At 66.7% G+C, this 55,754-nt stretch carries 52 protein-coding genes and 1 riboswitch (1 of these 53 running past the window's edge); of the genes, 25 read left to right on the forward strand and 27 right to left on the reverse strand.

Features of this window, described 5'->3' with window-relative positions:
- A partial coding sequence (locus AB4083_RS09920; protein WP_441607629.1) for an NAD-dependent epimerase/dehydratase family protein occupies positions 1–450 on the forward strand: 450 nt, incomplete at its 5' end.
- A gap of 119 nt (positions 451–569) precedes the next feature.
- On the opposite strand, the gene AB4083_RS09925 is transcribed toward AB4083_RS09920, so the two are convergent.
- The 3 genes from AB4083_RS09925 to AB4083_RS09935 form a co-directional block, all read right to left on the reverse strand.
- Positions 570–1,136: a hypothetical protein gene (locus AB4083_RS09925; RefSeq protein ID WP_441607630.1), complete on the reverse strand. Its 567-nt coding sequence runs from the start codon at positions 1,134–1,136 to the stop codon at positions 570–572.
- 159 nt (positions 1,137–1,295) lie between these two features.
- A complete protein-coding gene (gene queF / locus AB4083_RS09930) occupies positions 1,296–2,117 on the reverse strand; it encodes an NADPH-dependent 7-cyano-7-deazaguanine reductase QueF (RefSeq protein ID WP_441607631.1) in 822 nt (273 codons plus the stop codon).
- A gap of 110 nt (positions 2,118–2,227) precedes the next feature.
- The gene (locus AB4083_RS09935; protein ID WP_441607632.1) at positions 2,228–3,220 is read right to left on the reverse strand and encodes an aldo/keto reductase; all 993 of its coding nucleotides are present in this window, start codon (positions 3,218–3,220) and stop codon (positions 2,228–2,230) included.
- Positions 3,221–3,335: 115 nt separating this feature from the next.
- Between AB4083_RS09935 and AB4083_RS09940 the strand changes: the two genes are divergently transcribed.
- A complete protein-coding gene (locus AB4083_RS09940) occupies positions 3,336–4,235 on the forward strand; it encodes a LysR substrate-binding domain-containing protein (protein WP_441607633.1) in 900 nt (299 codons plus the stop codon).
- 115 nt (positions 4,236–4,350) lie between these two features.
- On the opposite strand, the gene AB4083_RS09945 is transcribed toward AB4083_RS09940, so the two are convergent.
- Positions 4,351–4,740: an acyl-CoA thioesterase gene (locus tag AB4083_RS09945; protein WP_441607634.1), complete on the reverse strand. Its 390-nt coding sequence runs from the start codon at positions 4,738–4,740 to the stop codon at positions 4,351–4,353.
- A 55-nt stretch (positions 4,741–4,795) separates the two neighbouring features.
- Between AB4083_RS09945 and AB4083_RS09950 the strand changes: the two genes are divergently transcribed.
- The 3 genes from AB4083_RS09950 (at position 4,796) to AB4083_RS09960 (ending at position 8,013) form a co-directional block, all read left to right on the forward strand.
- A complete protein-coding gene (locus AB4083_RS09950) occupies positions 4,796–5,155 on the forward strand; it encodes an SMR family transporter (protein ID WP_441607635.1) in 360 nt (119 codons plus the stop codon).
- Positions 5,145–5,477, forward strand: coding sequence for a multidrug/spermidine efflux SMR transporter subunit MdtI (gene mdtI, locus AB4083_RS09955; RefSeq protein ID WP_441607636.1), 333 nt, complete (start codon positions 5,145–5,147; stop codon positions 5,475–5,477). The genes AB4083_RS09950 and mdtI overlap by 11 nt, the downstream gene beginning before the upstream one ends.
- Before the next feature lie 214 nt (positions 5,478–5,691).
- Positions 5,692–8,013, forward strand: a complete 2,322-nt coding sequence (locus AB4083_RS09960) for a DPP IV N-terminal domain-containing protein (protein WP_441607637.1) — start codon at positions 5,692–5,694, stop codon at positions 8,011–8,013.
- 124 nt (positions 8,014–8,137) lie between these two features.
- Here the strand turns inward: AB4083_RS09960 and AB4083_RS09965 are convergent, their stop codons facing one another.
- From AB4083_RS09965 to AB4083_RS09975, 3 genes are read right to left on the reverse strand one after another with little or no spacing between them, the layout of a single operon-like run.
- Positions 8,138–9,046, reverse strand: a complete 909-nt coding sequence (locus tag AB4083_RS09965; RefSeq protein WP_441607638.1) for a hypothetical protein — start codon at positions 9,044–9,046, stop codon at positions 8,138–8,140.
- Between the two features lie 26 nt (positions 9,047–9,072).
- On the reverse strand, positions 9,073–11,187 hold the full coding sequence (locus AB4083_RS09970) for a M56 family metallopeptidase (RefSeq protein ID WP_441607639.1): 2,115 nt from the start codon (positions 11,185–11,187) through the stop codon (positions 9,073–9,075).
- A 1-nt stretch (position 11,188) separates the two neighbouring features.
- The gene (locus AB4083_RS09975; RefSeq protein WP_441607640.1) at positions 11,189–11,575 is read right to left on the reverse strand and encodes a BlaI/MecI/CopY family transcriptional regulator; all 387 of its coding nucleotides are present in this window, start codon (positions 11,573–11,575) and stop codon (positions 11,189–11,191) included.
- 395 nt (positions 11,576–11,970) lie between these two features.
- On the opposite strand from AB4083_RS09975, the gene AB4083_RS09980 reads away from it, so the two are divergent.
- From AB4083_RS09980 to AB4083_RS09990, 3 genes are all read left to right on the forward strand, one after another.
- Positions 11,971–12,168 (forward strand): hypothetical protein, encoded by a 198-nt coding sequence (locus tag AB4083_RS09980; RefSeq protein ID WP_441607641.1) that lies wholly within the window; start codon positions 11,971–11,973, stop codon positions 12,166–12,168.
- Between the two features lie 6 nt (positions 12,169–12,174).
- Entirely contained in the window at positions 12,175–13,059 is an 885-nt protein-coding gene (locus AB4083_RS09985) for an SPFH domain-containing protein (protein WP_441607642.1), read from the forward strand.
- 177 nt (positions 13,060–13,236) lie between these two features.
- Complete coding sequence (locus tag AB4083_RS09990) at positions 13,237–13,911, forward strand: DUF2076 family protein (RefSeq protein ID WP_441607643.1); 675 nt, start codon at positions 13,237–13,239, stop codon at positions 13,909–13,911.
- A gap of 123 nt (positions 13,912–14,034) precedes the next feature.
- On the opposite strand, the gene AB4083_RS09995 is transcribed toward AB4083_RS09990, so the two are convergent.
- From AB4083_RS09995 to AB4083_RS10010, 4 genes are all read right to left on the reverse strand, one after another.
- The gene (locus tag AB4083_RS09995) at positions 14,035–14,565 is read right to left on the reverse strand and encodes an REP-associated tyrosine transposase (RefSeq protein WP_441607644.1); all 531 of its coding nucleotides are present in this window, start codon (positions 14,563–14,565) and stop codon (positions 14,035–14,037) included.
- Positions 14,566–14,694: 129 nt separating this feature from the next.
- The gene (locus AB4083_RS10000; protein WP_441607645.1) at positions 14,695–15,720 is read right to left on the reverse strand and encodes a ribonucleotide-diphosphate reductase subunit beta; all 1,026 of its coding nucleotides are present in this window, start codon (positions 15,718–15,720) and stop codon (positions 14,695–14,697) included.
- A 180-nt stretch (positions 15,721–15,900) separates the two neighbouring features.
- Entirely contained in the window at positions 15,901–18,321 is a 2,421-nt protein-coding gene (locus AB4083_RS10005; RefSeq protein WP_441607882.1) for a ribonucleoside-diphosphate reductase subunit alpha, read from the reverse strand.
- A gap of 255 nt (positions 18,322–18,576) precedes the next feature.
- Positions 18,577–18,803: riboswitch (cobalamin riboswitch) on the reverse strand.
- 122 nt (positions 18,804–18,925) lie between these two features.
- Positions 18,926–19,306 carry a peptidase C13 gene (locus AB4083_RS10010; RefSeq protein WP_441607646.1) on the reverse strand — a complete coding sequence of 127 codons (381 nt, stop codon included), beginning with the start codon at positions 19,304–19,306 and terminating at the stop codon, positions 18,926–18,928.
- A 66-nt stretch (positions 19,307–19,372) separates the two neighbouring features.
- Here AB4083_RS10010 and AB4083_RS10015 point away from each other — a divergent pair, with 66 nt between their 5' ends.
- Positions 19,373–20,230 carry an alpha/beta hydrolase family protein gene (locus tag AB4083_RS10015; protein ID WP_441607647.1) on the forward strand — a complete coding sequence of 286 codons (858 nt, stop codon included), beginning with the start codon at positions 19,373–19,375 and terminating at the stop codon, positions 20,228–20,230.
- Positions 20,231–20,237: 7 nt separating this feature from the next.
- On the opposite strand, the gene AB4083_RS10020 is transcribed toward AB4083_RS10015, so the two are convergent.
- Positions 20,238–21,563: an amidohydrolase gene (locus AB4083_RS10020; protein ID WP_441607648.1), complete on the reverse strand. Its 1,326-nt coding sequence runs from the start codon at positions 21,561–21,563 to the stop codon at positions 20,238–20,240.
- A 186-nt stretch (positions 21,564–21,749) separates the two neighbouring features.
- On the opposite strand from AB4083_RS10020, the gene AB4083_RS10025 reads away from it, so the two are divergent.
- Positions 21,750–22,598 (forward strand): S1 family peptidase, encoded by an 849-nt coding sequence (locus AB4083_RS10025; RefSeq protein ID WP_441607649.1) that lies wholly within the window; start codon positions 21,750–21,752, stop codon positions 22,596–22,598.
- A gap of 251 nt (positions 22,599–22,849) precedes the next feature.
- On the opposite strand, the gene zapE is transcribed toward AB4083_RS10025, so the two are convergent.
- Together zapE and AB4083_RS10035 are read right to left on the reverse strand one after the other, a co-directional pair.
- Positions 22,850–23,965, reverse strand: a complete 1,116-nt coding sequence (gene zapE, locus AB4083_RS10030) for a cell division protein ZapE (RefSeq protein ID WP_441607650.1) — start codon at positions 23,963–23,965, stop codon at positions 22,850–22,852.
- A 24-nt stretch (positions 23,966–23,989) separates the two neighbouring features.
- Complete coding sequence (locus tag AB4083_RS10035) at positions 23,990–24,682, reverse strand: alpha/beta hydrolase (protein WP_441607651.1); 693 nt, start codon at positions 24,680–24,682, stop codon at positions 23,990–23,992.
- A gap of 57 nt (positions 24,683–24,739) precedes the next feature.
- On the opposite strand from AB4083_RS10035, the gene AB4083_RS10040 reads away from it, so the two are divergent.
- From AB4083_RS10040 to AB4083_RS10050, 3 genes are read left to right on the forward strand one after another with little or no spacing between them, the layout of a single operon-like run.
- Positions 24,740–25,345, forward strand: a complete 606-nt coding sequence (locus AB4083_RS10040) for an ACP phosphodiesterase (protein WP_441607652.1) — start codon at positions 24,740–24,742, stop codon at positions 25,343–25,345.
- 50 nt (positions 25,346–25,395) lie between these two features.
- Positions 25,396–25,671, forward strand: a complete 276-nt coding sequence (locus AB4083_RS10045) for a YlcI/YnfO family protein (protein ID WP_441607653.1) — start codon at positions 25,396–25,398, stop codon at positions 25,669–25,671.
- Complete coding sequence (locus AB4083_RS10050; RefSeq protein ID WP_441607654.1) at positions 25,668–25,964, forward strand: type II toxin-antitoxin system RelE/ParE family toxin; 297 nt, start codon at positions 25,668–25,670, stop codon at positions 25,962–25,964. The genes AB4083_RS10045 and AB4083_RS10050 overlap by 4 nt, the downstream gene beginning before the upstream one ends.
- A 57-nt stretch (positions 25,965–26,021) precedes the next feature.
- Here AB4083_RS10050 and AB4083_RS10055 read toward each other — a convergent pair whose 3' ends face one another.
- The gene (locus AB4083_RS10055) at positions 26,022–26,543 is read right to left on the reverse strand and encodes a c-type cytochrome (protein ID WP_441607655.1); all 522 of its coding nucleotides are present in this window, start codon (positions 26,541–26,543) and stop codon (positions 26,022–26,024) included.
- Positions 26,544–26,912: 369 nt separating this feature from the next.
- On the opposite strand from AB4083_RS10055, the gene AB4083_RS10060 reads away from it, so the two are divergent.
- The 5 genes from AB4083_RS10060 to AB4083_RS10080 all read left to right on the forward strand — a co-directional run bounded on the left by AB4083_RS10060 (position 26,913) and on the right by AB4083_RS10080 (position 35,763).
- Positions 26,913–28,175, forward strand: coding sequence for an efflux RND transporter periplasmic adaptor subunit (locus AB4083_RS10060; RefSeq protein ID WP_441607656.1), 1,263 nt, complete (start codon positions 26,913–26,915; stop codon positions 28,173–28,175).
- Between the two features lie 105 nt (positions 28,176–28,280).
- Positions 28,281–31,526 carry an efflux RND transporter permease subunit gene (locus AB4083_RS10065; protein WP_441607657.1) on the forward strand — a complete coding sequence of 1,082 codons (3,246 nt, stop codon included), beginning with the start codon at positions 28,281–28,283 and terminating at the stop codon, positions 31,524–31,526.
- Between the two features lie 214 nt (positions 31,527–31,740).
- Complete coding sequence (locus AB4083_RS10070; protein ID WP_441607658.1) at positions 31,741–34,872, forward strand: efflux RND transporter permease subunit; 3,132 nt, start codon at positions 31,741–31,743, stop codon at positions 34,870–34,872.
- Between the two features lie 97 nt (positions 34,873–34,969).
- Entirely contained in the window at positions 34,970–35,263 is a 294-nt protein-coding gene (locus tag AB4083_RS10075; protein WP_441607659.1) for a LysM peptidoglycan-binding domain-containing protein, read from the forward strand.
- A gap of 14 nt (positions 35,264–35,277) precedes the next feature.
- On the forward strand, positions 35,278–35,763 hold the full coding sequence (locus tag AB4083_RS10080; protein WP_441607660.1) for a hypothetical protein: 486 nt from the start codon (positions 35,278–35,280) through the stop codon (positions 35,761–35,763).
- Between the two features lie 57 nt (positions 35,764–35,820).
- Here AB4083_RS10080 and AB4083_RS10085 read toward each other — a convergent pair whose 3' ends face one another.
- Positions 35,821–36,330, reverse strand: a complete 510-nt coding sequence (locus AB4083_RS10085; protein ID WP_441607661.1) for a cupin domain-containing protein — start codon at positions 36,328–36,330, stop codon at positions 35,821–35,823.
- Positions 36,331–36,598: 268 nt separating this feature from the next.
- Between AB4083_RS10085 and AB4083_RS10090 the strand changes: the two genes are divergently transcribed.
- Positions 36,599–38,830: an NADP-dependent isocitrate dehydrogenase gene (locus tag AB4083_RS10090; RefSeq protein ID WP_441607662.1), complete on the forward strand. Its 2,232-nt coding sequence runs from the start codon at positions 36,599–36,601 to the stop codon at positions 38,828–38,830.
- A gap of 164 nt (positions 38,831–38,994) precedes the next feature.
- Here the strand turns inward: AB4083_RS10090 and AB4083_RS10095 are convergent, their stop codons facing one another.
- Both AB4083_RS10095 and AB4083_RS10100 read right to left on the reverse strand, forming a co-directional pair.
- Positions 38,995–39,858, reverse strand: coding sequence for a nucleotidyl transferase AbiEii/AbiGii toxin family protein (locus tag AB4083_RS10095; RefSeq protein ID WP_441607663.1), 864 nt, complete (start codon positions 39,856–39,858; stop codon positions 38,995–38,997).
- The gene (locus AB4083_RS10100) at positions 39,830–40,852 is read right to left on the reverse strand and encodes a type IV toxin-antitoxin system AbiEi family antitoxin (protein ID WP_441607664.1); all 1,023 of its coding nucleotides are present in this window, start codon (positions 40,850–40,852) and stop codon (positions 39,830–39,832) included. The genes AB4083_RS10095 and AB4083_RS10100 overlap by 29 nt, the downstream gene beginning before the upstream one ends.
- A gap of 214 nt (positions 40,853–41,066) precedes the next feature.
- Between AB4083_RS10100 and AB4083_RS10105 the strand changes: the two genes are divergently transcribed.
- Positions 41,067–41,768 (forward strand): ArsR/SmtB family transcription factor, encoded by a 702-nt coding sequence (locus tag AB4083_RS10105; protein WP_441607665.1) that lies wholly within the window; start codon positions 41,067–41,069, stop codon positions 41,766–41,768.
- 108 nt (positions 41,769–41,876) lie between these two features.
- Here the strand turns inward: AB4083_RS10105 and AB4083_RS10110 are convergent, their stop codons facing one another.
- A complete protein-coding gene (locus AB4083_RS10110; protein ID WP_441607666.1) occupies positions 41,877–42,806 on the reverse strand; it encodes a DUF2167 domain-containing protein in 930 nt (309 codons plus the stop codon).
- 135 nt (positions 42,807–42,941) lie between these two features.
- Entirely contained in the window at positions 42,942–43,895 is a 954-nt protein-coding gene (locus AB4083_RS10115; RefSeq protein WP_441607667.1) for a LysR substrate-binding domain-containing protein, read from the reverse strand.
- Positions 43,896–44,114: 219 nt separating this feature from the next.
- Here AB4083_RS10115 and AB4083_RS10120 point away from each other — a divergent pair, with 219 nt between their 5' ends.
- From AB4083_RS10120 to AB4083_RS10130, 3 genes are read left to right on the forward strand one after another with little or no spacing between them, the layout of a single operon-like run.
- Positions 44,115–45,221 (forward strand): DmsE family decaheme c-type cytochrome, encoded by a 1,107-nt coding sequence (locus AB4083_RS10120; protein ID WP_441607668.1) that lies wholly within the window; start codon positions 44,115–44,117, stop codon positions 45,219–45,221.
- A gap of 12 nt (positions 45,222–45,233) precedes the next feature.
- Positions 45,234–47,846 carry an MtrB/PioB family outer membrane beta-barrel protein gene (locus AB4083_RS10125; protein ID WP_441607669.1) on the forward strand — a complete coding sequence of 871 codons (2,613 nt, stop codon included), beginning with the start codon at positions 45,234–45,236 and terminating at the stop codon, positions 47,844–47,846.
- Between the two features lie 10 nt (positions 47,847–47,856).
- Complete coding sequence (locus tag AB4083_RS10130; protein ID WP_441607670.1) at positions 47,857–48,561, forward strand: c-type cytochrome; 705 nt, start codon at positions 47,857–47,859, stop codon at positions 48,559–48,561.
- Here the strand turns inward: AB4083_RS10130 and AB4083_RS10135 are convergent.
- From AB4083_RS10135 to AB4083_RS10155, 5 genes are all read right to left on the reverse strand, one after another.
- Positions 48,556–49,959, reverse strand: coding sequence for a DUF2867 domain-containing protein (locus tag AB4083_RS10135; protein WP_441607671.1), 1,404 nt, complete (start codon positions 49,957–49,959; stop codon positions 48,556–48,558). The two genes, AB4083_RS10130 and AB4083_RS10135, sit on opposite strands and share 6 nt — an antisense overlap.
- Positions 49,960–50,041: 82 nt before the next feature.
- Positions 50,042–50,359, reverse strand: coding sequence for a metalloregulator ArsR/SmtB family transcription factor (locus AB4083_RS10140; protein WP_441607672.1), 318 nt, complete (start codon positions 50,357–50,359; stop codon positions 50,042–50,044).
- A gap of 108 nt (positions 50,360–50,467) precedes the next feature.
- Positions 50,468–51,187, reverse strand: coding sequence for a pseudouridine synthase (locus tag AB4083_RS10145; protein WP_441607673.1), 720 nt, complete (start codon positions 51,185–51,187; stop codon positions 50,468–50,470).
- An 8-nt stretch (positions 51,188–51,195) separates the two neighbouring features.
- Entirely contained in the window at positions 51,196–51,972 is a 777-nt protein-coding gene (locus AB4083_RS10150) for an ABC transporter permease (protein WP_441607675.1), read from the reverse strand.
- Positions 51,969–52,937, reverse strand: coding sequence for an ABC transporter ATP-binding protein (locus AB4083_RS10155; RefSeq protein ID WP_441607676.1), 969 nt, complete (start codon positions 52,935–52,937; stop codon positions 51,969–51,971). Before AB4083_RS10155 ends, AB4083_RS10150 begins: the two co-directional genes overlap by 4 nt.
- A gap of 90 nt (positions 52,938–53,027) precedes the next feature.
- Between AB4083_RS10155 and AB4083_RS10160 the strand changes: the two genes are divergently transcribed.
- Complete coding sequence (locus AB4083_RS10160; protein WP_441607677.1) at positions 53,028–53,774, forward strand: FAD-binding oxidoreductase; 747 nt, start codon at positions 53,028–53,030, stop codon at positions 53,772–53,774.
- Between the two features lie 299 nt (positions 53,775–54,073).
- Positions 54,074–54,418 (forward strand): hypothetical protein, encoded by a 345-nt coding sequence (locus AB4083_RS10165; protein WP_441607678.1) that lies wholly within the window; start codon positions 54,074–54,076, stop codon positions 54,416–54,418.
- A 4-nt stretch (positions 54,419–54,422) separates the two neighbouring features.
- Here the strand turns inward: AB4083_RS10165 and AB4083_RS10170 are convergent, their stop codons facing one another.
- Together AB4083_RS10170 and AB4083_RS10175 are read right to left on the reverse strand one after the other, a co-directional pair.
- The gene (locus tag AB4083_RS10170; RefSeq protein WP_441607679.1) at positions 54,423–55,358 is read right to left on the reverse strand and encodes a fimbrial protein; all 936 of its coding nucleotides are present in this window, start codon (positions 55,356–55,358) and stop codon (positions 54,423–54,425) included.
- Between the two features lie 95 nt (positions 55,359–55,453).
- Positions 55,454–55,754, reverse strand: partial view of a fimbrial protein gene (locus tag AB4083_RS10175; RefSeq protein ID WP_441607680.1) — the 3' portion only. Its footprint extends 728 nt past the window's final position; the window shows 301 of its 1,029 coding nt (coding positions 729–1,029); its start codon lies off the right edge, out of view; the stop codon is at positions 55,454–55,456.

Below are 55,754 nucleotides of genomic sequence, written 5' to 3' on the forward strand. Positions count from 1 at the left end.
CGGCCGGATATGGCGCTGTTCCTGTTCACCAAGGCGATCCTGGCCGGCGAACCGATCCGGGTGTTCAACGAAGGACGGCACAAGCGCAGCTTCACCTACATCGATGACATCGTCGAAGGCGTGGTGCGTGCGCTGGATACGGTGCCGGGCAAGGACCCCACCTGGGATGCCACGCATCCGGATCCGTCCACCAGCGGTGTCGCGCCGTACCGGCTCTACAACATCGGCAACGAACAGCCGGTGGAATTGCTGCGCTATATCGAGGTGCTGGAACAGTGCCTCGGGCGTAAGGCGACGATGGAGATGCTGCCGCTGCAAGCCGGCGACGTGCCGGAGACCGAGGCGGATGTGTCGAGCCTGGTCGAGGCGGTGGGTTATCGGCCGAAGGTGTCGGTGGAAGAGGGTATCGCCTCCTTTGTCGCCTGGTATCGCGAGTACTACAAGGTCTGACCACCACGCCGCGCAGGTTGGGGTGAGCCGCAGGCGAACCCCAACATCAGGAGCCATCAACGCCGCGCACTGTTGGGGTTCGCCTGCGGCTCACCCCAACCTACGTTGGGTGTGAGGTTTTAGCTTTTTGCTACCTCGAAATCCTGCGTCGACACTGCCTTCCCATCCACCGTAATCACCACCTGGTACTTCCCGATCGGCCACTGGTTCGGATTGCGTACTTCGAACGTGGTCACCGCCGGCCCCTCGGTGGCAATCGACTGGCTGGTGCTGACGATCTGTCGCGACGTCCCTTCGAGATACGTCCACGTCGCATTCAAGGTGGCGCTGTCGGTCACGCCCTGCGTTTCGACCGCGGCATAGATGGTCTTCACGCTGGGCGCAAAACGCGTCTTCGCCTCGGTGACGCGATGGTCCGCCATCACGTCGTCGCCGACGGTGACGCTGGCGACGCGGAAGGTCTTATCCACGGGCGCCACGGCAGCCTTGGCCGGCGACGCGGAAGACGCCTTGGGCAGGTGGATATCCGGAACGGCAGCCGGCGCCGTGGCGGGTGGCTTGGCCGGTGCGCTGGCGGCCGCTGCGGGTGCGGTGGCGGGCGGCGCCTCGTGCTTGCCGCAGGCGCCCAGCGCGAGCGCGGCGGTCAGGCAACAGACGCCGGCGGCGTGGCGTTGAAAGCGATGCATGGCAATCCCCCTTCCGATCGTCGATCCATGGATGAACGGCGCGAACGCATGGTGTTCCCGAAGCACCAAGCTAGGCCTGTCGCGATGAAGCGGCCATTAGCGGCGGACACCGCGCGACAGGTTTTTTACGAACGCTTCGCGCCGCCTCGGCGCGCCTTGTTATTGGCGCGCGCCGCGCGGATTGCCCGGAGCAGCCTCGGCGCTGGCGCGGAACGGATTGATGTCCAGGCCGCCGCGGCGCGTATAGCGAGCGTAGACGCTCAGCTGTTGCGGCGCGCAGTGGCGTATCACATCCACGAAGATGCGCTCCACGCATTGCTCGTGGAACTCGTTGTGATTGCGGAACGAGACCAGGTAGCGCAGCAGCCCCTCGCGATCGATGCGCGGTCCGCGATAGCGGATCTGCACGCTGCCCCAGTCGGGCTGGCCGGTGACCGGGCAGTTGGAGCGCAGCAGGTCGGAGACCAGGGCTTCGTCCACTATGTCGTTGGCGTCGGCGCGCAGGTAGTCGGCCCTGGGCGGGCCGTAGTCGTCGATGGCGATGTCCAGCGCGTCGACCGACTCGCCTTCCAGGTCGATCACCGCGTGTGCTTTCGCGCTCGCTTCGCTGAGCAGGACCTCGATCTCGGCGCCCGCGGCGGCGGAAAGATCGCGGTGCAGCGTGGCGGCAAGCCTCTGCGCGTCGTCGATGCGCTCCTGTGCGAAGCCGTTGAGGTACAGCTTGAACGACTTCGATTCGATGATGTTCGGCGAGGTTGCCGGCACGCGGAATTCGGCCAGCGCCACGCGCGGCTTGCCGCGTGCATCCAGCCACGACAGCTCGTAGGCGTTCCAGATATCCACGCCGTGGAACGGCAGCGGCGCGCTGACGCCGATCTCGTCGCGCTTGGCCTGGCGGGGGATGGGGAACAGCAGGGAGGGGTCGTAGCGGTCGGCGTAGACCGTGGTCTTGCCGAGGGGGGAGTGTTCGGGAGTGCTCATGGCGGGCATTTTACCCGCCGTAGGTTGGGGTGAGCACCAGCGAACCCCAACGGGGGCCGACGCAAGGTTGGGGTGTGCTTGCGCTCACCCCAACCTACGCAAGGATTACCTCAGGCGTTGAGGAACTTCAGCATGGCCTCGGCGTAGCGCGGGCCGGCGATCGCATCGGGCGGGAAGATCGCGTCGATCGTTTCCAGCTCGGCGGCGCTCAGCTTCACCTCGAGCGCGCCCAGGTTCTCGTCCAGGCGGTCGCGGCGCTTGGTGCCGGGGATGCCGATCACCTCGTCGCCCTGCGCCAGCACCCAGGCCAGGGCCAGCTGTGCGGGCGTGCAGCCCCTGTCCTTGGCCAGGTCCTTCACCTTGTCGACCAGCTCGAGGTTGCGCGCGAAGTTCTCGCCCTGGAAGCGCGGGCTGCTGCGGCGATAGTCGTCCGCCTCGAAGTCGTCCGGGCTCTTGAACGCGCCGGTGAGGAAGCCGCGGCCCAGCGGCGAGTAGGCCACCAGCGCGACGCCGAGCTTGCGGCACATGGCCAGCACGCCATTTTCCTGCGGGTCGCGCGTCCACAGCGAGAACTCACTTTGCACCGCGACGATCGGATGCACCGCGTGCGCGCGCTCGAGCGTTTCGGCGGAAACCTCGCTCAGGCCGAGGTAACGCACCTTGCCGGCCTGCACCAGCTCGGCCATGGCGCCGACGGTTTCTTCGATCGGCACGTGCGGGTCGAGGCGGTGCTGGTAGTACAGGTCGATCTGTTCGATGCCGAGGCGCTTGAGGCTGCCCTCGACGGACTCGCGCACGTACTCCGGGCGGCCGTTGATGGCGCGGAACTGCGCGTCGGCCGGGTCGCGCACGATGCCGAACTTGGTGGCCAGGAAGACCTGCTCGCGGCGGCCGCGGATGGCCTGGCCGACCAGCGTTTCGTTGAGATGGGGGCCGTAGACGTCGGCGGTGTCGAGCAGGGTGAGGCCGCGGTCGAGCGCGTGGTGGATGGTGGCGATCGACTCGGCGTCGTCGCGCCCGCCGTAGAACTCGCTCATACCCATGCAGCCCAGGCCGAGGGCGGAAACCTTGGGACCGTTGCGGCCAAGCAGTCGTGTTTGCATCGCGGGGCTCTCTACTGAGGGGAAAGTGAGCACATGCTGCGCTTGCGCGGTTGATGGATAAATGCTCAATAATCGCCATCTCTGTTTCATATCCATCAACAATGGGGTCCCGGCCATGGATCAGCTGCAAGCCATGCGCGTCTTCGCCCGCATCGTCGAGCTGGGCAGCTTCACCCGTGCCGCGGACGACCTGAGCCTGCCGCGCGCCACGCTCACCCACACCATCAAGCGGCTGGAGGCGCGCCTGGGCGCGCACCTGCTGCAGCGGACCACGCGCAGCGTCAGCCCGACCCGCGACGGCGAGGCCTACTACGGCCACTGCGTGCGGCTGCTGGCCGACGTGGACGAGGTCGAGGCGGGCTTCCGCGACGCGGCCACCCAGCCCAAGGGGCGCCTGCGCGTGGACATGCCGGCCACCCTGGCGCGGCACCTGATCGCGCCGGCGCTGCCGGATTTCTTCAGGCGCTACCCACAGGTGGAACTGGAGATGGGTACCAGCGACCGCTACGTCGACCTGGTGCGCGAGGGCGTGGACTGCGTGGTGCGCTCGGGCGAGCTGCCCGATTCGGAGCTGGTGGCGCGGCGCATCGCCACCATGCAGCAGGTGACCATGGCCAGCGCCGACTACGTGCGGCGCCATGGCCTGCCGACCAGCCTGGCCGACCTGCACCAGGGCCACCTGGCGGTGAACTGGGCCTCGCCGAACACGCGCCGTGCGACCCCGCTGGAATTCATGGTGGGGCGCAGCTTGCGCGAGGTGAGCCTGCCCTCACTGGTCACCGTCAACGGTTCGGACGCCTACGCCGCCTGCTGCGAGGCGGGCCTGGGCATCGCGCAGTTCCCGCGCTATCGCTTCGAAGAAGCGCTGGCCAGCGGCCGGCTGGTGCCCATGCTGAGCGACACGCCGCCGCCGCCGATGCCGCTGCACGTGGCGTATCTGCGCCAGCGCCAGTTGCCCTTGCGGCTGCGTGTGTTCATCGATTGGGTGGCGGGGCTGGTAACGACGCTGGCGTAGGTTGGGGTGAGCGAATGCTAACCCCAACGTGGCGACAAGGCCGGGGTGTGTTGGGGTTCGCTGGCGCTCACCCCAACCTACGCCGGATTACGCCGGGTGGTCAGGCCGGGAGGCCTCAAGCGAGCGGCGGCACATCCGTCGGCGAGCCGTTGGAATCCAGCGCCACCATTACGAAGCGGCCGGTGGTGCAGACGCGGCGGTCGCCGCTGAGCGGGTCCTCGGCGGTCATTTCCACTTCGACATGCATCGAGCTGCGGCCCACTTCCACGATGCGCGCCAGCAGTTCCACCAGCTGGCCCTTGCGCACCGGCACGCGGAAGCTCACTTCCTCCGAGCGTGCGGTGACCACGATGCGGCGCGCATGGCGCGAGGCGACGATAAACGCCGCCTTGTCCATCCACGCCAGCGCCTGGCCGCCGAACAGGGTGCCGAGGTGGTTGGTGTGATCGGGAAAGACCATCTCCAGCAAGGTGGCTTCGGGCAGGGCGGTAGCGTGCTTGGTCATGGCGTGATCGGGTGCAGGGACTAGGATGGGGATGGGAGGCCCGAAGGAGGAACGGATGCGTTACTGGCTCTTCATGGCGGCAGCTATTCTGACGGAAGTCGCCGGCACCTTGGCGATGAAGTACGGCGCGCACCACGACACGCGCACGTTCGGCCTGGGCGTGATGTACGTGATGCTGGTGCTGTCCTACACCGCGCTGGCGATGGCGGTGCGGCGGATTCCGCTGGCGGTGGCCTACGGCGCGTGGGAAAGCCTGGGGCTGGTGTTGATCACACTGTGCAGCGCGTGGCTGTTCGCCGAAGCGCTGAGCGTGGCCAAGCTGGTCGCGATCGGCGTGATCATCGCTGGCATCGTGCTGCTGGAGCAGGGCACGGAAGAGGCGCTGGCAGCGCAGGAGGCGGGCCATGCTGCCTGAGTTCGCGCCGATCCACCTGCTGTATCTGGCGATCGCGATCGTGCTGGAGATCGCGGCCAATGTGCTGATGAAGCAATCGCACGGTTTCGCGCGCAAGCCGCCGGCGGTGGCGGCGATCGCCTGCGCGCTGGCCGCGTTCACCGCGTTGAGCTACGCGGTGGAAGGCATCCAGCTGTCCGTGGCTTACGGCGTGTGGGGCGGCGTGGGCCTGATCGCCACCGCGGTGCTGGGCATCGCCATGTTCGGCGAACGCCTGCGGCCGAAGGGCTGGCTGGGCCTGGCCCTGATCATGGGCGGCGTGATCCTGTTGAAGTTCGCCTGACTCGTCATTCCGGCGCAGGCCGGAATCCAGTCGCGGCAACATCCGATTGTCGCACTACCCGCGCGCCGCCCTGGCTTTATGGCTGCGGGGGGACTTCTGGCAGGGGTGTGGCCATGACCTCCGGACTACGATCGAACACTTTGGACGGCCGGCTTAAGCTTCCGGCAAGCCATGGCGGGCTGCGCATCACGCCAATCCTTAGGGGAGTCGACAGATGAGTTTGAAGATGGATGGTTCGCGCCTGCTCGGCGCGCTGGTATTGAGCGCGCTGTCGGCCGGCGTGGCCGCGCAGGCCGTACCGCCAAGGACGCTGACGGCGGACGATTACGCCAAGGCCGAGAGCTTCATGAATTACCGCGCCGCACCGCTGATCGACCATGCGGTGAACAGCGTCGACTGGCTCGACGACGGCCACTTCTGGTATCGCGACCACGATGCCCAGGGCGACCACTATCTGCGCATGGACGCCGCCGGCAAGGCGGAACCCGCTTTCGACCAGGCCAAGCTCGCCGCGGCGCTGAGCAAGGCCAGCGGCAAGACGGTGGACGCCGGCAAGCTCGGCATCACCGAATTCGACGTGGCTGCCGACGGCCAGCTCGACGTCGGCCTGCGCGGCAAGCATTACCTGTGCGATCTGAAGGGCGACGGCGTCTGCGCGCAGCCCAAGCACGGCGACGAGCCGGGCGTGCTGTCGCCGGACAAGAAGACCGAGGCCTTCATCCGCCACTGGAACCTGTGGCTGCGCGACGTCGCCACGGCCAAGGAAACCCAGCTCACCACCGACGGCGTGGAAGACTACGGCTACGCCACCGACAACGCCGGCTGGAAGCACACCGACAGCGCGATCCTGGTGTGGTCGCCGGATTCCAAGCAGATCGCCACCTTCCAGCAGGACCAGCGCAAGACCGGCGACATGTACCTGGTCAGCACCAACGTGGGCCATCCGAAGCTGGAGAAGTGGAAGTACCCGCTGGTCGGCGACGAGCACATCACCATGATCGAGCGCGTCATCATCGACGTGCCGGGCAAGCAGGTGCTGCGCCTGAAGATGCAGCCGGACCAGCACCGCTCCACCCTGTGCGATGACGTCAGCTGCGGCCGCGACGGCGGCTGGGACGACGTGCAGTGGGCGCCGGACGGCAAGACGCTGGCCTTCGTGTCCACCTCGCGCGACCACAAGCAGTCGTGGTTCCGCATCGCCGATGCCAAGAGCGGCGACGTGCGCACCGTGTTCGACGAGAAGGTGGCCACGTACTACGAGAGCGGCAACGACAAGGTCAACTGGAGCTACCTGCCGGAGACGCACGAGGCGATCTGGTTCAGCGAGCGCAATAACTGGGGCAACCTGTACCTGTACGACCTCAACACCGGCAAGCTCAAGCGCGCCATCACCACCGGCGAGGGCAATGTCACCCAGGTGCTGCACGTGGACGCGAAGTCGCGCACGCTGTGGTTCCGCGGCGTGGGTCGCACCGCTGGCGTGAATCCCTATTACCAGCAGTACTGGAAGGTGAGCATCGACGGCGGCAAGCCGGGCCTGCTGACCCCGGAAGCCGCCGACCACAGTATCTGGCCGTCGCCCGACGGCAAGCTGTTCGTCGATGCTTATTCCACCAGCGCCACGCCGCCGGTGACGGTGCTGCGTTCCAGCGATGACGGCCACACCGTGGCCCAGGTCGCCAAGGCCGATATCAGCCGCCTGCTCGCCACGGGCTGGAAGGCGCCGGAGCCGTTCACGGTGAAGGGCCGCGACGGCAAGACCGATCTCTATGGCCTGATGTACAAGCCGACGAACTTCGATCCGAACCAGAAGTACCCGATCGTCGACTACGTGTATCCCGGCCCGCAGACCGGCTCGGTGGGCACGCGCAGCTTCAGCGTCGGACGCGATAACCAATCGCTGGCGGAGCTGGGCTTCATCGTGGTGGCGATCGACGGCATGGGCACGCCGTGGCGCTCCAAGGCGTTCCACGACGCGTACTTCGGCAACATCATCGACAACACCTTGCCGGACCAGGTGGCGGGCCTGAAGGAACTGGGCAAGCGCTACGCCTGGATCGACCTGGACCGCGTGGGCATGTGGGGCCACTCCGGCGGCGGCAATGCCACGGTGGGCGCGATGTTCATGTATCCGGAGTTCTTCAAGGTCGGCATCGCCGAGAGCGGCAACCACGACAACCGCAATTACGAAGACGACTGGGCGGAGAAGTGGCAGGGCCTGCTGGTGAAGGACAAGGACGGCAAGAGCAACTACGACAAGCAGGCCAACCAGGTTTATGCCGACAAGCTGAAGGGCCATCTGCTGCTGGCGCACGGCACGATGGACGACAACGTGCCGCCGTACCAGACGCTGCTGGTGGTGGATGCGCTGATCAAGGCCAACAAGGACTTCGATCTGCTGCTGATTCCCAATGCGCACCATGGTTATGGCGCGGCGAGCCTGTACATGACGCGCAAGCGCTGGGATTACTTCGTGCGCTACCTGATGGGTGCGACGCCGCCGAAGGAATATGAGTTGAAGATGCCGAAGGATTAAAAAAACGGGCCCGCAAGGGCCCGTTTTTTTGTAGGTTGGGGTGAGCCGAAGGCGAACCCCAACAAGCCTCGCATCGCATCGCCACGTTGGGGTTCGCTGCGCTCACCCCAACCTACGCCGTTGCTCAGCGCGCCTCTACCGGCTTGGCCACACCCTTCGCCAGCGCTTCCTTGATCAAGGCGTCGAGCTGCGCATGCGCCTTCTGGTTGGCGAGTTCCTGCCGCTTGCCCAGCGCCCCCTGCTTCTCGCCCAGCGCTTCCTGCTGCCTGCCGAGCGCATCCTGGTCGTGCGCCATGGCTTCCTGCTCGCGTTCCAGCGCTTTCTGCTGCGCTTCCAGGTCGGCGCGCGCCGCGGCGATCTTCTGCCGCCCAGCAGCGAGATCGGCTGCCGGCTTGCCCTGTGCCTCCATCCCTGCAAGCTGCGCCTCGCGGCTGGACAGCTCCGCTTCCTTGCTGGCCACGCTGCCCTGGCGCGAACCGAGCATGCCCTGGCGCTGGCCGAGACTGCCCTGCTGCGCACCGAGCTTGCCTTGCTCGCCGCCGAGCTTGCCTTGCTCCTTGCCCAGCGCTTCGACCTCGGCATACGCGGCCTTGGCGCGATCGAGATAGGCCTGGTCGCGGATCACCCAGGCCTCGCCGTCGCGGCGGAACCACAGCAGCGAACCTTTGCCGTCCTGTAGCCGGCGCACCGTTTCGACATCGCGGTCGGAGCCGTCGAACATCACCGAGTCGCCGTCGATCAGCGCGAGCCCTTCCGCGCTGTCTCCATGGGTCTGGATGGAGATGTGGCGCGCACCGAAGCGGGCGAAATCGGCAGGCGGCGGAGGCGGCGGCACGGGCGGTACCGGTGGCGGGGACGGCGGGGGCGGCGGGGGAGGAGGAGGCGGCGGCGGTGGTGCGACCGGCGGCGGTGGCGGCGTGGTGGTCTGCGCGGCCAGCAGCGTCAGCGGCGCGGCAAGCAGCAGCACCGAGAACAGCGCCGCACGCCATGCGGCATGGCGCGGACGTTCGAAAGCGAGCGGGGGCAGCTTCATCGACAAGGTCTCGTCAGGGGGGGCGATCAACGGTTCTTGCTGGGTTGGGCCTGGCCATCGGCGACGGCCTCGTCGATCAGCCGGTCGAGCTGGCTGTCGACCTGGCGCGAGACGTCGCGTTCGTGCCTGGAGATGTCCGCCTGCTGGCGGGATAGATCGGCCTGGCGGCGATTGAGCTCGGCCTGTTCGCGGTCGACGTCGGCGCGTTGGCGATCGATATCCGCCATCTGTTCGTCGATGCCTTTGAGGCGGCCATCGAACGAAGCGGCGACATCGGCTGCCTGCGCGCTGTCGTCCCGGCGCAGCTTCAGGCGTTCGTTGCTGATCGCCATGCGTTCGCTGTCCAGTTCGAAGCGGCGCGAGGCCATGGCCGACATGCGTGCCGCCAGGCCGCCCTGCTGCCCGGCCAGTTCGCCCTGCCGTCCGGCCATCTCACCTTGCTGGCGAGCCATGTCGCGCATCGGCGCGTAGGTGTCCTTGGCCCGCTGCAGCAGCGCGCGGTCACGCGCCACGTAGGTCTGGTCGCCGCGGCGGATCCACAGCAGCGGCTCGTCGCCGCGCTGCAGTGCGCGCGCATTGGCCAGGTCGCCTTCGGTGCCGCGCAGGGTGATGTAGTCCGGCTCGATGATGGCGAAGCCGCGCGGCGCGCCGTCCTGGAGATCGACGTCCACATGCGAGGCGTGGCCGATGCGTACCGGTGACGGCGGCGCGGAAGGCTGCGGCGGCGGGGGGGGCGGCGGTGGGGGCGGAGAAGGCGCTGCCGGGGGCGGCGGTGGCGGCTCCGGCGCGAGCGGAGGCGTGGGTATGGTCGCAAGTGAGGCCCTGGCCGCGGGCGCTGCCGCGGGCGCTGCCGCCGGCGTCGGCGTCGGCGAAAGGGCGAGCAGCATGCGCGTGGCGGGCTTCGCGGCAGCGACTGGCGCGGGCGTCGCCGCGACCGGTGCCGGCGTGGCGGCGACGGTGGGCATCGGACGCGCCGCTGCCACGGGGCGTGTCGCCGGAATACTTGGCGACGGCGCGGCGTCTGCTTCCGCCGCTGGCGTTCCCGTCGCCTGCTGCTCGTCCAGCGTGGCGCCGCCGCCGGCATGCACGGTCATGTCCATGCCGCGCGCGGTGACCCGATAAGGCAGCGCACCGGCCAGCGCCACCAGCACCACCAGCAGCCATGCGCCCAGGCGCGGCGGCACGCGGTCGGTCTGCTGCAGCAGGGTGAGGCGGCGCTTGAGGTTCTGGAAGGTGGGCGAGGCGCCGGCCAGGCCGGAGGAGACCGGGAAGGCCACGCCCAGGCGCAGCAGCAGGCGGCCGTAGTCCTGCGGTTCGGCACGGGAGCGGTCCAGTACCTGCGCATCGCACGCTGCTTCGCGATGAAACGCGTATTCGCGCATCGCCCAGCGTGCCAGCGGATGGAAGAAGAACGCACGCTGCGCCAGCGCCGGAATCCAGCCCAGCCACAGGTCGCCGCGGCGCAGATGCGCCAGTTCGTGCGCCAGCGCCATCGCGCATTCGTCCGCATCCAGCGTGTGCTCCGTCGGCAGCAGCACCACCGGACGCCACAGGCCGGCGACCTGCGGCGACACGATCACTTCGGAGCGGCGCAGGTCCGGGCAGCGGCGCAGGCCGAGCGCACGCGCCTGTTCGGCGCATTGCGCAAGCAGCTTCGCATCGCGCACCGGTTCGGCGTTGCGCATCACCGCGCGCGTCTCGCGCCATTCGCGCAGCGCGCCGAGCAGTTGCAGCGCCATCGCCAGCAGCCACAGGCTGACCAGGGTCTCGCGCCAGGGCAGGGGCCGGGCCGGCGGGTCATACGCCCGCGCCGACGCAGCCAGCGGCACCGGCACCGGCACCATCGGGCTGCCGGTCACCGCGGTATGGATCGCGATGCCATGTTCCTGCGGCAGTTCGCCCGACAGCGCGGTGGAATCGGCCGACGGTGCCAGCAGCGGCAGCTCCAGCGGACGGCCCAGCGCGAGGCCGAGCATCAGCTGCAGGCCGACCAGCCACCACAGCAGGCAACGCATCGCTGGCGACCAGCGCGGCAGCCAGCGGCACAGCAGCCATACCGCGCCGATCAGGACGGCGGCCTGGATGGAGGTCCAGATCAGGCGATCGAGCAGCAGGTCGGCGAAACGGAAATAGCCGTCCATATCACTTCTCCTTGCGCCGCGACTGCAGTTGATTGACCAGGGCTTCCAGCTCGGCCAGCTCGTTGTCGCTGACCTGGGCTTTCTCGGACATCCAGGCCACGAATGGCGACACCGAACCGGCCAGGGTCTTTTCCACGAACTGATCCACCGCCTGCCGCATCGCCTCGCCGGGACCGGTGGCGGTGCTGTAGCGATACATGCCGCCCGCCTGGCGGCGGCGCACATAACCCTTGCCGCGCAGGCGTTCCATCATGGTCAGCACGGTGGAACGCGCCAGGCCGCGCGCTTCGCCAAAGCTGGTGGCCACCTCGCCGACCGAGGCAGGCTCGTGTTCGGCCAGGTAATGCAGCAAGGCCAGTTCCTGGTCGCCGATCGAAGGCTTGGGCATGACGGGTGATCCGCTTGACTACAAGTGTAGGCACGCTACCCCCTGACTACAGCTGTAGTCAATAGGCCGGAACGGACGGATCGCCTGTGCTGTAACGATGTAGCGTTTTCGCTCCGGCGCGAAAAAGCGGGAGTAGAATGCGCCGCCACCACCACCTGACCCCGCGCACTGGAGTGCGCATATGAAGACTCTCGACGCTCGTCGCTTGGCTTCCTCTCCCCAACGCGCTGCCGCGCGGACCGCCATCTCCGTCCCCCGGACCTGAGACTGCCAACTACTGCCTAGGCCGCCGCCGAAACCATCGGCGCATCGCCGGTTGCTCGCGTGCGCGTGTGCGCCGAGCGGCGATGCGCGGATCGCTTCGCATCCGCCATGAATCGCAAGGAGTCCCCGCCATGAAAGCGCTGTTCGCGCGAGCGCTGGCCAGTCCCTGGCTGCTCGCGCTGTGCCTGCTGCTGTACGTCGGTTTCGTCGGTCCGCAACTGATCTCCGCCACGAACACGTTCGCCGTGATCGTCGGCCTGGTCGTGCTGGGCCTGCTCGCGGCCTGGAGCTATCGCTTGCTCAGCCGTTTTCTTCGTCACAAGGAATGACTGTCTATGAATCGCTTCGCTAAACGTCTTTCGATGATCCTGCTCGCGCTGTGCGCACTGCTGCTGCTGGCGGCCTGCGACAAGGTGCCGGCCGGCCACGTGGGCGTGAAGTTCCAGCTCTACGGCGACGGCAAGGGTTCGCTGCAGGAAATGCCGCCCGGGCGTTACTGGGTGGGTTGGGGCTACGAGATGTACACCTTTCCGACGTTCACCCAGACCTATGCGTTCACCCGTTCGTCCAATGAAGGACGCCCGGTCGACGAATCGCTGAGCTTCCAGACCGCGCAGGGCCTGATCGTCAACGCCGACGTGGGCATGACGTATCACATCGACCCGAGCAAGGTGACCTTGATCTTCCAGAAGTACCGCAAGGGCATCGACGAAATCACCGACGTCTACCTGCGCAATATGGTGCGCGACGCACTGGTGAAGGAAGCCGCCAACCTGGATATCGAATCGGTGTACGGCAAGGGCAAGGCGCATCTGATCGAGGCGGTGCAGAACGACGTGGCCGCCGAGGTCAGCTCGGTGGGCATCGTGATCGAGAAGATCTACTGGGTCGGCGAGCTGCGCCTGCCGGACAACGTGGTGCAGTCGATCAACGCCAAGATCCAGGCCACGCAGATGGCCGAGCAACGCCAGAACGAAGTGGCGCAGGCGCAGGCCGAGGCGCAGAAGGTGGAGGCGGAAGCCGAAGGCAAGGCCAAGGCCGCGCTGACCATCGCCGAAGCCGAAGCCAAGGCGATCGCGCTGAAGGGCGACGCGCTGCGGCAGAACCCGAACGTGGTGCAGATGTCGGCCGTCGAGAAATGGGATGGCCACCTGCCCACCTACAACGGCGGCGGCATGTTGCCGTTCGTGAACCTGCAGGCGCATGAGGCGTCGAAGTGAAGCAGGCGGCGGAGCCCACGGGCTCCGCCGTTTTATCCAGGGCGCAAGTTCTTGTCGAGCTGAACGCGCGCAGCCCAACCGATGGCAGGGTGGCCTTGATGTCATCCGCCGCACGCATACTTCGAATTCCACGCGCGCGGATCCGGCCGTCGCCCACACACCACGAGGTAGCACCCCATGACTCCCCAGGAACAGCAACTTCTCGAGGATTTCCTGCAGCGCCTGGCCGCCGTGAGCGGCGTGGCCAAGGACGCCCAGGCCGATGCGCTGATCCAGCAGCGCCTGAACGGACATCCCGACGCGCTCTATCTGCTGGTGCAGCGCAGCCTGTTGCAGCAGCACGCACTGGATAATGCCAAGGCGCAGATCGCGCAGTTGCAGGCGCAGCAGCAGGGTGGCAGCAGCTTCCTCGGCGGCCAGTCGTCCGGCGGCTGGAGCCAGCCGCAGCAACCATCGACACCTCCGCCGATGCCGCAGCAGGCAGCCACGCCGGGTTGGCGTGAGCGGCTGTTCGGCGGCGGCGCTGCTCCCGCGCCGCAACCGCAGGCTGCGGCACCAAGCTTCCTCGCCAGCGCGGCGACCACCGCGGCCGGCGTGGCCGGCGGCATGTTCCTGTTCAACGGGATCGAAAGCCTGATGGGAGGCGGCCACCACGGCGGCGGGCTCTTCGGCGGCGGTGGACAGGAGACCGTGGTGGAGAACGTCACGCAGAACAATTTCTACGATGACAGCAACGGCAACGCACTGCAGAACGATCATGCGTTCGCGCAGGACAACAACGATTTCAACGGTGATCTGAGCGATGTCGGCGACGTCGGCTTCGACGACGATAACGACAACAGCTGGGTGTAAGCGGCCTTCCATCGCAGCAACAACATCCGGCGTAGGTTGGGGTGAGCCCTAGGCGAACCCCAACACTCGTGGCGTCCAGGCAGCCCCGTTGGGGTTCGCTATGCTCACCCCAACCTGCGCGTGCTACGAGGAGCGTTCGCCGCCTGGGAAATGGGTGGGATCGCACGCCCAATCCTCGGTAAGAACGCCTTGCCGGATATAGCGATGGATCGACGAATAAGGCCAGTCGCTGGCTCGTGCGGTGTAGCCGTGTTTAACCGGGTTGATATGGACGTAATCGATGTGCCGCGTAAGGTCGCGTTGACTGCGAATCTCGTGCTCCCAGTAGCGGCGCTGCCAGATGCAGCGCTCGCTTTTCTTTCGGCGCGATGAGCCTATCGCTTCATCGGGCTGCATCGCGCGGGAAAAGCGCTGCTTGATGAGCATCCAGCGAGTCGAGTAGTCGCTGTCTCCTTCGGGCAGCGTCCAGATCGCATGCATATGGTCCGGCATCACGGCCCAAGCTACGGCGGTGAGGGGATGCCCGCGCAAAGTGGCTCTTACCGCGTGGCGCAACATGTCGATGCGATCGACCAGCAGGTGGCTGGAGCGATCAGCGAGATTGAGCGTGAAGAAGAATGTGCCGCCCGGTGTGCGGGCTCTGCGATAACGCATGGGTCTCGTTGGGGTTCGCTGCGCTCACCCCAACCTACGGATGCACGCATCCGATCACCATCGGCGTAGGTTGGGGTGAGCCGAAGGCGAACCCCAACATCGAGCGTAGGGAGGTGCCGAGAGCTGGCGTCAGAACGCCATGTCGAACGCCACTTCGCCCTGCACACCCACCTGATACGCCGACACGCGGCGCTCGAAGAAGTTGGTCACTTCCTGCACGTCCTGCAGGTCCATGAAGTCGAACGGGTTCTTCGCGCCGTACTTCTTGGGCAGGTCGAGCTGCGCCAGGCGCTGGTCGGCGCAGTACTCCAGATACTGGCGCATATCCTTCACCGACAGGCCGGCCACGCCGCCGGAGAGCACGTCCTCGGCGAACTGCGTTTCGCAGGCGATGGCGTCTTCCAGCATCTCTTCCACTTGCATGCGCATGGCCTCGTCGAACAGGTCCGGCTCTTCGGCGCGCACCGTGCGCACCACGTCGAAGGCAAAGCCCATATGGCCGGATTCGTCGCGGAACACCCAGTTGGTGCCGGCGGCCAGGCCATGCAGCAGGCCGCGCGAGCGCAGGAAGTACACGTAGGCGAAGGCGGCGAAGAAGAACAGGCCTTCGATGCAGGCGGCGAAGCAGATCAGGTTGAGCAGGAACTGGCGGCGCTGTTCGCGCGTTTCCAGGCGCTGCAGGTTCTGCACCGAGTCGATCCACTTGAAGCAGAACTCGCCCTTCTGGCGGATCGAGGGGATGTTCTGGATCGCGTCGAATGCCTTGTGGCGCTCGGCCGGATCGGGAATATAGGTGTCCAGCAGGGTGAGGTAGAACTGCACGTGCAGCGCTTCCTCATACAGCTGGCGCGACAGATACATGCGCGCTTCCGGCGCGTTGATGTGCTGGTACAGGTTCAGCACCAGGTTGTTCGCCACGATGGTGTCGCCGGTGGCGAAGAACGCCACCAGGCGATGGATCAGATGGCGGTCGGCATCGCTCATCTTGGACTTCAGGTCGGTGACGTCCAGCGAGAAATCCACTTCCTCCACCGTCCAGGTGTTCTTGATGGCGTTGCGGTACATCTCGTAGAACTCGGGATAGCGCATCGGGCGCAAGGTGAGTTCGAAGCCGGGATCGAGGATGTGCTGGCGGCGGGTGGTTTCGGTGGACATGGTTGATCCTTGCGACAACGTGGGGCGAGCAATCCTTCTCCCTCCGGCGACCCGAAGGTAGTCCCCGTGGGAGAGAAGGTGCCGGCAGGCGGATGAGGGTTCGGGCGGAGTGGGGCTCATCACTCCGGCCGTACCCTCACCCCAACCCCTCTCCCGATGGGAGAGGGGCTTCGCGTGTACTTACTGGCAGGCTTCGCAGTACTCGGGGTTTTCCAGCGAGCAGAACACGGCCGCCGCGGCCTGCTCCTGCTCGATGACCGGTGCCGCGACCGCCTTCGGCGATGCCGACACCGTGGTCTTGGCGATCTTGGTCGCCGGCCTCGAACGCAGGTAGTACGTGGTCTTGATGCCCGACTTCCACGCGTACATGTACATGGAACTCAACTGCCCGATGTTCGGGTTTTCCATGAACAGGTTCAGCGACTGGCTCTGGTCGATATAGGCGCCGCGCGCGGCACCAAGGTCGATCAGCGCCTTCTGCGGCAGCTCCCACACCGTGCGGTAGATCTGGCGCAGGCGCTCGGGGATGTTGGCGATGCCCTGGATCGAGCCTTCCGCCAGCTTGATCGCGTCGCGCACTTCCGCCGTCCACAGGCCCAGGGTCTTCAGCTCATCGACCAGGTAGCGGTTGACCACCAGGAAATCCCCGGACAGCGTCTCGCGCTTGAACAGGTTGCTCACCTGCGGCTCGATGCACTCGTAGCAGCCGGAGATCGAGGCGATGGTGGCGGTCGGCGCGATCGCGATCAGCAGCGAGTTGCGCAGGCCGTGCTCCTTCACGCTGGCGCGCAGCGATGCCCAGCGGGCGTCGTCGTTCGGCTTGGCCTGCGGCCAGTAGTCGAACTGCAGCTCGCCGTTGGCGGCGCGGCTTTCCGCGAAACCCGGATGTGCGCCGTGCTCGCGCGCCAGCTCGTTGGACATCGACAGCGCGTGGAAGTAGATCTCCTCGGCGATGCGCGTGGACAACGCCAGCGCCTCGGCCGAATCGAACGGCAGGCGCAGCTTGAAGAACACGTCCTGCAGGCCCATCACGCCCAGGCCCACCGGGCGCCACTTCTGGTTGGCGGTGCGCGCGGTGTCGATCGGATAGAAGTTCAGGTCGATCACGCGGTCGAGTTGGCGCACGGCGGTGCGCGCGGTGGCGGCGAGCTTGTCGAAGTCGAACACGCCGTCCACCACGTGGCGCGCCAGGTTCACCGAGCCCAGGTTGCACACCGCGGTCTCGCCGGCGTTGGTCACCTCGAGGATCTCGGTGCACAGGTTGGACAGGTGGATGACGTTCTGCGGCTTGGCAGTCTGATTGCTGGTGGCGTTGCTGCGGTCCTTGAAGGTCATCCAGCCGTTGCCGGTCTGGGCCAGGGTGCGCAGCATGCGCGCGTACAGATCGCGTGCCTTGACCTTCTTCACCGCGATGCCGGCGGCTTCCGCTTCGCGGTAGGCGCGCTCGAAGGTCTCGCCCCAGCTGTCGACGAAGTGCGGCACGATCTTCGGATCGAACAGCGACCACTCGCTGTCGCTCTCGACGCGGCGCATGAATTCGTCGGGAATCCAGTTGGCCAGGTTGAGGTTGTGCGTGCGGCGCGCCTCGTCGCCGGTGTTGTCGCGCAGTTCGAGGAATTCCTCGATATCCGCGTGCCACGGTTCCAGGTACACGCAGGCCGCACCCTTGCGCTTGCCGCCCTGGTTCACCGCGGCGACCGAGGCGTCCAGCGTCTTCAGCCACGGCACCAGGCCGTTGGAATGGCCGTTGGTGCCGCGGATCAGCGAGCCGCGTGAACGCACGCGCGAGTAGGCCAGGCCGATGCCGCCGGCGAACTTGCTGAGCTTGGCTACGTCGCCGTACTTCTCGTAGATCGACTCCAGCGAATCGGTTGGCGAGTCGAGCAGGAAGCAGGAGCTGAGCTGCTCGTGCGCGGTGCCCGCGTTGAACAGCGTGGGCGAGCTGGCCATGTATTCCAGCGAGGACAGCAGGCGGTACAGCTCCAGCGTCTCGCTGATTTGATGGGTGCCCCCCTCGTTGCCGCCCAGCGCACAGGCGATGCGCATGAAGAAGTATTGCGGCGTCTCGATCACCTTGCGCAGCTGCGGATGGCGCAGCAGATAGCGGTCGTACACGGTGCGCAGGCCGAAGTACTCGAAGCGGCGCGTGGCCAGCGGGTCGATCGCGTCGTTGAGCTTGCGCGCATTGGCGGCGACGAAGTCGCGCAGGCGCTCGTTGAGGATGCCCAGCTCCGCGCCGCGCGCGACCGACTGGGAAAAGCTCTGGATTTCCTGGCCGCTCACTTCCTTGTCGACATATGCGCCCAGCAGGCGCGCGGCGAGCTGGCCGTACTCGGGTTCCTCGGCGGTGAGCGCGGCGGCGGTGCGGATCGACAGCTCGTCCAGCTCGCGCGTGGTGGCGCCGTCGTACAGGCCGCCGATGGTCTTCAGCGCCACCCGCAGCGGATCGACCGCGTGCAGGCCTTCGCCGCTGCGGGTCACCGCGCGCACGATCTTGTTGACGTCGACGATCTCCTGGCTGCCGTTGCGCTTGGTCACACGCATCTGGCCAGGGTTGTGCGGAGGGGTGAGGGCGAACGGCGTTTCCGCGACGGCTTCCATGCGCGCGGGCTCAGGCGTGGCCGCGTCGGTGGCGGCGGGGAAGGCGGATGCGTCCGCGCGATCGTCGGTGCGTTCGCGCGAGTCGGTATCGATAGGTTGCATGGCGGCATCGCTCCAGGCCAAAGGCTTCAACGACCTGCTCCCGCGCGCAGGGCTGAGACAGGACGGTTTCTGCGCGGACGGCCGTGCGCCGGAGCGAATGCTCCGCGCCACGGCGCGCCTCCCCGCGGAAGCCGCCATCACTCATCGCGACGCTCTTGTCGCGATGTGCCGGCAGGTCTTCGGACTCGCAGACATGGATCGTTCGTGGGCGATCGATCCGACCTACTTGCCCCCGCTTCCCAGCCTCCCGGGCCAGTGCGATGGGAGCTTTCGTTTCCGCTTACCGCTGCGGGGCAGTTCCGGATTCAAACCGGATTCCCTATTAAGCCAATCCGACCGTGGGTCTGAGAAAGGCACCGACCGGCACAACATATAGGGGTTAGCCGGGGTCGGTCAACCCAATAACTTGTGCATAGATCGGTGGATAAGTGGCCTGGTGCGAGGCGTGGCGCGGGCTGGCGGGTTTCCCAAAATCTTGTGGACCCGCCCGTGCCGGGCAAGCTCAGGGCTCGATCGTGAAATCCACCTCGATCGGATACGGCGCCGGGCTGGCCGGGGGAGCCGGCAGCTTCCAGTTGGCGAAGCTGCTGAGCAGGCAGGTGGCCACGTCGGTGGGGGCGCGTACTTCGACCCGGCCCAGGCTGCCGTCCGGGTGCACCTCGGCGACCAGGGTGAACGGCGTTTTGTTGGGCTTGGGCAGGGAGGTGATACAGGCCTTGAGCGCGTCGGTGGTGCGGTCGCCGATCGCGGCCCACATCGCCTTCTGGTACTCCGACCCGCCCTTGGCGGCCTCGGTCAACTTCGCCTGCTGCACCCGCGTTGAGAAATCGTCCGCCGGCAGGCCGGGCGTGGATAGCAGGGCGAGGAAGAGCAGGCTGGTCATGGCGGGGCTCCTTGCGGGAAAGGCCGCCACGTTACCGCAGTGCAAGCCACCGAAGGGGAGAGGGTCATGCCGAGGTCGCCGAAGATCGTCGCCGCGCTGCTGGCGCTGGCTGCTACCGCGCAGGCCGGGGCGGTGGAACGTGTGGAGGTTCCGCGTTCCGATGGAGCGAGCACGCCGCTGATGGTGTACGAACCGGCCGCGACGAAAGCCTGCCCGCCCTTGCTGCTGGTTTCGCATGGCGCCGGCGGCAGCGAGCAGGGTCTGCGCTATGTGGGCGAGGCGCTCAGCGCCGACGGCTGGCGGGTGGTGGCGATGGGCCACCGCGAAAGCGGCCTGCCGGTGCTGAAACAGGACTTGCGCAGCGGTGGCTTCAAGGGCGGCATCACCGCGCTGGTCACCGACGCACCGGCGTATCGCGCGCGCTTCCTCGATGTCGACGCTGCCCTGGCCTGGTCCGAACAGCGCTGCCCTGCGCCATTCAAGGCGCTATTGGGCCATTCGATGGGCGCGATCACGGTGATGCTGGAAGCTGGCGCGCATAACAAGTTGGGATTGGCGCCGAAGGGCGGCTTCGACGCCTATGTGGCGCTCTCGCCGGAAGGACCGGGGCCGGTGTTTCCCGCAGGCGCATGGGCACCGATCCGCGCGCCGATGCTGCTGGTTACCGGCACGCGCGATCAGGGGCTGGGCGGCGACTATCGCTGGCGCATGCAGGCGTTCGATGGGCTCGGGCCGGGCTGCCGCTGGCTGGCGATAGTGGACGGCGCCAACCATATGAACTTCGGCGGCGGCCAGTTCGCCGCCGGCGTGCAGAAGAGCACCACGACCCTGGTGGCGACTTATCTGGATGCCTTGCGCGCCGGCAGTTGCGGCATGCCTCCGGCCCTGGACGGCGTTTCGATTCGACAGAAGCCGCGCTCATAGCGTGCTTTCAACTTGCGTCCTGCTCCGGGGCGGCGGCCTCTGAAGCAGGCGCCTGCAGGTAGTCGAGAGTCGCCTGCAGCATGCCGGTCATGCCGATGCGTAGTGCTTCCTCATCCATGAAGAACCGGGGCGAGTGATTGGCCGGCGCCTTCGCCGCATCCTGCCCGGCTGGCGTGGCGCCGACGAAAAAATACACGCTTGGCACCGCCCTGGCGAAATGGGCGAAGTCTTCCGAGGGCATCGCCAGCGGGGCTTCGATCACGTGCTCGCCGCCGATCGCCTTGCCCAGGCTGCCGCGCACGCGTGCGGTCAGCGCCGCGTCGTTGACCGTCACCGGGTAGCTGTCGCCCATCGGGATCTGCGCCTCGACCGTGGCGCCGTTGGCGGCGGCGACGTGCTCTGCGATGCCGCGCAGGCCGTCGATGGCCTGTTGGCGCATGCCGGCATCGAAGGTGCGCAAGGTGCCTTGCAACTCCACTTTGTCGGGAACGATGTTGTGGCGCGCGCCGCCCTCCACGATGCCGAAGCTGAGCACCGCCGGCAGGGTGCCGATATCGAGCCTGCGGCTGACGATGGTCTGCGCCTGGTTGACGATCTGCGCTGCGGTGACGATGGGATCGACACCGTTCCAGGGCATCGCGCCGTGGGTCTGGCGGCCGTGGATCACCAGCTTGAAGCCGTCCGCGCCGGCCAGGGCGGGGCCGGGCCGCAGCGCGACCGCGCCGACGTTGAGCGTGCTGATCACGTGCATGCCGAACACGGCATCGGGCTTGAAGTCGCGGAACACGCCTTCCTTCAGCATCAGCGGCGCGCCGCCTTCTTCACCTGCCGGAGCGCCTTCCTCGGCCGGCTGGAACAGGAACATCACTGCGCCGGGCAATTCCTGCTTCATGCCGGCCAGCACGGTGGCCAGGCCCAGCAGCATCGCGGTATGCGCGTCGTGGCCGCAGGCATGCATCACGCCGGTGGACTTGCCGCGGTACTCGCCCTGCACCCGGGAGGCGAACGGCAGCTCCACTTCCTCGGTCACCGGCAGCGCATCCATGTCGGCGCGCAGCGCCAGCTTCGGCCCCGGCTTGCCGCCCTTGAGGATGCCCGCCACGCCGGTGTGCGCGATGCCGGTATGCACCTCCAGGCCGAGCTTCTTCAATTGCTCGGCCACCAGCGCGGCGGTGCGCGTCTCGCGGTTGCTCAGCTCGGGGTGCTGGTGGATTTCGCGCCGCCACGTGGTGACCTGGGGCAGTTCGCGCCGGACGAGCTGAGCGGTGTCGGTGGCTTGGGCCGAGGTGATCGAGACAGCGGCAAGAGTTAGTGCGAGCAGCGTGCGGCGCATCGTAAGGATCCTCCGGAATGGGGTGTCCGGAGTGCAGCGTATGCGTGCAGGTGTCCTGGTGGTGGCTTTCGAGGTCGCATTTGGGACCGTTCCCGATATGCAGCGCGCCCTGCGCGACTAACGCTGAAAATTCCGAAGAAATTTTCGGATTTCTGCGATGTATGAAACCGTCGGCGAGGCGTTTACTTGTCGCTGCGTAAGCGCTGGATTCCAACGCCCGTCGCGATGCATCTGGTAGCCCTTTTTCCATTCAATGGGAGACGCACCATGAAAATGCGCTCGAGAATAACGACGAACAAAATAGCGGCATGGATGGCCGGCCTGCTCGCGCTCACCATCGCGTGTCCGGCCTTCGCCGCGCCGCGGGGTTCCGTGGAAAGCAAGCCTGCCATCGAGCCGCGCATCATCGGCGGCCAGGAAGTATCCAGAGGGAAATACCCTTTCATGGCCTCAGTGCAATTCGGAAAGCAGCATTTCTGCGGGGGATCGCTTTACCGTCGGGATGTGGTGATTACCGCCGCTCACTGCGTCAGCGACATCACGGATGCAAACGCGGCGATGTTCACGGTGAGCATCGGGCAGACCCTGCTTTCGGATCAGGTCGGCGCGCAGCGCCGAGGCATACGAGCGGTGGCGATCAGTACGGCCGTAGCCTCCGATCTTGCCTTGGTGTTTCTCGATGGGTCCGTCCGTGGCGTCGTTCCCGTCAGACTGCCCACGCTGGGCAGCGATGCCTTGTACCGTCCCGGGCAGACGGCCACGGTACTGGGTTGGGGCAACACCGATGCGGAGCTGCCGTTTTTCCCGAATCGGCTTCGCGAGGTAGAGGTGCCCATGCTTGCGCCGGAGGAGTGTGCGATTGCCTATCCAGGGAATGATCTGGATACGTATTTCTGCGCAGGCATCCGAGGCAAGGATTCGTGCCAGGGCGATAGCGGCGGCCCGATCGTTCGCAGTATCGGTGGCCGCGTCTACCAGATCGGTGTCGTCTCATTCGGTAACGGGTGTGCCGAACGGGGAGCGCCGGGGGTGTAGGCCGACCTCAGTTCGGGTGATCTGTGGAACAGCCTCAGGTTCGTCTGGCAGAAATCCACCGAGGCCAAGCGACCGCGCATTTCCGGATCGAATGTCCGCTAGGTCGTGTTTTTCAGCCACTTTTCATGGCATGCGTGCCATGGCCCAGCGCTCTGGGTGCTGCGCGGACTGAAGGACGACAGGTCCACCGTCCGAAGAAAGCACAGCACGCCAGAGCGAGCGGCTCGGTGGCCCGCCGGCCGCCGAGCCGACTACGGCAGATGCGGCGAGGCCAGATACTCCTCGCTCTGCATCTCGATCAGCCGCGACTCCGTGCGCCCGAACTCCGCGCGCAGACGCTCGCCGTCGTACAGCTCGGTGATCGGCGCGGCAGCAGACAGGATCAGCTTCACATGGCGATCGTAGAACTCATCCACCAGCAGCACGAAGCGGCGCGCGGCGTCTTCGCTGTAGATGCTGAACTGCGGCACGTTGGAGACGATCACCGCCGGGCCGGCCTTGGCGATGGCGATGTAGTCGGCCACGGCGCGCGGGCCTTCGCACAGTGCGTCGAAGTCGAACCAGAGAATGTTCTCGGCGCGCTTGCGCAGCGGAATCGGGCGGTCATTGACGACGATGTCGCCGCCTTCCGTCGCTTCGCCCTGTGCCTGGGTGCTGAAGATGCGCGCCAGCGAGCGCTCGGCCTCGGCGCTGGGCGGGGTGAAGTACACCGGCGCCTGGGTCAGCGCGCGCAGGCGCCAGTCGCGCGAGGAGATCATCTCCACCACGTGGCAGTGCTTTTCCAGCAAGGCGATCGCGGGCAGGAAGCGCGCGCGCTGCAGGCCGTCCTTGTAGAGATTTTTCGGTTGCGTGTTGGAGGTGGTGACCAGGCTCACGCCGCGGGCGAACAGTGCCTCCAGCAAGGTGCCGATGATCATCGCGTCGCCGATGTCGTTGACCAGGAACTCGTCCAGGCACAGCACGCGGCAGCGCGCGGCGATGCCCTCGGCTACTTCCGGCAGCGGATCCTGGCGGTTGCCCAGTTCGCGCAGGCGTTCGTGCACCTCACCCATGAAACGGTGGTAATGCCGGCGCAGCGCGATGCCCTGCGGCAGGCTGGCCACGAACAGGTCCATCAGAAAGGTCTTGCCGCGGCCCACGCTGCCCCACAGGTACAGGCCAGGCACGGCCTCGCGCGGTTCGCTGCCGAGCAGCGACTTCAGTCGTCCGAACAGGCCGCTGCTGTCTTCGCGCGCGGCGGTCAGCGCCGCGTGCATGCGGTCGAACTCGGGCAGCACCGCCAGCTGGGCGGGATCGCTTTCCCAGCGGTGCGCGGCGACGCCGTCTTGGTAGCGCGCACTCGGCGCGATCGGAGGTGTTTCGCTCATGGGGAGAGATCGAGGCGGGGCGCGTCAGCCGCGCGGGGGCGGCAGCCAGTCCTGCACCACGTGCTTGATCGCGCCGCGCAGGTCCATCAGGCGGCGATGGAAGAAATGCCCGGTGTCGGGCATGCGCACCAGCTCGGGCTTCTTCGGCAGGCTGTCGATCCAGTCGAACACTGCCTGCGGATCGACCACTTCGTCGCTCTCGCCCATCACCACCAGCCAGGGGCAGGACGGCAGCGGGATCGCGTCGAACTCGTAGTGGCGGCGCGCAACCGGCGGGGCGATGCTGATCAAGGCATCGGCATCGAGCTCGACGGCGTTGCGCAGGCTGACGTAGCTGCCGAAGGAAAAACCGGCCAGCCACAGGGCGTCGCCCGGGCGCACGCTGCGTACCCAGCGCACCACCGCGGCCAGGTCGTCGCTCTCGCCGTTGCCGTAGTCGTGCTGCCCTTCGGAGGCGCCGGTGCCGCGGAAGTTGAAGCGCACCGTGTCCAGCCCTCGTTCGCGCAGGCTGCGCTCCACCATGGTCACCACCTTGTTATGCATGGTGCCCCCTTCCACGGGGTTGGGGTGGCAGATCACGGCCACGCCGCGGCGCGCATCGGCGGGCTCGGCGACGTTGCTGATCGTTTCGAGCTTGCCGGCCGGGCCGCTCAGCGCGAAGCTGGCTTCTTCACCGGGAAACTGATCCGGATCGTTGGGGAAGGCGATGGGAGTCATGCGCAGAATGATAACCGCCGGGCCGGTCCGCCGCCCGTCGGCGCGGGAACCGCGCGCATGAACCATCTGGCCCATGCCCTGCTGGCGGGCGATGACGCGGACCTGCGCCTGGGCGGCATGCTGGGCGACTTCGTACACGGCAAGCCCGATCCGCAACGGTTCCCGCCGCGGGTGATCGACGGCATCCGCCTGCATCGCGCCATCGACGTGTACACCGACGCCCACCCGGAGGTGGCGGAGGCGAGGCGCCTGCTGCCTTCGCCGTACCGGCGCTTCGGCGGGATCCTGCTGGACATGTGGTTCGATCATCTGCTGGCGCGGGATTTCGCGAGCTGGAGCGCCGAGCCGCTGGATGTGTATTCGGACCAGCTGCGCGCCTTGCTGCATCGGCATCGCGAGCTGCTGCCGGAAGGACTGCAGCGCTTCCTTGCTTATATGGAGGTCCACGGCCTCCCGGCCGGCTACGCCGAGCGCGGCGAGATCGAGCGGGCGCTGCGTGGCGTGTCCGCGCGCCTGAGCCGCGCCAATCCGGTGGGCGACGCGATGCCGGTGCTGCTCGAGCTGGAGCAGCCGCTGCACGAGCGCTTCGAGGCGTTCTTTCCGCAGCTGCGGGCCTTCGCGGCGGACTGGATCGCGAATGGGGAAGCCTCCGAACTGCGCTGAAGAGCACTGTGCTAAATTGCATAGCAATTGCTATACATGGCAGATTCTCCATGAAGACTGCGGTTATTCCTCCCTTGCGCGTCGACCCCGCATTCCGCGAACAGGTGCTGGGCGTGCTCCGCCCGGGCGAAAGCCTGTCGGCCTTCACCGAAGCCTCGCTGCGCGCCGAGATCCACCGGCGCACGGCGCAGCGCGAGTTCATCGCGCGTGGGCGGGCGTCGGCGGAGAGGGCGCATCGCAGCGGTCGTCATGTCGAGGCCGACGACATGCTGAGCGAGCTCGCCGCCCTGCTCGAGGCGTCGCCACGGTGCGAGGGCGATGAGTGACTTATCGCGTCCGCTACACGGAAGAAGCCCGCGACGACCTGCTGCGCTGTTTCGATAGCCTGCTTGGCCACGGCCGGGCCGCAGCCGAGCGCGCGCCTGCAGCCGTCGCCAAGGCGACCGAGTTGCTCAAGGATTTTCCCTACACCTGCCGCAAGGCCGATGAAGCCGACCCGTTTCTGCGCGAGCTGCTGATCAGCTTTGGCCCTGCCGGGTTAGTGGCGCTGTTCGAGATCCGAGGGAGCGAGGTACAAGTGCTCGCGGTGAGGGATCAGCGCGAGGACGACTATCACTAGAACGAAAAACGCCGCCCGGAGGCGGCGTTTCGCTTTGTTCTGCCTGGAGCGAGGCGTTTACTTCGCCTGGTCCACAATCCAATGCACGGCGTTCTTCACCTGCTCGTCGGTGAGCGCCGGGTTGCCGCCCTTGGCCGGCATGAAGTTGCCGTCCGGGCCGTGGTAGCCCTCGATCGCGTGCTTGACCAGGGTATCCAGGCCCTCGGCGATGCGCGGGCCCCAGGAGGCCTTGTCGCCCAGCTTCGGCGCACCGGCGATGCCGGCGGTGTGGCAGCTGTGGCAGAGATTGTCGTAGATGGTCTTGCCGTCGGTGCTGCCGCCGTAGGCGACCTGCGAGGCGGCGGCCTTGGCAGCGGCGTCGGCGGCGGCCTGCATGGCGGCGCGGCCGGTGTCGCCGGCGTATACGGCGCCCGCGGGGGCGATCCGGTCGGCAACCTTCTTGGCCGCTTCCGGGTTGATTTCCTTGGGTTCGGCGTCGTAGATCATCCACGCACCGCCGATCAGCAGCAGCGTCAGCACACCCAGGCCAGCGATCAGCAACGAGAAGCTGCGCATGAAGCTCTGGTCGGATTTCGTCATGGAACCGCTCACGCAATTACTCCCCGTTACGGTGGGCGAACCATCGGGCCTGGCCGGACCGCAGGTTCAGGCAATGAAGTCCCGGATTATAGACGAACGAGCCGGCCTGTCTTCCAGATCATGGCACCATGGCGGCAGGGGAACCGGGCGCGGCCCGTGCCGGTCCCTCACCCCGACACCGGACGGACATCGACGGATCGCATAGTGGCGCGGGCTCATCCCTGCCATCGGTCATGCGCCCCCCCTGTCAACTGGCATTGTCCCTTTTCGTTGAACTGCCCCTATCCTTTCGCCGTCGTATCAAAACAGGCGCGCATCCGCGCGCGGCGGGGTCGGGTGGGGCCCGCCTACCATCCAGGAGCTTTTTTCATGTCGCGTTTTTGGAAGATCGCGCTGATCGTCATCGCCGTGATCATCGTGGGAGGAGTCGGTTTCCGTCTCATGCACAAGCCGGGCGAAGGCCAGGGCGGGCAGGCGGCCGGCAACGGCCAGGGTGGTTCGGGCAAGGGCGGCGACGGCAAGGACAAGGAAGCACCGGTCCCGGTGACCGTCGAGCCGGTGGTCAAGCGTGACGTGCCGGTCTACCTGACCGCGCTGGGCACCGTGCAGGCGCTCAACACCGTGACGATCAATCCGCAGGTCTCCGGCCAGCTGATGAGCCTGAAGTTCACGGAAGGCCAGGAAGTGAAGCAGGGCGACGTGCTCGCCGAGATCGACCCGCGCACCTTCCAGGCCAACTATCAGCAAGCCTTGGGCAAGAAGGCGCAGGACGAAGCGCTGCTGGCCACCGCGCGCGCCAACTTGGCGCGCAGCCAGAACCTGGCGCCGCAGGGCTACATCTCCAAGCAGGACCTGGACACCCAGCGCAACCAGGTGTCGCAGTACCAGGCCGCGGTCGCGGCCGACGTGGCCGCGATCGCCAGCTCGCAGGTGCAGCTGGGCTTCACCAAGGTGATCTCGCCGATCGACGGCGTCACCGGCATCCGCGGTGTGGACCCGGGCAACCTGGTCACCACCACCAGCACCATCGTCACCATCACCCAGCTGCATCCGATCTACGTGATGTTCACGCTGCCGGAGCAGAACCTGGAGGCGGTGCGCAATGCCTCGCGCGCCAGCACCGATCCGCTGCAGGTCACCGCACTGGACCGCGTCGACGCGCATGCGATCGCCAATGGCGGCCAGCTCAAGGTGATCGACAACCAGATCGACACCACCACCGGCACCTTCCGCCTGCGCTCGCAGTTCGCCAACGAGAAGGGCGACTTGTGGCCGGGCCAGTTCGTCAACGTGCGGCTGCAGGTGCGCACCGTGGCCGGCGGCCTGGTGATTCCGTCGCAGGCGGTGCAGCGCGGCCCGGATGGCGACTACGTCTACCAGATGCAGGCCGACAACACGGTCAAGATGCAGCCGGTGAAGGTTGCCGGCGAAGTCGGCGACAGCCACGTGATGATCGGCGCCGGCCTCAAGGAAGGCGACCAGGTCGTCACCGAAGGCCAGTTCCGCCTGAAGCCGGGCAGCAAGGTGAAGGGGCTCAAGCCGGGCGAAGTGCCGGCCGCGCCGACTGCCGAAGAGCTGCAGCAGCAGGGCAAGAAGGGTCAGCGCAACGGCGGCGGCCGCCGCGGCGGCTAAGCCACACCGGCCGGGCGCGCGCTTGCAGCGCGACGCCCGGCGCCACACGCGGCGCACTGACGCGCCGCGCCTTGAAGTCCACAACGGACGGCCATCCAGGTAATCATGGGATTCTCGACGCTCTTCATCCGCCGGCCGATCGCCACCTCGCTGTTGATGGTGGCGGTGATGCTGCTCGGCATCCTGGGCTATCGCCAGTTGCCGGTCTCGGCGCTGCCTGAAATCGACGCGCCCAGCCTGGTGGTCACCACCCAGTATCCGGGCGCCAGCGCGTCCACCATGGCGGCGCTGATCACCACGCCGCTGGAGCGCAACTTCGGCCAGATCTCCGGCCTGGCGATGATGACCTCGGACTCGTCCGCGGGCCTGTCGACCATCGTGCTGCAGTTCGCCATGGACCGCGACATCGACATCGCCGCGCAGGACGTGCAGGCCGCGATCAACCAGGCCAAGGGCACGCTGCCGAACAACCTGCCGTATCCGCCGGTGTACAACCGCGTGAATCCGGCCGACGCGCCGATCCTCACGCTCAAGCTCACCTCCGACACCCTGCCGCTGCGCAATATCAACGACATCGCCGACTCGATCCTGGCGCAGAAGCTGTCGCAGGTGCAGGGCGTGGGCCTGGTCTCGATCGCCGGCAACGTACGTCCGGCCGTGCGCATCCAGATCAATCCGGCGCAGCTGTCCAACCTCGGCCTGACCATGGAGGACGTGCGCAGCGCGCTCACCCAGGCCAACGTGAACGCGCCCAAGGGCACGCTCAACGGCAAGACGCAGAGCTACAGCATCGGTACCAACGACCAGCTGATCGATGCGGCCGAATACAAGACCACCATCATCAGCTACAAGAACGGCGCGCCGGTGCGCCTGTCCGACGTGGCGCGCGTGATCGACGGCGTCGAGAACGACCAGCTCGCCGCGTGGGCCAACGGCAAGCCGGCGGTGTTGCTGGACGTGCGCCGCCAGCCGGGCGCCAACATCGTGCAGACGGTGGAGCACATCCGCGCGATCATGCCGGAGCTGCGCAGCGTGCTGCCGGCCGACGTGCATCTGGACGTGTTCGCCGACCGTACCGTGACCATCCGCGCCTCGGTCGAGGACGTGCAGTTCACCCTGATCCTCACCGTGTTCCTGGTGGTGGCGGTGATCTTCATCTTCCTGCGCCGCCTGTGGGCCACCATCATTCCGTCAGTGGCGGTGCCGCTGTCGCTGATGGGCACGTTCGGCGTGATGGCCTTCGCCGGCATGTCGCTGGACAACCTGTCGCTGATGGCGCTCACCGTGGCCACCGGCTTCGTGGTCGATGACGCGATCGTGATGATCGAGAACATCGTCCGCTACATCGAGCAGGGCAAGAGCGGCAAGGAAGCGGCCGAGATCGGCGCCAAGGAAATCGGCTTCACCGTGCTATCGCTGACGGTGTCGCTGATCGCGGTGTTCCTGCCGCTGCTGCTGATGCCCGGCGTCACCGGCCGCCTGTTCCACGAGTTCGCCTGGGTGCTGACCATCGCGGTGGCGATCTCGATGCTGGTGTCGCTGACCCTGACGCCGATGATGTGCGCCTACCTGCTGAAGCCGGACGCACTGCCGGAAGGCGACGACGCGCACGAGCGCCACGCCGCCGCCGGCAAGCGCACGGTGTGGTCGCGCACGGTGGACCTGTACGACAGCACCCTGGGCTGGGTGCTGGACCACCAGCGCTTCACCATGTTCGTCGCGCTGATCACTGTGGTGGTGACGGTGTTCCTGTACGTGGTGATCCCGAAGGGCCTGCTGCCCGAGCAGGACACCGGCCTGATCACCGGTGTCGTGCAGGCCGACCAGAACGTGGCCTTCCCGCAGATGGAGCAGCGCACCCAGGCAGTCGCCGATGCGCTGCGCAAGGACCCGGCGGTGAGCGGCGTGGCCGCCTTCATCGGCGCCGGTTCGATCAACCCCACGCTCAACCAGGGCCAGCTCAGCATCGTGCTGAAGGACCGTGGCGACCGTGGCGGCCTGGACAACATCCTGCCGCGCCTGCAGAAGGCGGTGTCTGGCATCCCAGGCGTGGCGCTGTACCTGAAGCCGGTGCAGGACGTGACGCTGGACAGCCGCGTGGCGGCCACCGAGTACCAGTACTCGATGTCCGCGGTGAACTCGGCGGAACTGGCCGGCTATGCCAACCAAATGACCCAGGCCATGCGCCAGCGTCCCGAGCTGTCGGACGTGGACAACAACCTGGCCGACAGCGGCAACGCGCTGAAGCTGACCATCGACCGCGAGAAGGCCAGCCGCCTGGGCGTGCCGGTGCAGACCATCGACGACACGCTGTACGACTCGTTCGGCCAGCGCCAGATCTCGACCATCTTCACCCAGCTCAACCAGTACCGCGTGGTGCTGGAAGTGGCACCGGAATTCCGCACCAGCCAGGACCTGCTGAACAAGCTCACCGTGCGCGGCAACGGCAACGGCGCGCTCACCGGCAGCAACGCCACCACCTTCGGCCAGGTCGCTTCGAGCAACTCGGCCACGCCGGCGGGTATCGGCAACACCGGCAACATCGGCTTCCAGGTCGGCGCCGGCGGCACCATTCCGATCGCCTCGCTGGCCAATGCCGAAATCACCAGCGCGCCGCTGGTGGTCAGCCACCAGCAGCAGCTGCCGGCGGTGACGCTGTCGTTCAACGTGGCGGCGGGCTATTCGCTGTCCGATGCGGTCAAGGCGATCCACGAGCTGGAACAGCAGCAGAACTTCCCGGCGCAGGTGCGCGGCCAGTTCATCGGCAAGGCGGCGGAGTTCTCCTCCTCGCTGGGCGACGAAGTGCTGCTGCTGCTCGCCGCGATCGTGGTGATCTACATCGTGCTGGGCGTGCTGTACGAGAGCTACATCCACCCGCTGACGATCATCTCCACCCTGCCGCCGGCCGGCGTGGGCGCCTTGCTGGCGCTGATCCTGTGCGGCATGAGCCTGTCGGTGGACGGCATCGTCGGTATCGTGCTCTTGATCGGCATCGTGAAAAAGAACGCGATCATGATGATCGACTTCGCCATCGAGGCGCAGCGCAATGGCATGAGCCCGGCCGAGGCGATCCGCCGCGCCTGCCTGCTGCGCTTCCGTCCGATCATGATGACCACCGCGGCGGCCATGCTCGGTGCATTGCCGCTGGCGCTGGGCAATGGCATCGGCGCGGAGCTGCGCCGTCCGCTCGGTGTATCGATCGTGGGCGGCCTGCTGTTGTCGCAGCTGGTGACGCTGTACACCACGCCGGTGATCTACCTGTACATGGAGCGTTTTTCCGACTGGCTGAGGGTGCGGCGCGAACGCCGCGCACTCGAGCGCGCGGCCACCGGCGGAAGCGCCGCGGCGTGAGGCCGCCAGGAACGGAACGACGCGGTGACGCGAGCAAGGGGTGGAGCCGGAAGGCTCCGCCCCTTTCGGCGTACTGGGCCTGGCGATCCGCACCAGTGCCAGAAGGCCCCGGCCCGCATGTTCAACCGATACCCGGCCGGTGCGTTCAGTTCATGAAACCCCGCCTCATCCGACACGCACGGCGCGCCGGCCATTCCCCCGCTACGCTTACCGCATGAACATCTCCGGCCCGTTCATCCGCCGCCCCATCGGCACCTCGCTGCTCGCCATCGGGATGTTCGTACTTGGCGTCATCTGTTACTCGCTGCTGGGCGTGGCTGCCCTGCCGGATATCCAGTTCCCGGTGATCTTCGTGCAGGCCGCCCAGTCCGGTGCGGACGCCAGCAATATGGCCTCCACCGTGGCCGCGCCGCTGGAGCGCCACCTGGGCCAGGTGGCAGGCATCGACACCATGCGTTCGCGCAGCTCCGAGGGCAGCGCCTCGGTCTTCATGATGTTCCAGAGCGGGCGCAACCTGGATTCGGCCGCGCGCGACGTGCAGGCGGCAATCAATGCCGCCCAGCCGGACCTGCCCACCGGCTTGACCAGCCAGCCCAGCTACCAGAAAGCCAACCCGAACGACGACCCGATCATCGCCTTCGCGCTGACCTCGGACACCCAGTCGGCCGCCGCGCTCTACAACGTGGCCGATTCGCTGCTCGCCCAGCGCCTGCGCCAGCTCGACGGTGTGTCCTCGGTGGACATCGCCGGCGCGGCAACGCCGGCCATCCGCGTCGACCTCAATCTGCGCGCGGCCAATGCGATGGGCCTGTCGCCCGATCAGATCCGCAACGCGCTGATCGCCGCCAACGTCACTTCGCCGCAGGGTTTCCTGGACAACGGCAAGACCCTGATGGCGATCACCGCCAACGACAACCTGCACACCGCCGAAGAGTTCGCCGACCTGGTGATCGCCTCGCGCAACGGCACGCCGGTGCGCCTGTCGGACGTGGCCAAGGTTTACTCCGGCCAGCAGGACGCGTTCCAGGCCGCCTGGTACCAGGGCAAGCCGGGCGTGCTGATGTACGTGTACAAGAAGTCGGATGCCAATGTGATCGCCACCGTCGATGCGGTGCGCGAACTGATTCCGACGCTGCGCTCGTTCCTGTCGCCCGGCACCAAGCTGATGCCGTACTTCGACGGCACGCCGACCATCCGCGCCTCGCTGCACGAAGTGCAGGCGACCCTGCTGATCAGCCTGGCCATGGTGGTGCTGACCATGGCGCTGTTCCTGCGCCGCCTCGCGCCGACCTTGATCGCCGCGGTGGCCGTGCCGCTGTCGCTGGCCGGCGCTTTCGTGTGCATGTACCTGATGGGTTACACGCTTAACAACCTCACCTTGCTGGCGCTGGTGATCGCGATCGGCTTCGTGGTGGACGACGCGATCGTGGTGATCGAGAACATCATCCGGCATATGGACGAAGGCTTGTCGCGCTTCGAGGCCACCTTGCTGGGGGCGCGCGAGATCGGCTTCACCATCGTGTCGATCACCGCTTCGCTGGTGGCGGTCTTCATACCGCTGTTGTTCGCCAGCGGCTTCACCGGCTTGTTCATGCACGAGTTCACGCTGACCCTGGTCGCGGCCATCGTGATGTCGATGCTGGTGTCGCTGACCCTGACGCCGTCGCTGTGCGGACGCTTCCTGCGCGCGCACGACGACCGGAAGCGGAAAGAACCCTCGCGCCTGGACCGCGCGCTGGACAAGTTCCACGCGGGCATGCTGGCGATCTACACCGCGGCGCTGAATTTCTCGCTGCGCCACACGCTGCTGTTCGCGCTCACGCCGCTGGCGCTGATCGTCGCCACCGTGTTCCTGGCCGGCTCGGTGCGTACCGGCCTGTTCCCGGCGCAGGACACCGGCCTGATCTGGGGCCGTTCCACCTCCAGCGCCACGGTGTCCTTCGGCGAGACGATCAAGCGGCAGGAGCGCCTCACCGGCATGCTGCTGGGCGATCCGGCGGTGAAGTCGGTGAGTTCGCGCCTGGGCACCAGCCGCACCGGCACCAGCGGCTCATTCAGCATCGAGCTGAAGACGCGTGCGGAAGGGCGCCATGAAACCACCTTCCAGGTGCTCGACCGGCTGAGCGCGAAGGCCGCCAAGTTCCCCGACCTCAACCTGCGCCTGCGTCCGCTGCAGGACCTGCCCAGCGGCGGCTTCGGCGGCAGCGGGCAGGGCGCGCAGTACCAGATCTCGCTGCAGGGCAACGATATCGGCGAGCTGCAGACCTGGCTGCCCAAGCTGGTCAACGAGCTGAAGAAGAACCCCAAGCTGAAGGACGTGGGTTCGGACGTCGACGACGCCGGCCTGCGCCAGAACATCGTGGTCGACCGCGACAAGGCCGCACGCCTGGGTGTGGGCATCGGCACCATCGACAGCGCGCTGTACAACGCCTTCGGCCAGCGCCAGATCTCCACCATCTATTCCGATATCAACCAGTACAAGGTGGTGCTCAACGCGCTACCCAACGAGACCGCCACGCCCGAGGCGATCAACCGCTTGTACGTGGCCAATACCAAGGGCGAGATGGTGCCGCTCACCGCGTTCGCGCGGCAGGAGCCGGGCGTGGCGCCGTCGACCATCTCGCACGAGAACCAGTATTCGACGATGGACCTGAGCTTCAACCTCGCCCCCGGCATAAGCATGGGCGAGGCGATGCAGATCGTGCAGGCCACCGTCACCAATATGCGCATGCCGGGCGACATCCGCCTCAACGTGGGCGGCGATTTCCGCCGTTTCCAGCAGTCGCAGGGCGGCATGCTGCTGTTGCTGCTGGCGGCGATCGTCACCGTGTACATCGTGCTGGGCATGCTCTACGAGAGCCTGATCCATCCGGTGACCATCCTCTCCACGCTGCCGGCGGCGGGCATGGGCGCGCTGCTGGCGCTGTGGCTCACCGATACGGAGCTGTCGATCGTCGCGCAGATCGCGCTGGTGCTGTTGATCGGCATCGTGAAAAAGAACGCGATCATGATGATCGACTTCGCCCTGGTGGCCCAGCGCGAGCACGGCAAGTCGCCGCTGGAAGCGGCGCGCGAGGCCTGCGTGGTGCGTTTCCGCCCGATCATGATGACCACCATGGTGGCGATCCTCGCCGCGCTGCCGATCGCGATCGGCCTGGGCGAAGGCTCGGAGCTGCGCCGGCCGCTGGGTATCGCGTTGATCGGCGGCCTGATCATCTCGCAGAGCCTCACCCTGCTCAGCACCCCGGCCCTGTATGTGGTCTTCACCTGCCTCGCCGATCGCTGGAAAGCGATGCGCGCACGGCGCCGCGAGCGTTCGCGGCAGGCGGTGGCGCGGGCCTCCTGAGGCCCGTGCCTGCTGAATGAAGCCGGCTCGACAATAACGGCGCGTTAACCGCCTACTCGGAACACTGTCCGCTCCTTTCGGGAAGGAGGAGTGTTCGATGGGCAATGAAACAGGAAAACCCGATTTCTCCAACGTGCAAAGCGATGTCCAGTCGACGGCGCCCGACGCGCCCAAGGCGGACTTCAGCAACGTGGAGAGCAAGGTCGCTTCGACCGCGCCGGACGGGGACCAGACCTATACCGTCGCCGCCGGCGACAATCTTTCGAAGATCGCCAAGCATTTCTATGGCAACGCCGACTGGAAACGCATCTTCGATGCCAACCGTGACCAGCTGAGCAACCCGGACCTGATCAAACCCGGTCAGGTGCTGAAGATCCCCGCCAAGGACTGAGAGAGGAGACCCGCATGAAGATCGCTCGTACCCCGTACCTGATCACCTTCGCGCTCGCCGCCACCCTGACCCTGGCCGCCTGCGGCAAGAAAGAAGAGGCCGCCACGCCGACCGCCGCACCGCCGGCCGCCGCCACGGCTGCTGCACCGGCGGCTGCGGCCCCGGCCCCCGCGCCGGCCGTCAGCCTGGTTTCGATCGACCTGGGCAGTGCCGTCGGCGCCGACCAGAAGGTCACCACCGCGACCACCAGCTTCACCCCCAAGGACAGCATCTACGCCGCGGTCAGCACCAGCGGCAGCGGCAATGCCACCATCGCGGTGAAATGGACCTACCAGGACGGCCAGACGGTGAAGGAAGACAGCAAGAGCATCGCCCCCACCGGGCCGGCCACCACCTCGTTCGAGATCAGCAAGCCGGACGGCTGGCCCGCCGGCAGCTACAAGGTGGATGTCAGCTTGAACGGCCAGCCTGCGGGAACCAAGGATTTCTCGGTGAAGTAAACGCACCGGGTGGTCCCGACATGGCGAAGGGCGCGGCATGCCGCGCCCTTCGTCGTTTCAGGCCTGCGATCCATTGCGTTTGGCGAGGTCGCGGCATGGCGGCGCCGGTTGGGCGGGCGTATCACGCGCGGGCAGCACGTCGGGCACCGTGATGTCGGCGCCGGCGGTGCCGGCATAGAACACGATCAGGGTGGTGCCTTCGTCGCCGGTGTAACCGCGGTGCACCTGGCCCACGAGCTCGGGCAGCACTTCGCCGTCGGCGAGAGAGCAGGTCGAACCCTCGCCCTGCGCGCGCTTCTCCACGGTGAGCGCACCCTTCAGCACATAGGCCGCATTGATCACCGGATGGTGATGCCAGGCCAGCGTGCTGTGCGGCGGAATGACGATGCGCAGCACGGTGATCTGCGGCTGGCCGGCCGGATAGGCCGGATAGGGCGTGCCGTCCCAGGAGCGCGTGGTCTTCAGCAGGGTGGTGCTTTCGGCGGCGTGGGCCGAGCCGGCAGCGGCCATGAGCGCGAGCGGGAACAGGAAGGTCCTGGGGAGGAGCGGCGCGGGGCGGCGGTGCATGGCGTGTCCTTGCGGGTCCGGGGAGGGCGGGGCTCGTCATCGTCTGATGTTTTGCGTGACGTATCCATGCGCGTGTCGCGGCTTCGATCCCGTACCTGGCCGTACGTCCCCTCTCGGAGGATTGGACAAAAACGCCCCGCGCCGGTTCCGTCGTCCCGGCGAACACGCGACAATGCTTGGCTTTCGTGGATCCCGTCGCCATGTGACCGGTTCCGCCCGCCGCCCGGCGGCGCCCCCTTCCTGTCAACGTCGTTGCAAGAGGCCAGACATGTCCAACACCCCCAAGATCATCTACACCCTCACGGACGAAGCACCGTTCCTTGCAACGCAGTCGCTGCTGCCGATCGTCAAAGCCTTCGCCGGTTCCGCCGGCATCGCGGTGGAAACCCGCGACATCTCGCTGGCCGGCCGCATCCTGTCGTTGTTCCCGGACGTGCTCAAAGCCGAGCAGAAGGTTGCCGACGATCTTGCCGAGCTGGGCCAGCTGGCCACCACGCCGGACGCCAACATCATCAAGCTGCCGAACATCAGCGCCTCGGTGCCGCAGCTGAAGGCCGCGATCAAGGAACTGCAGCAGCGCGGCTACCCGCTGCCGGACTACCCGGACGAGCCGAAGAACGAGCAGGAAAAGGACGCCAAGGCGCGCTACGACCGCACCAAGGGCAGCGCGGTGAACCCGGTGCTGCGCGAAGGCAACTCCGACCGCCGCGCACCGCTCTCGGTGAAGAACTACGCGCGCAAGCATCCGCACAAGATGGGCGCGTGGAGCAAGGATTCGCAGTCCCACGTGGCGCACATGGACGGCGGCGATTTCTACGGCAGCGAGAAGTCCGCCACCGTCGCGCAGGCCACCTCGGTGAAGATCGAGTGGACCGGCAAGGACGGCAAGAGCACGGTGCTGAAGGACAAGACCGCGATCAGCGCCGGCGAGATCATCGACGCCGCCGTGATGAGCCGCAAGGCGCTGGCCGCCTTCGTCGACGCCCAGGTCGCCGCCGCCAAGCAGGAAGGCGTGCTGTTCTCGCTGCACCTGAAGGCGACCATGATGAAGGTCTCCGACCCGATCATGTTCGGCATCGTGGTCAGCGAGTTCTACAAGGACGTGCTGGCCAAGCACGCCGACACGCTCAAGCAGATCGGCTTCGATCCGAACAACGGCATCGGCGATCTCTACGCGCGGCTCAACGCGCTGCCGACCGACAAGCAGGCGGAGATCACCGCCGACATCAAGGCCGAGTACGCGCGCCGTCCGGCGCTGGCGATGGTCAATTCCGACAAGGGCATCACCAACCTGCACGTGCCCAGCGACGTGATCGTCGATGCCTCGATGCCGGCGATGATCCGCGACTCCGGCAAGATGTGGAACGCCGAAGGCAAGCTGCAGGACACCAAGGCGGTGATCCCCGACCGCAGCTACGCCGGCGTGTACCAGGTGGTGATCGAAGACTGCAAGGCGCACGGCGCCTTCGATCCGGCCAGCATGGGCAGCGTGCCGAACGTGGGCCTGATGGCGCAGGCGGCCGAGGAATACGGCTCGCACAACAAGACCTTCCAGATCGCCGCCGACGGCGTGGTGCGCGTGCTCGACGACAGCGGCAAGGTGCTGCTGGAGCACGCGGTGGAAGCCGGCGACATCTGGCGCATGTGCCAGACCAAGGACGCGCCGGTGCAGGACTGGGTCAAGCTCGCCGTCACCCGCGCGCGCCTGAGCGGCACGCCGGCGGTGTTCTGGCTGGACCCGAAGCGTGCGCACGATGCGCAGCTCATCGCCAAGGTCGAGCGTTACCTCAAGGACCACGACACCAGCGGCCTGGATATCCGCCTGCTGTCGCCGGTCGAGGCTACCCGTTTCTCGCTGGAGCGCATCCGCAAGGGCCAGGACACCATCTCGGTGACCGGCAACGTGCTGCGCGACTACCTCACCGACCTGTTCCCGATCATGGAGCTGGGCACCAGCGCCAAGATGCTGTCGATCGTACCGCTGATGGCCGGCGGCGGCCTGTTCGAGACCGGCGCCGGCGGCTCGGCGCCCAAGCACGTGCAGCAGTTCCTGGAAGAGGACTACCTGCGCTGGGATTCGCTGGGCGAATTCCTGGCCCTGGCCGCTTCGTTTGAACACCTGGGCAACCGCTACAACAATGCCAAGGCCGGCGTGCTGGCCAAGGCGCTCGACCAGGCCAACGGCAAGATCCTCGACAACAACAAGTCGCCGGCGCGCAAGGTCGGCGAACTGGACAACCGCGGCAGCCACTTCTACCTGGCGATGTACTGGGCCCAGGCCCTGGCCGAGCAGAACGAAGACGCCGAGCTGAAGGCCAAGTTCGCACCGGTGGCGAAGACGCTGACCGACAACGAGCAGAAGATCATCGGCGAGCTCAACGGCGCCCAGGGCAAGGCGGTGGATATCCACGGCTACTACCATCCGGACCTCGCCCTGCTGAGCAAGGCGATGCGCCCGAGCGCGACGTTCAATGCGGTGGTGGATGGGTTGGCGAAGTAAGCGCCAGTCGCGTGGATGAAGAAGGGCGCCTTGATGGCGCCCTTTTTTTCGGGCTGCTGTCCAGACAGTCAGGTCGATGGCCCGCGATTCGCAGACGAATCCCGTCAAAATGACGGGATACTCAGCTATCTCGTCAGTATCCCGTCATTTTGACGGGATTCGTCTCAATGGCCGGCGAAAGGCGATGCTTTGCCGGACAGGCCGGCATGGAAGGCATCGAGCAAGCGCAGCGCTCGATCGGCGTTGGTCGAGCGCGGCATGTCGGAGATCAGCCGCAGCGGACCATCGCGATCCAGCTCCGGGCGAAGGATGTCCAGCAGGCTATCCAGCGCCTGCTGATCCTGGCGCATGACTTCGTGTGCGTCGGTGCCGAGCAGCCAGGCGCCGGCGGTTTCGAAGTCATAGTCGTCGGCATCGAGCAAACGAACGTCATACATCCGCTCATGCTGGCCGGCATTCGGATACGTGATGAGCAGCAGCCAAAGATCGGCAGCGTCCTTGCCGGGTGCCGTATCGCGCCGTTCGCGCCAGGCCACCAGTTTCATCGCCGCCAGCATGGGCAGCGAGACGACATGGATGGATGCCCCGCCGGGCAGCGCGACGTCCAGCGCCGAGCGCGCCGCTTCGCGGTAACCGAGCACGGTCATGACCTGCGCGCCCTCGGGCGGCCAGGCGATGCGGCGGTCGCTTGCTTCGACGCCGCCGAAGGGAATGAGATCCACGATCAGTACGGGCCCGTAATGTAGTCGATGCAGATGGCCTTTCTCGGCGACGAAACCACCCGCTTCGATCAGGCGGCTGCGCAGCTCCTCGAACTGCTGCCAATGCTCTACGGCTATGGCGATGTCGATATCCGCCGTAGCGCGAGCCGTTTCTATGCCGTGCGCATAGAGCAACAGCAGGTCGCGCGCCATCGCTCCCACCAGCAGCAACGGGACACCATTCGCATGGAGCTGGATGGCGCGAGTCACCTCGGCCAGGAAACGCAGCCGCCCGTCCTCACTTAAATCGATCGACGATGCGCTCATGGAGCTTGTCCGCGGTTTCGATGGTGCGCGCGTCGCCGATGGCCATCAGGTCGGCGTAGACCAGCACGTCGGGCGCCAGTCCGGCCCGTTCGGTGGGGAAATCCCAGAAGCGTTCGAGCAGCTCCACATTGCCGTTGGGGTCGGGCAGCAGGCGGTGCTCGGCCAGGAAGCGTGCATCGGGTTTCCTGCCGTAGAGCGTGACGGTCTGCGGGCGCAGATAACCGGTGAGCTGTGCAGCAGCGGTTTCTCCGCCCAGCAGCAGATCGTGGGCATGCACATCCTCGGCCGTCGCCCAGGCCAGCGTTTGCGCGCGATAGCGCTGGCGCACCAGCTTCGGGCGCAGGGTGCGGATGTAGGCATCGACCCATTGCCGCAGCAAGACATCGCCATGGGTCAGGCGGCGGCGCTTGCCAAGGGTGATGGCGAAGCCGAGCGCGGGCAGTTCGGCCAGTACGCCGCCGATGGTCCCGTGCGCCACGCCGGCGCGCGCGGCCAGTTCGCGGTATGGCAGGTCGATCCAGTCGGGATGGCACAGCAGGGTGAACAACACCTGCAGGCCTGCTGTAGTGAAGGCTCGCCCGCCCGTTCTGGTGGTGTGCGCCGCCCCGGTCGGCCGCTGGCCTTTCACCCAGACCAGGAACTCCGGCGTGGGCAAATAGGCGTTGCCGGCGGTATCGATGAAGGGGACGTTCTGGCGCTGCAGTTCGTCGGCCATCGGGGGTGTGACGTAGTCGGCGACCAGCAGCCCTCGCGGGCCATACCGGCGCACCTGCCTGGCGGCCAGGGCGAGGTTGGCCGGTCGCAGGCGCGTCTTGATCTCCGCCACGTAGTCCACGGTCTTTCCGGCGTAGTGGGCTTGCAGCAGGGCATCCGGCTGGTGCGTGCCGGGGGCCGGGGTTCCCGCGGCCTGCGTCCAGGTCAGGCCCTGGGCTTGGCCGGCCTTCATCGCGGCAGCCAGGACTTCGTGTTCGTGCTGGCGGAGATCTTTGTCCATAAAGATGGATTGTCCATGCCGCATGGACGAAAGTCAATATTAGACAATTGCAAAAACAATTACTTAGACAGTTATGTCCAAATATTATCGATGTCCATGCCGCATGGACATGAGCCAATGGTGGGCAAATGGCTTCTGATACCGGCCTGTCTTCCCCCCACCCTTCGCCGCCGAACGAACCGTCCCTATCCCGCACCCGACTAGACTGCCCTGCATGACCGACGCCCCCGCCATGACCCGCTACCAGCTCGCCGAAGTCGGCGCCCTGCTGGCCGAGCCAGCGCGTGCGGCGATGCTGCTGGCCTTGTCCGACGGCACCGCGCGTCCGGCCGGCGAACTGGCGCGAGTGGCCGGTATCGGTGCGGCGACCGCGAGCGCGCATCTGAAACGCCTGCTCGACGGCGGCCTGCTCGCGTTGCACGCGCAGGGCCGGCATCGCTATTACCGGCTCGCCGACGACGAGGTCTCGGCGATGCTCGAAGCGCTGGCCATGCCGCGTACGCGTGACGCGGCGCCGAAGTCCTCCGCCGATCCGGCGGTGCGCCGCGCACGCACCTGCTACCGCCATCTCGCCGGCCAGCTCGGCGTGGCGTTGTGCGAAAGCCTGCTGGCGCGCGATTACCTGGAGGCCGCCAGCGAGGGCCTGCGCCTGCTGCCCGCCGGCGCGGAAGCGCTGACTTCCGCCGGCCTCAAAGTGCAGGCCACCGGGCAGTTGCTGCGCCTGCATGGCCGCGGCTGCCTGGACTGGACCGAGCGGCGCCTGCATGTCGGCGGCCCGCTCGGCGTGGCGCTGACCTCGGCCATGCTCGATGCGGGCTGGCTGCGCCGCGCTACGCAGGGGCGTGCGCTGGTGCCCAGCGCCGATGGCCTGCGTTGCCTGTCCTCGCTGGGCGTGAGGCTCGACACCCCGTTGTAGGTTGGGGTGAGCCGCCGGCGAACCCCAACGTTGCGCTGCGCTTGGAACTGGCGGTGTCGGGGTTCGCCTGCGGCTCACCCCAACCTGCGTAGCCGCGCGGTGCGCGGCTTACTGCGTCTTCTTGCGTCCGAACAACCGCGCGAAGAAGCCGCCGAGCGCCACGATGCCGACCATGATCACCTTCTTGAGCCCCAGCAGGATCACGCCGAGCTTGGCGAACAGGCCGGCCTTGGCGGCGATGCCGCCGGCCACCAGTGCGCCGATGCCGTAGGCGGCGAGCTTGTCGGTCTTCGAGTTGTAGTCGGCGTAGCGCTCGCCGTCGTTGAACTCGGTCATCTCCAGCACCTTGGGCATATCCGCGCGCACCTGCGCCAGCTGGTCGATCGGCGCCACCGCATTGAGCGAGAGATAGCCGCGGCGGCCGAGCACGCGGATGGCGTAGTTCAGCGAGGCGCTGTCGGAAGAACCATCGGCCTTCTTGAACTTCAGGTTGCGCGCCCAGTACAGCTTGTGCGAAGCCGCGTCGTAATGCGGCTGCTCGGCCCAGCCGACCAGCTCGATCGCCGGATAGCCCTGCTTGAGGCGCTCGGCATTCTCGTCCTTGCTGGCATCCTGCATGTCCTTGAGCATGGCGCTGTAGTCGATCTTGGCCGCGTACTCGTCGGACACGTAGCCCTCGTCGACGAAGGTCACCACCACCGCCCAGGCCTTGTCGTCGAGCAGCACCTTCATGTCTTCGCTGGGCAGGATCATGCCCAGCACGTCCTGGTCCGGCGGGTTGTTCCACAGCCGGGTCAGCACCTCCTGCGACTCCTTGGCCGACAGGAAGCTATAGCCCTTTTCCAGCTTCAGCGTGGCCTGCGCGCCGGGCACCACCACGTCGCCGGTGGCCGGATGCAGCGATTTGAGAAAGGCCTGCGCCTCGGCGGGCACGCTCTCTTCCGCGGCCGGCGTGTCGTCGGCAGGTGCGGCGAGCAGCGGCGAGGTCCAAGCGAAGGCGGCCAGCAGGCCGAGTGCCGGCAGGAGTTTGCTTTGCATGTGCGGGTCCCTGGATATCGTCCGTTGATATAAGTGCGTCCGGTGCGGGCGCGAGTCCATCGCTCCCCCTTTGGCGCGACGGTTCGTGAATTCTTGCAGGGACAGGTGGGGCTTTGCCAGCCCCGCGGCGCGGTCTCAGGCCACCGCCAGCAACGGTTTCACATCCCCGCCCGGCGCCCCCCGCTGCGCGCGCGCCAGCACATCCGGCAAATGCTCCGCGACGTAGTCGATAAAGCAACGCATCGCCGGCGTATGCCCGTGGCGGGACGGATACACCGCATGCACATTGCCCGGCGGCAGGCTCCAGGCCGGCAGCACCGGCACCAGCTGGCCGCGCGCGATCGGTTCGCGGCAGATAAAGCGCGGCAGCTGCGCGATGCCTAAGCCACCGGTCACCGCTTGATACAGCACCTGCAAGTCGTCGCTGACCAGGCTGGGATGATGTTCGACGCGCTGCGCATGGCCGGCCGCGTCGAGCAAGGTCCAGAAATGGCGGCCTTCGCAGGACAGCACGCTCACGCTGGGCAGGTGGCGCAGGTCAGCGGGCTGTTGCGGGGGCTCGGCACGCTGCAGCAGTTCCGGGCTGGCGACCAGGATCTGCGGATCCATGCCGAAACTGCGCACCACCAGGCTGGAATCCTGCACCGAGGCGCGCACGCGGAAGGCGATGTCGTAGCCGTTGGCGACCACGTCCACCTGGTGGTGGCAGATATCCAGGTCCACCTGCACGTCCGGATGCCGGCGCAGAAAACCGACCAGCACCGGTGCCAGCAGCAACTGCGCGAACATCACCGGGCAGGCCACCCGCAAGCGTCCGCGCGGGATCGCCTGGGCGTCGTCGATCACCTCCTGCGCGCGTTCGGCCGCGGCCAGCATCAGGCAGCACTGGTCGTAGTAGCGGCGGCCGATCTCGGTGACGTGCGAGCGCCGCGTGGTGCGCTGGATCAGCCGCACGCCGAGGTGTTCTTCCAGCCGCGCGATGCGGAAGCTCAGTTGCGATTTGGCCATGCCCAGCGCGCGGCTGGCGGCCGTGAAGCTGCCGTGCTCGACCACCTGCACGAAATAGAGGATGTCGTTGAGATCCTGCATGTCCCGGCTCCCGTCGCGGGATGAGCCCCCGTTTTTCAGGCTAGCGCAAGATCTGGCGTTGCCATGCTGCGTCGCCACAACTCGCGATTGTTCTCGTGCCTTGGACAATCATTTTCGGCACGAGGGCTTATTCCCGTTTCGGCGAGGGTGAATACTCCTGGCGGCACCGGCCTTGGGGGCGAGCCGCCGGTGCTTCACGCTAGCCAATGGGGTTCCGCCATGCGTGTGTTCCCGTTTTCGCCAGGGATGTTGCTTTGCGCGGCCATCGGACTGCTGGGCGCGCTGCTGGCACCGGGGGCGCTGGCGCAGCAGGCGGCTCCAGCCGGCTCGTCCGGCCTGAGCCAGAGCGATATCGCGCGGATGCTGCCGGCCACCGACATGGGCGCCAACGACGCGCGCAACCGCGACCCGCATCTGCGCCCCGTCAGCGCTTCGCCGGCCACCCCGTTCGATGCGGCCCCGATCCCGAAGAACCCGCTGGCGCCGGATGCCGACGCCGTCGGCGCCAAGACCTGCATCGCCTGCCACGCGCTGGAAAACGTACAGGCCTCGCATTCGCTGCACGTGGCTTCGTTCCGCGTCGGCGCGGCCAACAGCGGGCCGCAGGCGGCTTGCGAGACCTGCCATGGGCCGGGCTCGCTGCATGCGAAGAACCCCGCCGCGAAGGGCTCGATCATCGCCTTCACTCACGACGGCGGCACGCCGGTGCAGGCGCAGACCCAGGTCTGTCTCGGCTGCCATGCCGGTGGCGCGCGGCAGCACTGGCTGGGGTCGGTGCATGAGAACCGCGGCCTGTCCTGCAGCGATTGCCACAATCCGATGGCGCGGCTGTCGCCGGAAGGCGTGCTGGCCAAGCCATCGATCAACGAGGTGTGCAGCACCTGCCATCAGGACATCCGCGCCAAGTTCAACCGGCGCTCGCATATGCCGCTGCCGGAAGGGCAGATCGCCTGCACCGATTGCCATAACCCGCACGGCACCATCACCAAGCCGCTGCTGAAGACCGACACGGTCAACGAGACCTGCTACGGCTGCCACGCCGAAAAACGCGGCCCCTTCCTGTTCGAGCACGCGCCGGTGCGGCAGAACTGCCTCAACTGCCACGACGTCCACGGCTCCAACCAGCAGACCTTGCTGGTGGCGCCGATCCCGATGCTGTGCCAGCAGTGCCACACCATGACGCAACACCCGAACGATCTGCAGAGCGCCGCGGGCCTGGGCAACGGTGTGTCGCCGGACGAACGGATCATGGGCCGCGGCTGCCTGACCTGCCACACCAATATCCACGGGTCCAACAACCCGTCCGGACCGAAGTTCCACAAGTGAGGGAGGCGGACGATGCGCAAGCTCCAGCTCCTTCTCCTCGCGCTGCCGGGCTTGGCGGCGGGAACCGCCGTGGCGCAGGTGGCGGACGGCAGCGACACCATGCGCGTGGGCGACATGCAGTACGGCAATGCGCTCGATCCGCGTGGGTGGACGCCGATGATGGCGGGGATCCAGGATGGCCCGCTCTCAAACGGCATGTCCTGGCTGCATGCAGGTATGAAGCGCACGCCGACCGGCGTGCCCTATCCGTATCCGCCGCAGACCGATGACGGCACGCCCATCGCGGCAGGCAGCGACTGGACTTATCGCGGCCTGCTGCAACTTGGCTATATCCATCTCAACGGCGACCGCAATGCGGAGTTCTTCCGCCAGTACAGCGACTGGAAGAACGGTTTCGCGCTGGGCTATCTCGGCCTGATGTTCGACAACCGGCGTACCGGCGAATACGTGGAATTCCGCGCCAGCCGACTCAGCGCGGACGACCAGTACTACCGCCTGCGCGCCGGCAAGTACGGCAGCTACCGGCTGGAAGCGTTCTATCGCGATATGCCGCATACGGTGTCGACCAACGCGTTCCCGATCTGGAACGGCATCGGCAGCAGCAACCTCACCTTGCCTGCCTCGCTCACGCCGGGCGGCAGCACGCCCGCGCAGATCGCGGCGGCTTCGGCGGCGGCGCCGCGCCGGACCATCGGCCTTACGCGCACGCGCAGCGGATTGTCGCTGGAAGGCGAGTTGTATCGCGGCTGGATCGGCACGGCAGCGATCAGCAACGAGGAGCGCAAAGGCACGCGCCTGTGGGGCGGGCCGATGTTCTTCGCCTTCAACGGTCTGCAGGGTGGCGTCAACGAGACGGTGCGGCCGATCGATTTCTCCACCACCGACGTCAACCTGTCGCTGCGCAAGGTGGGCAAGGTGTGGCACTTCGTCGGCACCTATACCGGCTCGTTCTTCCGCAACCACAAGGACTACCTGAACTACCAGAGCCCGTTCCAGTTGCAGAACGTGGTGGGCGTGCCGCAGGTGGCGAACATCTACCAGGGCGAGTTCTCGCTGGAGCCGGACAACGACTACCACAACCTGCGCCTGGACCTGTCGCGCGAGCTGAAGGGCAATGGCCAGTTCAGCGTCGCCGCCGCGTGGGGCACCATGCGCCAGAACGCCGCATTGCGGCCGCCGGTGACGTGCACCGGTGTGCTGGGCGTCAACATGGCGCCGGTCGGCGGCCCCAACTACACCTTGCCCTGCGCCGACTGGAATACGCCGGCGGCGCTGTCGCAGCGCAATGCCAATGCGCGCATCGATACCGGCCTGTTCGATGCGCGGGTGAACTTCCATCCGTCATCCAGCTTCGGTTGGCATGCCGGTTTGCGCTGGTACCGCGAGGACAACAAGACGCGCTACCTGGCCTACAACCCGCAGACCGGACAATACGGCTATATCTCCGAGAACGGCTCGCAGGGCAGCATCGTGCCGGGCGAGGTAGGCATTTTCGATCCGCGCAATTCCTTGTACCGGTCGTCCAATGTCACCGTGCGCAACGTGCCGTACGGCTATGACGACACGCTGTTCGAGCTGGGCGGCGATTGGCAGCTCGGGCGGCATGACAGCCTGGGCGTGGTCTATACCTTCGATTACAACGAGCCGAAATATCGCGAACGCAAGCGGGTGGACGAACACCGCGTCAAGATTTCATGGATGTCGCGCTCGTTCGGCGAAGCGACGGTGCGCGCGAGTTATGAATATGCGCGGCGTCGCGGCGGGCCCTATAACTACGACCCTTACGCGCAGTTTTTTTCCGAATCGCTGCCGGGCTTCGTCGATCCGGCTAATGGCTTGCCGGCGCATACCGTCGCCGACATGCGCAAGTACGACCTGTCCGACCGCGACGAAAGCAAGGCGCGGCTGATCCTGATCTATCCGTTCGGCGACGCCTCCACGGTGTCGGCCACCTTCTATGGCAACCGCGACCAGTACGCCACGCCGATCGGCCGCCAGGACACGCGCAGCACCGGCGCCACCTTGCAATGGGATTGGCAGCCCAGCGCGCGCACCACCGCCAGCGCGTATCTGGGGATCGAAACGTCGCACATGGGGATTTCCAACGTGGGCGACTCCGACGGCGGCGCGGCCGGCGCGGCGCTGGGCACGCCGGGGCAGACCAACCCGAATCTCGGCGGACCGCTGTATCCGTACGGCAACCAGTGGTGGGAATTCGACCGCGAGCGCAACAGCAATGCCGGCTTTACTCTCACTCATGACTTTGGCCGCGTGCGCGCGGACCTCAGCTACAGCTACAGCGGCTCGTTCGGCCATGTCGGCTACAACTACGCCACCATCGGCGCGCTCGCCTATCGCGGGCCGGATGCTGCAGCGGCGGCGGGTAATGCTTTTCCGGACAACAAGTACCGCAGCAATACGCTGGACCTGGGCTTCAACTTCGACTTCACCCGCCGCTTCGGCGTGCGCCTGTTCGGCCGCCGCGAAACCGGCAGTTTCACCGACTGGCATTACCTGGGTTTCGACCAGACGCTCAGCTACGGCCAGCGCATCTATACCGACAAGGGGCCGCAGCACCACTACGGCGTGACCATGCTCGGCGCGCTGTTCAACGTGAAGCTGTGAGGAGGCCGCGATGATCCGTCAGCTTTCAGTCGCGGTCTTTACGCTGATGCTGCCGTGCGCCTTCGCGCAGGATGCGCCGGCGCCCGCGGCGAGTGCCGCGGCGAAACCGGTGGCGATGCTCGACGTGCGGGCGCAAGCGCCCATCCATGGCGATGCGAATGCCGGCGCGGGCAAGGCCGCGGTATGCGGTGCCTGCCATGGCCCGCAGGGTGTGGCGATTGCACCGAACTTCCCCAATCTGGCGGGCCAGTCGGCGACCTATATCTACCTGCAGTTGAAGGCGTTCAAAGGCGGCCAGCGCAACGATCCGATCATGACCGGCCAGGCCGCGACGCTCAGCGACCAGGACATGCGCAACCTCGCCGCGCACTACGCCGCGCTGCCGGCCAAGCCGGCGGGCAAACCCGATGCGGCCTCGCGTGGCGCGCAGCTGTTCCTTGCCGGCGATCCGGCCAAGGGCGTGCCGCCATGCCAGGGTTGTCATGGTGCGGCAGGACAGGGCCCGACAGGCGGCTGGCTGGGCGCGCCTCATACCGCGTGGCAAACGTTCCCGCGGCTGGCGGGGCAATCGGCGTTCTACATCGGCCAGCAGCTGGGCGATTACCACCACGGCAAGCGTGTCGGCATCAGCAACGGCAAGCTGATGGAAGGCGTGGCGCAGAATCTGGACGAGGCGGATATCCAGGCGCTCGGCGCCTACATCCAGTCGCTATAGCGGCAGCACGCGCAGCGGCGAGCTGCGCTCGGCCTTGCGCACGAAGGCATGCTCGGCGGCAAGGCGCAGCATGGCCGGGCTGACGTGGTGGCGGTGCACGCGTTCGATCAGCGCGATGTAGATATCGCCGAAGCGGTTCTTGCAGTGCACCCGCGTGCCCAGGCTCAGTTCGATATGGGTATCGTCCACGATGCGCACGGCGACGCAGGAGCGAAAGCGCAGGTGCTTGTCGTCGGCGCCGAGGATGACCTGCGCATGCCGCGCATCCGCGGCTTGCGCGAACACCGGGAAGCGGCCGTTGAAGGTCTCTCCTGCGTGGCGCGAGAGCAGCGAGGACACCGGGCAACCCAGCGACGAGGTGCGCAGACCCAGCGGCCGCACCAGCGTGTTGCGCACCGCCATCATGCGCGACACGCTCGACGGCGGATTGCGCAGGAAGCCGTCCAGCAGATCGGCCAGCAGGCGCGGTGCACCGGCCCTGGCCAGCGCCGGATCGTGCAGGCGGATGCGCACCATGTCTTCATGCTGATGGCTGTGTTCGAGCTGCCCGCGCAGCAGCGAATCTGCCGGCGTGTCGATCGCCTGCACCGGCAGGCGCCCCTGCGATTCCCACAGGAAGCCACCTGCCTTGCGACAGGTGGCGCACAGCCCGCGCAGGCGGCCGAGCATGCCGCGGGCGTAGCGGCATAGCCGGCTCTGCAGCGAACCCGGTGCGGCCTCCAGCGCGAGCGCGATGGTCGGCACGTCTTCCGCCGACGGTGGATTCGCGGCGAGCCACTGGGCCACGTTGTCGGGCAGCGTTTCGGTGAGCGAGGGAATCGAGGCGTGGCCCGCCAGCACTTGTCGACGCAAGTCTTCGCTCAGCTCGCCACCGAGTTCATTGGTGTGGCAGGAGATGGCGAACAGCGACGGATGCGCAGCGTCCAGCGGTGCGAACTGGTGCCAGGTCGCACCGTCGAAGCGCACGGTGAACAGGCAGTCCGGCGGAAGGTTGATGTGATGCAGCTCGCGCGCGAAATGCGCGGGGTCCGCAGCCAGCTCCGCGGTGGTGGCGGTGGAAAAGCGCAACTGCGCGCCGCCGCTGCCGGAGATGGCGGTGAACACCCGATGCCCGGCATGGCGGTGGAACGGATGTCCTTTCGTGCCCACCGCAAAGGTATACAGCGCGGTGGCGTCGCCCTTGGCGAAATCGGTGCCGCCCAGCTTGGTGGAAGGCTCATCCAGCTCATCGACAAAGGCAGGATGCGCCCGCTGCAGTGCCGATGCGCCGGCATGCATCTGATCGCCGACGCCGTGCCCGAGCTGTGCGATCAGGGTGACTTCCACCGGCAGGTCGCCGTGCGGCGACGCGATCGTCGCTGCAGGAAAACTGCCGGTACTGCGTGCCTGTATCGCCATGACGCACTCCTCCGTGGCGGTGCCCCTGGCACCACCGGTACGAACTACCCGATTGAATTCCCCCTGCCGCCGTTTCGCCGCGTCAGCTTTCTTTGCGCGTGGCGAGACGGCGGGACTCGCGCTTGAGCGGCCCGGCCTTGGGACAGATCTCGAAGGCGAACCCGGTAAGCGTGTTCACCAGGTTGTCCTTGTTGAGCCGATACACCACGTACTGGCCGCGCCGCTCGCTGGTCACCAGGCCGGCGCCTTCCAGCAACGACAGGTGGCGCGAAATGGCCGGCGCGCTCATCGCGAAGCGGCTGGCGATCTCGCCCGCGCTCAGCTCCTGGGCCGACAGATAGGCCAGGATTTCGCGGCGGGGGCGGGAGGCGAGCGCTTCGAAGATCAGATCGGCGGCCATCAGCTTTTAAGCAATTAACGAAGTTGCTAAATATATAGCCGCGGAAGCCGTCCGCGTCAAGCGGCCGGTCGCACTTCGTTCAAGCGTGCTTCGCTCAAGCGCGGGGTGTCACCACTGCGTGCGGTTGGGCAGCAGGCCCTTCAATTCCGCTTCGGTGAGGTTGCGCCATTGGCCCGGCTTCAGGTGCCCGAGCTTCACGTTGATGATGCGCACGCGGCGCAGCTGGGTGACGCGGTAGCCGAACTCGGCGGCCATCAGGCGGATCTGCCGGTTCAGGCCCTGGGTCAGCACGATGCCGAAACCGAAGCGAGCGATCTTGCGCGTGCGGCATGGCTTGGTCAGCTGGCCATGGATGCGCACGCCGCGCGCCATGCCGGCGAGGAATTCCTCGGTGACGGGTTTGTTCACCCCCACCAGGTATTCCTTCTCGTGATCGTTTTCCGCACGCAGGATTTCGTTGACGATATCGCCGTTGCTGGTGAGCAGGATCAGGCCTTCCGAATCCTTGTCCAGGCGGCCGATCGGAAACACCCGCTGCGCATGGTCGACGAAGTCGACGATATTGCCGGAGACGCTGTGATCGGTGGTGCAGGTAATGCCCACCGGCTTGTTCAGCGCGATATAGACCGCGCGCTTCGCCGCCGGCGTCGCCGCCAGGATGCGCGCCTTGACGACTTCGCCGTCCACGCGCACCTCGTCGCCTTCCAGCGCCTTGGCGCCGGTGCTGACGACTTCGCCATTGATGCTGACGCGCCCGGCCAGCAGCAGCTCGTCCGCCTCGCGGCGGGAGCAGATGCCGGCCTCGCTGATGTATTTGTTGACGCGCATGGACGGCCTCAGGAACGCAGGCCGACGCCGCGCTTGAGCAGGAACAGCGCCAGCGTCGACAAGCCGGCCACGAACAGCAGCATCACCCCGAAGGCCACGCCGATATTCACGTCGCTCACGCCCAGCACGCCGAAGCGGAACGCGTTGACCATGTACAGGATCGGGTTGACGCGCGAGATGCTCTGCCACGGCTCGGCCAGCATGTTCACCGAATAGAACACGCCGCCCAGATAGGTGAGCGGGGTGAGCACGAAGGTCGGCACCAGCGCGATATCGTCGAACTTCTTCGCGTACACCGCGTTGACGAAGCCGGCCAGCGAGAAGATCGTGGCGCCCAGCAGCACCGAGGCGAAGGTGACCAGCGGATGCACCACCTGCAGGTGGGTGAAGAGCAGCGCGATCAGCAGCACCACCGCGCCGACGATCATGCCGCGGGTCACCGCGCCGGTGACATAGCCCAGCAGGATCACCCAGTTCGGCATCGGCGATACCAGCATTTCCTCCACCGCGCGGCTGAACTTGGCGCCGAAGAACGAGCTGGAGATGTTGCCGTAGCTGTTGGTGATGATGCTCATCATCACCAGGCCCGGCACGATGTACTGCATGTAGCTGAAGCCGCCTTCGATGGTGCCGATGCGGCTGCCGATCAGCTTGCCGAAGATCACGAAGTACAGCGTCATCGTGATCGCCGGGGGGATCAGCGTCTGGGTCCAGATGCGCAGGATGCGCACGATTTCGCGGCGGACGATGGTGCCCAGCGCGACGAGGTTGCCGGAGGCATTCATGCGGCCTGCTCCTGCGCGGACTTGCCGTTGCGGCCCTGTTCCACCAGGCGCACGAAGAGCTCTTCCAGGCGGTTGGTCTTGTTGCGCATCGAGGTGACGGTGACGCCGTGCGAGGACAGCGCGGTGAACATGGAGTTGAGATCGTGTGCGCGCGACATTTCCGCTTCCAGCGTGTGCTCGTCCAGGCGGCGCAGGGTCACGCCGGGCAGGGCGGGCAGCTCGCCGGGCACGCCGCTGACGTCGAGCACGAAGGTTTCCGAATCCAGCGTCGACAGCAGGCCCTTCATGGTGGTGTTCTCCACGATGGTGCCGCGGTCGATGATGGCGATGTTGCGGCACAGCTGCTCGGCTTCCTCCAGGTAATGCGTGGTGAGGATCACCGTGGTGCCGGCCGCGTTGATGCCGCTGATGAACTGCCACATGGAGCGGCGGATCTCGATGTCCACGCCGGCGGTGGGCTCGTCGAGGATCAGCAACCTGGGCTCGTTCATCATGGCGCGGGCGATCATCAGGCGGCGCTTCATGCCGCCGGACAGGGTGCGCGCCGTCTCCTGGTTCTTGTCCCACAGGCGCAGCTCGCGCAGGTACTTCTCCGCGCGCTCCATGGCGATGCGCCGCGGGATGCCGTAGAAGCCGGCCTCGTTGACGCAGATGTCGAACGGCTTCTCGAAGACGTTGAAGTTGATTTCCTGCGGCACCAGGCCGATCAGCTGCATGGCCTTGCCGCGCTGCTGGTTGACCGAGACGCCGAAGATGCGCGCGTCGCCGCCGCTGGCGTTGACCAGGGAGGACAGGATGCCGATCAGGGTCGACTTGCCGGCGCCGTTGGGGCCTAGCAGGGCAAAGAAGTCGCCGGGCTCGACGGTCAGACTGATGCCCTTGAGGGCTTCCACCCCGTTGGCGTAGGTCTTGCGCAGGTTGTCGACGACGAGGGCGGGGGCGGATGAGGACGGCTGGGTGGGCATGGGCTGCGCCGAAGGGGCCAGCCTCCTATTATAGCGGGCTGGTTCCCGCCGGCCGGTTCCGCGGGGCGCACTCACTGTTTCCGGATTCCCATGGCCGATCATTTCACCCTCCGCCTCGTCGACAGCTACATGCTTGCTCCCACCGTGCGCCACCTGGTGTTCGAGCGGGCCGACGGGCAGGTGCTCGCGTTTGTGCCCGGGCAGTTCCTGCAGGTGCATTTCCACTACGACGACGGCACGCCGACCAAGCGCAGCTATTCCGTGGCCACCGTCGGCGACGGCCGCTCGCCCGCCCAGCGCATCGAGATCGCGGTGAGCTACGTGGACGGCGGCGCGGCCACCAAGCTGCTGGGCAGCCTGGAAGCGGGCCAGACCATCGAGGCCAGCGGCCCCTACGGCCGCTTCTGCCTGCAGCCGGGCGACGCGCATCCGCGCTATCTGCTGCTGGCCACCGGCACCGGCGTCACGCCGTACCGCGCCATGCTGCCGCTGCTGCGCGAGCTGCTGGCCCAGGGCGGGCGCCAAGTGGCGCTGCTGTACGGCGCGCGCAACGAGACCGAGCTGCTGTACGGCGCGGAATTCGAAGCCTTCGAAGCCGAAAACCCGGGCTTTTCCTTCCACGCCTGCCTCAGCCGCCAGGCCCGTGCGCAGCCGCGCGCGAACGACCGCAGCGGCCACGTGCAGGGCGTGCTGGCGGAGCTGTCGCCCAGCGCCGACCGCGACATCGCCTACCTGTGCGGCAATCCGAACATGGTCGACGGCGCCTTCAACGCGTTGAAGGAATACGGCCTGCCGGTGCCGCAGATCCGCCGCGAGAAGTACATCTCCTCGCGCTGAAGTTTCCGGCCGGCGGGCCGACACCCTCTGCAAGCCAGCATGAGCGGGCCGGTGCCCGCTCAGAAAATCTCCTGCGCCCGCCGCAGGCTAGCGGTTATTTCGCACTCAGGCCGAACAAATAAATCACAAATCTTTGATTTACATCGAGCTTCTGGCCATAGGCCTTACGACATACGCTCCCGCATTGTGATGCACATCACAAATCCCAACGCCCATCAGATTTCGGATTAAAGCCCGGTCGCCGGCAGCCGACAGACCGGAAAAGCGCTCATCCGATTGAGGGGGCGCGGGAGGTCGGGATGCGGATCTGGATACGCAAGACGCTGGTGGCTGGCCTGGTCGCGATGAGCCTCGCGCCGGCCGTGGCGATGGCCGATGGCGGGACGATCGTCTTCTCCGGAAGAATCGTCGAACCGACCTGTTCGGCGAGTGCCCAACGCATCGGCGATGCGCAAGGCGCGCAGGCGCCGCATCGCTATCGCTGTTCGGAAGGGGCCAGCCCCACGCCCGGCCAGCTCGCGCAGTCCTACGCGCTGTCGGTGAGCGACACCATCGGCACGCCGCTCGCCTCAGATCCCTTAATCGTCTATTTCGGCCAATACTTGAGCGCGCAGCCGAAACTGGTCACGCAGACCTACGACTGAAGCGTCACTGGTACGACAGGGTGAAGGTCGCCGTCGCGCTCACCGAGCCGGCCGCGACCGGCGTGGCGGTCTGGTAGTAGCGGGCGTAGTAGGTGAGGGTCAGCGGTCCGTTCGGGGTGGCGCCGGCCAGCGCCGGTGTGCCGAACGTGATCGGCACGAAGGTCTTGTCGATCAATTGCACGCCGACGTTCTTGGCCCGCCCGGTGCCGGTCGCCGGCGCGATCACGCCGGTGGTGCCGCTGGCCGCGGTGGCCGTGTCGAACTGGATATACAGCTGGCTGCCCGCCGCGCACTGCAGCGCGATCGGCACCACCGTCGCGCCCGCCACGGTGCCCACGCCATTGAACGCGGTGCTCGACACCGCGGGCAGCACGATATTGATCGTGCTGGTGTTCACCGAGCACGAGGGATACACGAAGGTCAGCGCGGTGCTGAGGTTGAAGTTCTCGACGCGGCGGTTGTTGTCGTAGCGCCAGTAGCCCAGCGTGCCGCCGCCCACCGTGGCGCCATTGGCAATCGTGCCGGTCTTGACGAACTCCAGGCCGGAGGTCACCGACATCTGGTAGCTGCCGCTGCCGATCGAATCGCCGGGATAGGCGCGCAGGTAGCTGGACGCATCCGGATGCGTCACGCGGTAGCCGATGCCGGCGACGCCGGTGGCAAAGATGGTGGCGCCCGACGCGGGCTGGCTGCCGGCGACGTTGACCACGCCGATGGTGGTGGTGCTGTTGCACGAGATCTGCGAGATCGGCGTGGGCGAGAACTGGCTGGAGCTGGCCAGCGTCGCGCCCACCGGCAGGTTCGGATCGATGGTGATGGTGGTGCTGCCGAACGAGATGTTGACGTTGGCGGTATTGCCGCTGCTGAAACTGCAGCTGGCCTGCGCGCCCAGCGGCAGCCAAAGCATGGTTGCCGCTAACAGCAGCAGAATCCGACGCATCACGTTGTTCCCCCTGCAGGTCGCCGCGCCTTCCCCGGCAGCGGCGACGGATGGCGGCCAACCGCAGCTGGCCGTGCTGACTGGCGCTCAGGGCGCTATTGGTAAGTCAGCGTGTAAGTGGCCGTCGCGGTCACCTGGCCGCTGCCGGCGGGCGTGGCGGTCAGGTAGTACTGCGCGTAGTACGGAATGCTCAGCGGGCCATTGGGTGTGGCGCCCAGGGACTTGGCCGTGTTGAACGTCACCGGATTCCGGCTGCCGTCGAGCAGGCGCACACCCACATTTGTCGCCTTGCCCGTGCCGGTGGCCGGCGCGATGACGCCGGCGCCGGTGCCCGGCGTGGACGTGCTCAGCGTGATCGACACATTCGAGCCCGACTGGCAGCTGAGGTTGATATTG

The organism is Dyella sp. 2RAB6 (genome assembly GCF_052115385.1).
Taxonomy (GTDB): Bacteria; Pseudomonadota; Gammaproteobacteria; order Xanthomonadales; family Rhodanobacteraceae; genus Dyella_D.

Excerpts from the sequence above, each read along its gene's own strand:
- AB4083_RS10110 (WP_441607666.1), bottom strand. The coding sequence starts at position 42,806 with ATGCAAAGCAAACTCCTGCCGGCACTCGGCCTGCTGGCCGCCTTCGCT.
- AB4083_RS09940 (WP_441607633.1), top strand. The coding sequence starts at position 3,336 with ATGGATCAGCTGCAAGCCATGCGCGTCTTCGCCCGCATCGTCGAGCTG.
- AB4083_RS09950 (WP_441607635.1), top strand. The coding sequence starts at position 4,796 with ATGCGTTACTGGCTCTTCATGGCGGCAGCTATTCTGACGGAAGTCGCC.
- queF (WP_441607631.1), bottom strand. The coding sequence starts at position 2,117 with ATGAGCACTCCCGAACACTCCCCCCTCGGCAAGACCACGGTCTACGCC.
- AB4083_RS10015 (WP_441607647.1), top strand. The coding sequence starts at position 19,373 with ATGCCGAGGTCGCCGAAGATCGTCGCCGCGCTGCTGGCGCTGGCTGCT.
- AB4083_RS10055 (WP_441607655.1), bottom strand. The coding sequence starts at position 26,543 with ATGACGAAATCCGACCAGAGCTTCATGCGCAGCTTCTCGTTGCTGATC.
- AB4083_RS09965 (WP_441607638.1), bottom strand. The coding sequence starts at position 9,046 with ATGAAGCTGCCCCCGCTCGCTTTCGAACGTCCGCGCCATGCCGCATGG.
- AB4083_RS10105 (WP_441607665.1), top strand. The coding sequence starts at position 41,067 with ATGACCGACGCCCCCGCCATGACCCGCTACCAGCTCGCCGAAGTCGGC.
- mdtI (WP_441607636.1), top strand. The coding sequence starts at position 5,145 with ATGCTGCCTGAGTTCGCGCCGATCCACCTGCTGTATCTGGCGATCGCG.
- AB4083_RS10080 (WP_441607660.1), top strand. The coding sequence starts at position 35,278 with ATGAAGATCGCTCGTACCCCGTACCTGATCACCTTCGCGCTCGCCGCC.
- AB4083_RS10040 (WP_441607652.1), top strand. The coding sequence starts at position 24,740 with ATGAACCATCTGGCCCATGCCCTGCTGGCGGGCGATGACGCGGACCTG.
- AB4083_RS10170 (WP_441607679.1), bottom strand. The coding sequence starts at position 55,358 with ATGCGTCGGATTCTGCTGCTGTTAGCGGCAACCATGCTTTGGCTGCCG.
- AB4083_RS09985 (WP_441607642.1), top strand. The coding sequence starts at position 12,175 with ATGAATCGCTTCGCTAAACGTCTTTCGATGATCCTGCTCGCGCTGTGC.
- AB4083_RS10100 (WP_441607664.1), bottom strand. The coding sequence starts at position 40,852 with ATGGACAAAGATCTCCGCCAGCACGAACACGAAGTCCTGGCTGCCGCG.
- AB4083_RS10070 (WP_441607658.1), top strand. The coding sequence starts at position 31,741 with ATGAACATCTCCGGCCCGTTCATCCGCCGCCCCATCGGCACCTCGCTG.
- AB4083_RS10020 (WP_441607648.1), bottom strand. The coding sequence starts at position 21,563 with ATGCGCCGCACGCTGCTCGCACTAACTCTTGCCGCTGTCTCGATCACC.
- AB4083_RS09970 (WP_441607639.1), bottom strand. The coding sequence starts at position 11,187 with ATGGACGGCTATTTCCGTTTCGCCGACCTGCTGCTCGATCGCCTGATC.
- AB4083_RS09975 (WP_441607640.1), bottom strand. The coding sequence starts at position 11,575 with ATGCCCAAGCCTTCGATCGGCGACCAGGAACTGGCCTTGCTGCATTAC.
- AB4083_RS10045 (WP_441607653.1), top strand. The coding sequence starts at position 25,396 with ATGAAGACTGCGGTTATTCCTCCCTTGCGCGTCGACCCCGCATTCCGC.
- AB4083_RS10130 (WP_441607670.1), top strand. The coding sequence starts at position 47,857 with ATGATCCGTCAGCTTTCAGTCGCGGTCTTTACGCTGATGCTGCCGTGC.
- AB4083_RS10150 (WP_441607675.1), bottom strand. The coding sequence starts at position 51,972 with ATGAATGCCTCCGGCAACCTCGTCGCGCTGGGCACCATCGTCCGCCGC.
- AB4083_RS09935 (WP_441607632.1), bottom strand. The coding sequence starts at position 3,220 with ATGCAAACACGACTGCTTGGCCGCAACGGTCCCAAGGTTTCCGCCCTC.
- AB4083_RS10060 (WP_441607656.1), top strand. The coding sequence starts at position 26,913 with ATGTCGCGTTTTTGGAAGATCGCGCTGATCGTCATCGCCGTGATCATC.
- AB4083_RS10120 (WP_441607668.1), top strand. The coding sequence starts at position 44,115 with ATGCGTGTGTTCCCGTTTTCGCCAGGGATGTTGCTTTGCGCGGCCATC.
- AB4083_RS09925 (WP_441607630.1), bottom strand. The coding sequence starts at position 1,136 with ATGCATCGCTTTCAACGCCACGCCGCCGGCGTCTGTTGCCTGACCGCC.
- AB4083_RS10145 (WP_441607673.1), bottom strand. The coding sequence starts at position 51,187 with ATGCGCGTCAACAAATACATCAGCGAGGCCGGCATCTGCTCCCGCCGC.
- AB4083_RS10065 (WP_441607657.1), top strand. The coding sequence starts at position 28,281 with ATGGGATTCTCGACGCTCTTCATCCGCCGGCCGATCGCCACCTCGCTG.
- AB4083_RS10035 (WP_441607651.1), bottom strand. The coding sequence starts at position 24,682 with ATGACTCCCATCGCCTTCCCCAACGATCCGGATCAGTTTCCCGGTGAA.
- AB4083_RS10000 (WP_441607645.1), bottom strand. The coding sequence starts at position 15,720 with ATGTCCACCGAAACCACCCGCCGCCAGCACATCCTCGATCCCGGCTTC.
- AB4083_RS10135 (WP_441607671.1), bottom strand. The coding sequence starts at position 49,959 with ATGGCGATACAGGCACGCAGTACCGGCAGTTTTCCTGCAGCGACGATC.
- AB4083_RS10140 (WP_441607672.1), bottom strand. The coding sequence starts at position 50,359 with ATGGCCGCCGATCTGATCTTCGAAGCGCTCGCCTCCCGCCCCCGCCGC.
- AB4083_RS10005 (WP_441607882.1), bottom strand. The coding sequence starts at position 18,321 with ATGGAAGCCGTCGCGGAAACGCCGTTCGCCCTCACCCCTCCGCACAAC.
- AB4083_RS10090 (WP_441607662.1), top strand. The coding sequence starts at position 36,599 with ATGTCCAACACCCCCAAGATCATCTACACCCTCACGGACGAAGCACCG.
- AB4083_RS09995 (WP_441607644.1), bottom strand. The coding sequence starts at position 14,565 with ATGCGTTATCGCAGAGCCCGCACACCGGGCGGCACATTCTTCTTCACG.
- AB4083_RS10095 (WP_441607663.1), bottom strand. The coding sequence starts at position 39,858 with ATGAGCGCATCGTCGATCGATTTAAGTGAGGACGGGCGGCTGCGTTTC.
- AB4083_RS10075 (WP_441607659.1), top strand. The coding sequence starts at position 34,970 with ATGGGCAATGAAACAGGAAAACCCGATTTCTCCAACGTGCAAAGCGAT.
- AB4083_RS10085 (WP_441607661.1), bottom strand. The coding sequence starts at position 36,330 with ATGCACCGCCGCCCCGCGCCGCTCCTCCCCAGGACCTTCCTGTTCCCG.
- AB4083_RS09980 (WP_441607641.1), top strand. The coding sequence starts at position 11,971 with ATGAAAGCGCTGTTCGCGCGAGCGCTGGCCAGTCCCTGGCTGCTCGCG.
- AB4083_RS10165 (WP_441607678.1), top strand. The coding sequence starts at position 54,074 with ATGCGGATCTGGATACGCAAGACGCTGGTGGCTGGCCTGGTCGCGATG.
- AB4083_RS10010 (WP_441607646.1), bottom strand. The coding sequence starts at position 19,306 with ATGACCAGCCTGCTCTTCCTCGCCCTGCTATCCACGCCCGGCCTGCCG.
- AB4083_RS09990 (WP_441607643.1), top strand. The coding sequence starts at position 13,237 with ATGACTCCCCAGGAACAGCAACTTCTCGAGGATTTCCTGCAGCGCCTG.
- zapE (WP_441607650.1), bottom strand. The coding sequence starts at position 23,965 with ATGAGCGAAACACCTCCGATCGCGCCGAGTGCGCGCTACCAAGACGGC.
- AB4083_RS10160 (WP_441607677.1), top strand. The coding sequence starts at position 53,028 with ATGGCCGATCATTTCACCCTCCGCCTCGTCGACAGCTACATGCTTGCT.
- AB4083_RS10155 (WP_441607676.1), bottom strand. The coding sequence starts at position 52,937 with ATGCCCACCCAGCCGTCCTCATCCGCCCCCGCCCTCGTCGTCGACAAC.
- AB4083_RS10125 (WP_441607669.1), top strand. The coding sequence starts at position 45,234 with ATGCGCAAGCTCCAGCTCCTTCTCCTCGCGCTGCCGGGCTTGGCGGCG.
- AB4083_RS09960 (WP_441607637.1), top strand. The coding sequence starts at position 5,692 with ATGAGTTTGAAGATGGATGGTTCGCGCCTGCTCGGCGCGCTGGTATTG.
- AB4083_RS09945 (WP_441607634.1), bottom strand. The coding sequence starts at position 4,740 with ATGACCAAGCACGCTACCGCCCTGCCCGAAGCCACCTTGCTGGAGATG.
- AB4083_RS10115 (WP_441607667.1), bottom strand. The coding sequence starts at position 43,895 with ATGCAGGATCTCAACGACATCCTCTATTTCGTGCAGGTGGTCGAGCAC.